Source organism: Dyadobacter sp. 676, assembly GCF_040448675.1.
Taxonomy (GTDB): domain Bacteria; phylum Bacteroidota; class Bacteroidia; order Cytophagales; family Spirosomataceae; genus Dyadobacter.
This window is the reverse complement of record NZ_CP159289.1, coordinates 5,956,518-6,014,188: the sequence shown is the minus strand read 5'-3', so window position 1 is coordinate 6,014,188 and position 57,671 is coordinate 5,956,518. Positions and strand designations below refer to the sequence as shown.

At 53.8% G+C, this 57,671-nt stretch carries 50 protein-coding genes (2 of these 50 cut by a window edge); 20 read left to right on the top strand and 30 right to left on the bottom strand.

What is annotated here, in order from left to right; genetic code table 11:
* Together ABV298_RS26460 and ABV298_RS26455 are read right to left on the bottom strand one after the other, a co-directional pair.
* Positions 1 to 546, bottom strand: the 5' portion of a protein-coding gene (locus tag ABV298_RS26460; protein WP_353719142.1) for a LytTR family DNA-binding domain-containing protein. 219 nt of this gene lie to the left of the window's left edge; only the first 546 of its 765 coding nucleotides appear in the window; the start codon lies at positions 544 to 546; its stop codon lies beyond the left edge, outside the window.
* A gap of 3 nt (positions 547 to 549) precedes the next feature.
* Entirely contained in the window at positions 550 to 4,170 is a 3,621-nt protein-coding gene (locus ABV298_RS26455; RefSeq protein WP_353719141.1) for a histidine kinase, read from the bottom strand.
* A gap of 272 nt (positions 4,171 to 4,442) precedes the next feature.
* Here ABV298_RS26455 and ABV298_RS26450 point away from each other — a divergent pair, with 272 nt between their 5' ends.
* On the top strand, positions 4,443 to 5,141 hold the full coding sequence (locus ABV298_RS26450; RefSeq protein ID WP_353719140.1) for a DKNYY domain-containing protein: 699 nt from the start codon (positions 4,443 to 4,445) through the stop codon (positions 5,139 to 5,141).
* A gap of 41 nt (positions 5,142 to 5,182) precedes the next feature.
* On the opposite strand, the gene ABV298_RS26445 is transcribed toward ABV298_RS26450, so the two are convergent.
* The 5 genes from ABV298_RS26445 to ABV298_RS26425 all read right to left on the bottom strand — a co-directional run bounded on the left by ABV298_RS26445 (position 5,183) and on the right by ABV298_RS26425 (position 8,983).
* Positions 5,183 to 5,662: a hypothetical protein gene (locus tag ABV298_RS26445; RefSeq protein WP_353719139.1), complete on the bottom strand. Its 480-nt coding sequence runs from the start codon at positions 5,660 to 5,662 to the stop codon at positions 5,183 to 5,185.
* Between the two features lie 8 nt (positions 5,663 to 5,670).
* Positions 5,671 to 6,828, bottom strand: a complete 1,158-nt coding sequence (locus ABV298_RS26440; RefSeq protein ID WP_353719138.1) for a zinc-dependent alcohol dehydrogenase — start codon at positions 6,826 to 6,828, stop codon at positions 5,671 to 5,673.
* Positions 6,829 to 6,996: 168 nt separating this feature from the next.
* Positions 6,997 to 7,377, bottom strand: a complete 381-nt coding sequence (locus ABV298_RS26435) for a hypothetical protein (protein WP_353719137.1) — start codon at positions 7,375 to 7,377, stop codon at positions 6,997 to 6,999.
* A gap of 251 nt (positions 7,378 to 7,628) precedes the next feature.
* Complete coding sequence (locus ABV298_RS26430) at positions 7,629 to 7,991, bottom strand: hypothetical protein (protein ID WP_353719136.1); 363 nt, start codon at positions 7,989 to 7,991, stop codon at positions 7,629 to 7,631.
* 59 nt (positions 7,992 to 8,050) lie between these two features.
* Positions 8,051 to 8,983, bottom strand: a complete 933-nt coding sequence (locus ABV298_RS26425; RefSeq protein WP_353719135.1) for a glycoside hydrolase family 43 protein — start codon at positions 8,981 to 8,983, stop codon at positions 8,051 to 8,053.
* A gap of 423 nt (positions 8,984 to 9,406) precedes the next feature.
* On the opposite strand from ABV298_RS26425, the gene ABV298_RS26420 reads away from it, so the two are divergent.
* From ABV298_RS26420 to ABV298_RS26400, 5 genes are all read left to right on the top strand, one after another.
* A complete protein-coding gene (locus ABV298_RS26420; protein WP_353719134.1) occupies positions 9,407 to 10,852 on the top strand; it encodes a hypothetical protein in 1,446 nt (481 codons plus the stop codon).
* A 160-nt stretch (positions 10,853 to 11,012) separates the two neighbouring features.
* Positions 11,013 to 11,894, top strand: a complete 882-nt coding sequence (locus ABV298_RS26415; protein WP_353719133.1) for an SDR family NAD(P)-dependent oxidoreductase — start codon at positions 11,013 to 11,015, stop codon at positions 11,892 to 11,894.
* A complete protein-coding gene (locus ABV298_RS26410; RefSeq protein ID WP_353719132.1) occupies positions 11,878 to 12,030 on the top strand; it encodes a hypothetical protein in 153 nt (50 codons plus the stop codon). The genes ABV298_RS26415 and ABV298_RS26410 overlap by 17 nt, the downstream gene beginning before the upstream one ends.
* 5 nt (positions 12,031 to 12,035) lie before the next feature.
* Positions 12,036 to 12,629, top strand: a complete 594-nt coding sequence (locus tag ABV298_RS26405; protein ID WP_353719131.1) for a hypothetical protein — start codon at positions 12,036 to 12,038, stop codon at positions 12,627 to 12,629.
* Complete coding sequence (locus ABV298_RS26400) at positions 12,593 to 12,832, top strand: AraC family transcriptional regulator (protein WP_353719130.1); 240 nt, start codon at positions 12,593 to 12,595, stop codon at positions 12,830 to 12,832. Before ABV298_RS26405 ends, ABV298_RS26400 begins: the two co-directional genes overlap by 37 nt.
* 412 nt (positions 12,833 to 13,244) lie before the next feature.
* On the opposite strand, the gene ABV298_RS26395 is transcribed toward ABV298_RS26400, so the two are convergent.
* Positions 13,245 to 14,903: an arylsulfatase gene (locus ABV298_RS26395; protein ID WP_353719129.1), complete on the bottom strand. Its 1,659-nt coding sequence runs from the start codon at positions 14,901 to 14,903 to the stop codon at positions 13,245 to 13,247.
* Between the two features lie 338 nt (positions 14,904 to 15,241).
* Here ABV298_RS26395 and ABV298_RS26390 point away from each other — a divergent pair, with 338 nt between their 5' ends.
* On the top strand, positions 15,242 to 15,643 hold the full coding sequence (locus ABV298_RS26390) for a response regulator (protein WP_353719128.1): 402 nt from the start codon (positions 15,242 to 15,244) through the stop codon (positions 15,641 to 15,643).
* A gap of 7 nt (positions 15,644 to 15,650) precedes the next feature.
* Here the strand turns inward: ABV298_RS26390 and ABV298_RS26385 are convergent, their stop codons facing one another.
* On the bottom strand, positions 15,651 to 16,556 hold the full coding sequence (locus tag ABV298_RS26385; RefSeq protein WP_353719127.1) for a glycoside hydrolase family 43 protein: 906 nt from the start codon (positions 16,554 to 16,556) through the stop codon (positions 15,651 to 15,653).
* Between the two features lie 184 nt (positions 16,557 to 16,740).
* On the opposite strand from ABV298_RS26385, the gene ABV298_RS26380 reads away from it, so the two are divergent.
* The 4 genes from ABV298_RS26380 to ABV298_RS26365 all read left to right on the top strand — a co-directional run bounded on the left by ABV298_RS26380 (position 16,741) and on the right by ABV298_RS26365 (position 23,829).
* Positions 16,741 to 17,151: a DoxX family protein gene (locus ABV298_RS26380; RefSeq protein ID WP_353719126.1), complete on the top strand. Its 411-nt coding sequence runs from the start codon at positions 16,741 to 16,743 to the stop codon at positions 17,149 to 17,151.
* Between the two features lie 128 nt (positions 17,152 to 17,279).
* Positions 17,280 to 17,510: a thioredoxin family protein gene (locus ABV298_RS26375; protein ID WP_353719125.1), complete on the top strand. Its 231-nt coding sequence runs from the start codon at positions 17,280 to 17,282 to the stop codon at positions 17,508 to 17,510.
* Between the two features lie 252 nt (positions 17,511 to 17,762).
* Complete coding sequence (locus ABV298_RS26370; RefSeq protein ID WP_353719124.1) at positions 17,763 to 20,327, top strand: TonB-dependent receptor; 2,565 nt, start codon at positions 17,763 to 17,765, stop codon at positions 20,325 to 20,327.
* A 199-nt stretch (positions 20,328 to 20,526) separates the two neighbouring features.
* Positions 20,527 to 23,829 (top strand): glycosyl hydrolase, encoded by a 3,303-nt coding sequence (locus ABV298_RS26365; protein WP_353719123.1) that lies wholly within the window; start codon positions 20,527 to 20,529, stop codon positions 23,827 to 23,829.
* 67 nt (positions 23,830 to 23,896) lie between these two features.
* Here the strand turns inward: ABV298_RS26365 and ABV298_RS26360 are convergent, their stop codons facing one another.
* Positions 23,897 to 24,586 carry a hypothetical protein gene (locus ABV298_RS26360; protein ID WP_353719122.1) on the bottom strand — a complete coding sequence of 230 codons (690 nt, stop codon included), beginning with the start codon at positions 24,584 to 24,586 and terminating at the stop codon, positions 23,897 to 23,899.
* 427 nt (positions 24,587 to 25,013) lie between these two features.
* Positions 25,014 to 26,078, bottom strand: a complete 1,065-nt coding sequence (locus ABV298_RS26355; RefSeq protein ID WP_353719121.1) for an endonuclease/exonuclease/phosphatase family protein — start codon at positions 26,076 to 26,078, stop codon at positions 25,014 to 25,016.
* Between the two features lie 144 nt (positions 26,079 to 26,222).
* Between ABV298_RS26355 and ABV298_RS26350 the strand changes: the two genes are divergently transcribed.
* Positions 26,223 to 27,794 (top strand): glycoside hydrolase family 43 protein, encoded by a 1,572-nt coding sequence (locus ABV298_RS26350; RefSeq protein WP_353719120.1) that lies wholly within the window; start codon positions 26,223 to 26,225, stop codon positions 27,792 to 27,794.
* On the opposite strand, the gene ABV298_RS26345 is transcribed toward ABV298_RS26350, so the two are convergent.
* The 3 genes from ABV298_RS26345 to ABV298_RS26335 all read right to left on the bottom strand — a co-directional run bounded on the left by ABV298_RS26345 (position 27,791) and on the right by ABV298_RS26335 (position 31,613).
* On the bottom strand, positions 27,791 to 28,711 hold the full coding sequence (locus ABV298_RS26345; protein ID WP_353719119.1) for a sugar phosphate isomerase/epimerase family protein: 921 nt from the start codon (positions 28,709 to 28,711) through the stop codon (positions 27,791 to 27,793). The two genes, ABV298_RS26350 and ABV298_RS26345, sit on opposite strands and share 4 nt — an antisense overlap.
* Before the next feature lie 238 nt (positions 28,712 to 28,949).
* Positions 28,950 to 29,078 carry a hypothetical protein gene (locus ABV298_RS26340; RefSeq protein ID WP_353719118.1) on the bottom strand — a complete coding sequence of 43 codons (129 nt, stop codon included), beginning with the start codon at positions 29,076 to 29,078 and terminating at the stop codon, positions 28,950 to 28,952.
* Positions 29,079 to 29,198: 120 nt separating this feature from the next.
* A complete protein-coding gene (locus ABV298_RS26335; RefSeq protein WP_353719117.1) occupies positions 29,199 to 31,613 on the bottom strand; it encodes a hypothetical protein in 2,415 nt (804 codons plus the stop codon).
* 227 nt (positions 31,614 to 31,840) lie between these two features.
* Here ABV298_RS26335 and ABV298_RS26330 point away from each other — a divergent pair, with 227 nt between their 5' ends.
* Both ABV298_RS26330 and ABV298_RS26325 read left to right on the top strand, forming a co-directional pair.
* Entirely contained in the window at positions 31,841 to 33,100 is a 1,260-nt protein-coding gene (locus ABV298_RS26330) for a hypothetical protein (protein ID WP_353719116.1), read from the top strand.
* Positions 33,101 to 33,276: 176 nt separating this feature from the next.
* On the top strand, positions 33,277 to 34,017 hold the full coding sequence (locus tag ABV298_RS26325; protein ID WP_353719115.1) for an SDR family oxidoreductase: 741 nt from the start codon (positions 33,277 to 33,279) through the stop codon (positions 34,015 to 34,017).
* An 11-nt stretch (positions 34,018 to 34,028) separates the two neighbouring features.
* Here the strand turns inward: ABV298_RS26325 and ABV298_RS26320 are convergent, their stop codons facing one another.
* Positions 34,029 to 35,243, bottom strand: a complete 1,215-nt coding sequence (locus ABV298_RS26320; RefSeq protein ID WP_353719114.1) for a hypothetical protein — start codon at positions 35,241 to 35,243, stop codon at positions 34,029 to 34,031.
* Between the two features lie 481 nt (positions 35,244 to 35,724).
* On the opposite strand from ABV298_RS26320, the gene ABV298_RS26315 reads away from it, so the two are divergent.
* Positions 35,725 to 37,041 (top strand): glycosyl hydrolase family 28 protein, encoded by a 1,317-nt coding sequence (locus tag ABV298_RS26315; protein ID WP_353719113.1) that lies wholly within the window; start codon positions 35,725 to 35,727, stop codon positions 37,039 to 37,041.
* Positions 37,042 to 37,049: 8 nt separating this feature from the next.
* Here ABV298_RS26315 and ABV298_RS26310 read toward each other — a convergent pair whose 3' ends face one another.
* From ABV298_RS26310 to ABV298_RS26295, 4 genes are all read right to left on the bottom strand, one after another.
* Entirely contained in the window at positions 37,050 to 37,448 is a 399-nt protein-coding gene (locus tag ABV298_RS26310) for a response regulator (RefSeq protein WP_353719112.1), read from the bottom strand.
* A gap of 14 nt (positions 37,449 to 37,462) precedes the next feature.
* Positions 37,463 to 39,346, bottom strand: coding sequence for a PAS domain S-box protein (locus ABV298_RS26305; RefSeq protein WP_353719111.1), 1,884 nt, complete (start codon positions 39,344 to 39,346; stop codon positions 37,463 to 37,465).
* A gap of 140 nt (positions 39,347 to 39,486) precedes the next feature.
* On the bottom strand, positions 39,487 to 40,233 hold the full coding sequence (locus ABV298_RS26300; RefSeq protein ID WP_353719110.1) for an SDR family oxidoreductase: 747 nt from the start codon (positions 40,231 to 40,233) through the stop codon (positions 39,487 to 39,489).
* Positions 40,234 to 40,249: 16 nt separating this feature from the next.
* On the bottom strand, positions 40,250 to 40,471 hold the full coding sequence (locus tag ABV298_RS26295) for a 4-oxalocrotonate tautomerase family protein (RefSeq protein ID WP_353719109.1): 222 nt from the start codon (positions 40,469 to 40,471) through the stop codon (positions 40,250 to 40,252).
* Positions 40,472 to 40,647: 176 nt separating this feature from the next.
* Here ABV298_RS26295 and ABV298_RS26290 point away from each other — a divergent pair, with 176 nt between their 5' ends.
* The 3 genes from ABV298_RS26290 (at position 40,648) to ABV298_RS26280 (ending at position 44,167) form a co-directional block, all read left to right on the top strand.
* On the top strand, positions 40,648 to 41,907 hold the full coding sequence (locus ABV298_RS26290) for an Hsp70 family protein (protein ID WP_353719108.1): 1,260 nt from the start codon (positions 40,648 to 40,650) through the stop codon (positions 41,905 to 41,907).
* A gap of 121 nt (positions 41,908 to 42,028) precedes the next feature.
* The gene (locus ABV298_RS26285; RefSeq protein WP_353719107.1) at positions 42,029 to 43,264 is read left to right on the top strand and encodes a Tm-1-like ATP-binding domain-containing protein; all 1,236 of its coding nucleotides are present in this window, start codon (positions 42,029 to 42,031) and stop codon (positions 43,262 to 43,264) included.
* A gap of 36 nt (positions 43,265 to 43,300) precedes the next feature.
* The gene (locus ABV298_RS26280; RefSeq protein WP_353719106.1) at positions 43,301 to 44,167 is read left to right on the top strand and encodes a phosphoenolpyruvate hydrolase family protein; all 867 of its coding nucleotides are present in this window, start codon (positions 43,301 to 43,303) and stop codon (positions 44,165 to 44,167) included.
* A 55-nt stretch (positions 44,168 to 44,222) separates the two neighbouring features.
* On the opposite strand, the gene ABV298_RS26275 is transcribed toward ABV298_RS26280, so the two are convergent.
* Positions 44,223 to 44,711, bottom strand: a complete 489-nt coding sequence (locus ABV298_RS26275) for a response regulator (RefSeq protein ID WP_353719105.1) — start codon at positions 44,709 to 44,711, stop codon at positions 44,223 to 44,225.
* 289 nt (positions 44,712 to 45,000) lie between these two features.
* Between ABV298_RS26275 and glgX the strand changes: the two genes are divergently transcribed.
* Positions 45,001 to 47,175: a glycogen debranching protein GlgX gene (glgX, locus tag ABV298_RS26270; RefSeq protein WP_353719104.1), complete on the top strand. Its 2,175-nt coding sequence runs from the start codon at positions 45,001 to 45,003 to the stop codon at positions 47,173 to 47,175.
* A gap of 7 nt (positions 47,176 to 47,182) precedes the next feature.
* Here glgX and ABV298_RS26265 read toward each other — a convergent pair whose 3' ends face one another.
* The 3 genes from ABV298_RS26265 to ABV298_RS26255 all read right to left on the bottom strand — a co-directional run bounded on the left by ABV298_RS26265 (position 47,183) and on the right by ABV298_RS26255 (position 50,108).
* The gene (locus ABV298_RS26265) at positions 47,183 to 47,935 is read right to left on the bottom strand and encodes an SDR family oxidoreductase (RefSeq protein WP_353719103.1); all 753 of its coding nucleotides are present in this window, start codon (positions 47,933 to 47,935) and stop codon (positions 47,183 to 47,185) included.
* Between the two features lie 124 nt (positions 47,936 to 48,059).
* On the bottom strand, positions 48,060 to 49,454 hold the full coding sequence (locus ABV298_RS26260; protein ID WP_353719102.1) for a sulfatase-like hydrolase/transferase: 1,395 nt from the start codon (positions 49,452 to 49,454) through the stop codon (positions 48,060 to 48,062).
* A 240-nt stretch (positions 49,455 to 49,694) separates the two neighbouring features.
* A complete protein-coding gene (locus tag ABV298_RS26255; RefSeq protein ID WP_353719101.1) occupies positions 49,695 to 50,108 on the bottom strand; it encodes a hypothetical protein in 414 nt (137 codons plus the stop codon).
* 183 nt (positions 50,109 to 50,291) lie between these two features.
* Between ABV298_RS26255 and ABV298_RS26250 the strand changes: the two genes are divergently transcribed.
* The gene (locus ABV298_RS26250; protein ID WP_353719100.1) at positions 50,292 to 50,597 is read left to right on the top strand and encodes a recombinase family protein; all 306 of its coding nucleotides are present in this window, start codon (positions 50,292 to 50,294) and stop codon (positions 50,595 to 50,597) included.
* 92 nt (positions 50,598 to 50,689) lie between these two features.
* On the opposite strand, the gene ABV298_RS26245 is transcribed toward ABV298_RS26250, so the two are convergent.
* From ABV298_RS26245 to ABV298_RS26215, 7 genes are all read right to left on the bottom strand, one after another.
* Positions 50,690 to 51,880 (bottom strand): tail fiber domain-containing protein, encoded by a 1,191-nt coding sequence (locus ABV298_RS26245; protein ID WP_353719099.1) that lies wholly within the window; start codon positions 51,878 to 51,880, stop codon positions 50,690 to 50,692.
* Positions 51,881 to 51,906: 26 nt separating this feature from the next.
* On the bottom strand, positions 51,907 to 52,779 hold the full coding sequence (locus ABV298_RS26240) for a T9SS type A sorting domain-containing protein (protein ID WP_353719098.1): 873 nt from the start codon (positions 52,777 to 52,779) through the stop codon (positions 51,907 to 51,909).
* Positions 52,706 to 53,341 carry a hypothetical protein gene (locus ABV298_RS26235; protein WP_353719097.1) on the bottom strand — a complete coding sequence of 212 codons (636 nt, stop codon included), beginning with the start codon at positions 53,339 to 53,341 and terminating at the stop codon, positions 52,706 to 52,708. The genes ABV298_RS26240 and ABV298_RS26235 overlap by 74 nt, the downstream gene beginning before the upstream one ends.
* Before the next feature lie 62 nt (positions 53,342 to 53,403).
* A complete protein-coding gene (locus tag ABV298_RS26230; RefSeq protein WP_353719096.1) occupies positions 53,404 to 54,555 on the bottom strand; it encodes a tail fiber domain-containing protein in 1,152 nt (383 codons plus the stop codon).
* A 203-nt stretch (positions 54,556 to 54,758) separates the two neighbouring features.
* The gene (locus tag ABV298_RS26225) at positions 54,759 to 55,739 is read right to left on the bottom strand and encodes a ThuA domain-containing protein (protein ID WP_353719095.1); all 981 of its coding nucleotides are present in this window, start codon (positions 55,737 to 55,739) and stop codon (positions 54,759 to 54,761) included.
* Between the two features lie 98 nt (positions 55,740 to 55,837).
* Complete coding sequence (locus ABV298_RS26220; protein WP_353719094.1) at positions 55,838 to 57,034, bottom strand: cytochrome c peroxidase; 1,197 nt, start codon at positions 57,032 to 57,034, stop codon at positions 55,838 to 55,840.
* 96 nt (positions 57,035 to 57,130) lie between these two features.
* Positions 57,131 to 57,671: the final stretch of an ABC transporter permease gene (locus ABV298_RS26215; RefSeq protein WP_353719093.1), read on the bottom strand. The gene runs 1,874 nt beyond the window's last position; the window shows 541 of its 2,415 coding nt (coding positions 1,875-2,415); its start codon lies beyond the right edge, outside the window; it ends in the stop codon at positions 57,131 to 57,133.

Below are 57,671 nucleotides of genomic sequence, written 5' to 3'. Positions count from 1 at the left end.
CAATACCGGCTTACGGTTTTTGATAAAAATATTGGTATAGTTTCCCTCTCCCTGCAACCGGATAATCTGGTCGAGCGTGAAGAACGAAACACCATCCTGGTACGGCACGGCAAGCCGGAACTCGCTCGCACGCTTGTGGGCGATGTTCCTGACCAGGTTGTCAAACAGCACGGGGTTCTGGTGGACATTCTGTTTTTTAAGAAACCGGTCCACTGCCGCCCGGAGCTCGTCGGGATCGACAGGTTTGAGCAGGTAATCCAGCGCGCTGAACCGGATTGCCTGTACGGCATACTGGTTATAGGCGGTAGTAAATATCACCTCGAACGTCGGTTGTTTTAACGCCCGCAAGAAATCGAAGCCGTTTTTACCGGGCATTTCCACATCTAGGAAAACAATATCCGGGCGAAATGTTTTCAGGATTTCCAGCGCAATATCCACCGATTCGGCTTGTTTCACTTCGCGTATCTCCTGCACGTAGGATTCGATATAAAACGCCAGCACATTCCTTGATTTAGGCTCGTCGTCAACAATTAGTGCTTTAATCATCGTCTAGGTTTGATATAAATAGGTGGATAACTCAATTCTGACAAGCGTTCCCGACGGGTTGCCGGCGGAGTCATAGCGGTCGATCACTTCAAGCCTGGCGTGGTTGCCCTGGCGGGCCAGCACGTCGATCCGGTCTTCACAGATACGTATTCCACGCGACTCATGTTCCCGCGTGCGTGAGGAATTTTGCTTCATTTCGGCGGATTTCTTCCGCCCGATGCCGTTGTCCTCGATTTCGCACGCAAACTGCTCCGGCCCGATCAGGAAGAAGCTGATTCTCATATGCCTTTCTCCTTCCTTGTGCATAAGCCCGTGCCATAGCCCATTCTCGACAAACGGCTGCAATAGCATCGACGGCAATCGCACATAATCGTCTTCCAGTTCGGGATCGACGTCAATCGAATACGTGAATCCCTGCCCGAACCGCATCAGTTCGAGTTCAAGGTATAACTCCAGCACATCCCGCTCTTCGGCGATGGTCACCAGATTTTTACTGGAATTATTGAGTACCAGCCTGAAAAGCTTGGCAAATTTATTCAGATACTTGCTTGCCTCCGCATATTTCCTGGTCACGATACATTCCTGGATACTGTTAAGGCAGTTGAATATAAAATGCGGGTTCATTTGTGCCCGCAAGGCCATCAGCTGACTTTCCGCCAGCATTTTATTGATCCGAAGCAGCATAATTTCCTGCCTTTCCGCCTGGGCCCGGGCCATGGCTTCGGTAATTTTGTTGGCACTGATCGCCGCGATGGTGGAGATGACACGCACGTGGTCACTGTTATAAAAATTCCGCCGCGGGTGCTCCGAATCGATCACCCCGATTACCTGTCCTTCGTGCAGGATCGGCACGGCCAGCTCGGACAGCCGGGCCTGGTCGTCGACAATGTAGCGCGGGTCCCTGGAAGTGTCGCCAACGATTTGGGCCGTGCCGGTTGCGGCGGCAGTGCCAACAATGCCCTCGCCGACCGGTATCTCGATCGGGTTGAGGATTTCATATTCTTTGGGACTTTTCGGTCCGTATGCGGCTTTCTGGATGAGCTTGCCTCTCTCCTTGTCCAGCAGATAAACGACGCAATCTTCGAAATGCAACTTTGAAATACAGTTGCGGGCAATATCCCAGCAGATTTCATTAACGGAATTATCGCCATAAACACTATTGGCAAAATATTCGATCGTCTCGTCGAGGTCACGCTTTCTCTGCCGTTTCGTATAGATGTTGTACACCCAGCAGATAATACCGGCCGCGGCCAAAACACAGGCGGCCAAGAACCACCAGGTTTGCCACCAATGGGGCAATACGCGGATTTGCAGCGCCCCCGCCGATTTCATCCAGCGCCCGTTTTCGTCGGTACTTCTCACCCTGAAAACATAATCGCCGGGAAGGAGGTTGGTATAGGAGGCTGTAATGTTACGGCCCGCCGCCACCCAGTCGTTGTCCAGTCCGACGAGCTGGTAGCTGTATTGCAGCGAGGGAATGTCACGGTGGCTGAGCGAAGCATACTGGAACGCGACGAACGATTCGTCGGGTTTCAGTTTCAGCATATTTCCTTTTAGTTCCTGTATCCTTTCCTGTCCGAAAATCTTGACGGAAGTGATCGCCGGCGGCCGCTGCACCGGGACCGAGGCAAAATGCCGGGGATTGATCACAACCACATGATCCAGCATGACGGCGTAAATCTTGCCCCCGGCCACCGTTACGTAATTCCAGTAATCCTGCAAGGTTTTACCCAGGTCCAGCTCTACCTTACTCACATTGTTGCTCACGGGGTCGTAAGTCGCCAGGCCCTCGCGCGTTGCCGCCCAGACGACCCCGCTGCCGTCGATATCCACCGACGAAACCTGATCGTACGGCAAGCCGTCTTTCGTGCTGATATTACGGAGGACCCGGCCATTTACATCGATTTCCAGAATGCCTTTTGCACCGGTTGCCGCCCAAATCCTCCCTGTTTTATCCTGCCGCATTTCATATATATGCTCCTCGGCGATCTGGGGTGCCGCCAGCAGCGTGAAATGCTCACGCACAGGGTCGTAGCGCAGGAGTCCTTTCCCATGCATGGCAAACAGAATGTCGCCGCTGGCAAGTAACACGAACGCCTGCGCGTCGGCAAAATCGAAGAGGCCGTATTTCGGGTCCGTGCCGTCGAAGCGGATGCTGGTCTTCCGGATAGGGTCATAGCGGTAAATGGCGTCGCCCATGACGTGGGACCAGATATAACCTTGTTTGTCCGGAAAAATGAACGGGGCTTCGTAAGACGACAACCCTTTTTTCATTTGATCGAAACGCTGCAAAACGGTTTGTCCCGGAGCGAGCGAATAAATGCCGTCGAACCCGGCGAACCACCAGGTATCCCCTGCTTTGGCCGTCATCGCAAACCGGTTGTTGCGCAGCCTTTTGCTCGGGGTGACGTGTTTCCGGTAAGTACGGTCGGCCGTATTGTAGAAAACCACTCCATCCTCCTTGCAAGCCATGATCATCTTGCCGTCGACGGTAATGGAATTGGCGTGGGCAAAATTCGTTTCGAGAAAGAAGGGAAAACTGGGTAGTTTGTAAATGGCTTCGATGGGGTTTTTGGGTAACGTTTTGCTCACGCCGTTGATCGTGCCCAGCCAAACGTTCCCCTGCGCATCGGCGATGGCATCGCGGAAGTGCCCATATGCAATCGTGTAAGCCTGGTCCTGGCTGTACTCGATTTTGCGGAACGGCTGACCGGGCTCTTTCAGGAATGCCGCAAAAAGCCAGGTCGAAACCCACAGCCGGTCCTGCCGGTCGATAAAAATAAAGTTGCACCCCTCGCCGATCAGTTTACCGTCCAGGGCCTGGTAAGTATCGAGTTTTCCCGTACGGAAATTCCAGTAGTTAAGCGAAGGCTTGCTGTCGCTTCCGTACCAGACATTTCCGGAACGGTCAACGGCAATGGCGCGCACTTTCTCCGATTCCAGCAGCGGGCTGCGGAGCGGGTTATTACCTTTGAAATAGACTTTGTCCGTTTTCAAATCGACGAAAAGTGGCTTGTTCCCTCCTATCCACAGGCCGCGCCTCAATGTGTCGTAAACCATGACGGACAGTTCGAAATGCCGGAAATCGAACCTGCGGGCATCGGGGAAAGCGTCTGTAATGGCGTCGAGCTTCCTTCCGTCGTACATATAGATTCCGTCCGAAGCCCCGATCCACACCCGGTGGCGGTCGTCGCTCCGGATGGTCACAATGTTTTTTTGAGAAAGGGCGTCGAACCGCGGGTCCCGCGAGAATCTGCCGGATTTCTTGTCGAACAGCAGCACTCCCCGCCGGAGGCCGATCATGAGTGTATCCGTTCCAACGAATGGACATATCGCATTCACAAAATGCTTCTGCCCGCCGTCGGGATCATGAAATCGCCGTACAACGGCGCCGTCGTAGCGGTCAAGGCCGGCAGAAGTGCCGATCCAGAGGAAGCCGGACGAGTCCTTGTACAGGCAGCGGATTTGTTTAGCACTAAGGCCATCCTGCCAGCGGATATTCTGAAATAGCGTCTGAGCGCCCAGATTTCTGCCTGAAAAACAGAGCACCAAAAGGAACATAGCCCGGACCAGCTTTGAAATGGACAACATCACGGCTTGCAGGATTTCATTGACGATTCGCACCCAATATGCGCGATCTGAAGACCAAATACGTCAATTCTATACAAGAGTACTATCCTATTTATTTATCGGTAAGATTCTCTAATGGCCTGGAAATGGCCCAAATAGCCGTTTCTCAGGCACCGTCCTATTCTGTTATTTACCGGTAAATAGTCGAAAACTGCCGTTGCATCATTAATACTGGACGTTGCACATCCCGATATGCACTTTTGCCGCGCCATTCCCGACGCCGTGAAAAATAAACCTTGTCACACTCAACCTCATCCTATACTACCATGCTGATCCTGCTACTGATAGCCAGTGTATACCTGACCCTTGTCGTCGCAAGCCTTTTCCTGCTACGTCCCGTTACCGGCTCCTCCGTACCGTCGCCTTTTTTTGAAACTTATCAGATCGACAACAAACACGTCTACTACATCGAGAATACGGGTACCCGGGCCCTGATTCCCGATGCGCACGCCCGGACGTTCCAGGTCCTTACAGCCGGACCGGTCGGGTGTCCCGGTCCGTCGCGCTATGCCCGCGACTTCCAGAATGTATACTTTGACGGCAAGCCTATCCCCGGAGCGGACCCGGTTTATTTCCGCATCCTCGGCCGCGATCTCGGTCGCGACGACCGCAACGTTTTCAAAGGCCGTTATCCCCTGTCTTCGGATGCGAAAAATTTCAAATGCCTGGACGAACGGTTGAGCAAGGATAGCCAGCGCGTTTATTTCGACGACCGGGTGATTTCAGAAGATGCGTGCAATTTCCGGTTTATCGGCAAATGGCGGAAAACCTGCTTCTACAAGGATCGCTGCAAGGTTTTCGCGCACGGCAAAGGTTACCGCGTCGCCGACATAGATACTTTTGATTATACCGGTAACGGCATTTTCACCGATCGTTACCGGGTGTACGAATTCAATGGCGACGACTTTCAAAGCCGCTCCGGACAACCCGTTTTTAACACGGCAATGCAGCCTGCCTTCGGCTGACATCGATAGCGGCGATGCGCAGGAAGATAACTTCCACACCTCTACCTGCGCCTGAGCAATGCAGCAACCAGGCCGACCACCGCAACCGTGCATATGACCTTACCGGCAAACCCGGCCGCATTGTGTTTCAGTTCCGCTTTGCCCCCATGTTCCTCGAAAAGGTTCGGAACATGGCCGCTTTTGAGGTCGTCGGCGATTCCCTCCATAATCTGGACGCGATCGGCCATAAGCAGCCCGATCCAATGCATAACGTGCGATTCGCTGAAACGGAATGCCCAGCGACGTATTTTCCCGCTCAGACCCGCCGGGGGATTCGGCGTCCCGAATACGGCAGAAAGGCCAGGGCGCTCATTGGAATGCAGGATTTCCACCAGCTCGGGTTGCTGGGGCGGTCTTTCCCAAACCATTCCCCGGTTGTCGTTTTCAGTCCGTTTTTTCATCGGATAATTGGGTACATCGAGCGGGTCAGCGTCGATTCCCCAGCCGTTGATATGGCTGTAATCGTTTTGTATCTTTTTCATATCGTATCTTATTTTCTGGCTGATGGCGGTATCAGGATTGTTTTGATGCAGTTGTCGAGTTTGCCTGAAAAGATATGGTAGGCATCCGCTACCTCTTCCAGCGGCACGCGGTGCGTCACAATGGCTTTCGGATCGATGCGGCCGGCCCGTACGTGTTCGATCAATTTAGGCAAAAGCCGCTTTACGGACGTCTGGTTAGCCCTGAGTGTCAGACCTTTGTTAACCACATTCCCGATAGGCACGATGTTGCCCGTCGGCCCGTAAACGCCCACGATCGAAACTATGCCACCTTTTTTTACCGCGTTGATCGCCCAATGCAGCGCGATCGCCGAACCCGATTGCAGCATCATCTTGCGTCCGGTAACGGTGTGAAACGCACTGCCGGCCGCCTCGCAGCCCACGGCATCGATACACACATCGGCACCGATCCAGTCGGTGGTCTTTTTGATAAACAATACGGGATCTTCGAGTGAGCGGAAGTTATAGGCCTCGCACTGCGCATAGTTCCTGACAAATTCCAGCCGGTATTCGAGGTGGTCGATCACAATCACCCGGCCCGCACCGAACAGCCAGGCACACCGGGCCGCCATGATGCCAATGGGGCCGGCCCCGAATATCACAACTGTGTCCCCGGGTTTTATCCCGCCCATTTCCGCAGCCTGGTAGCCCGTCGGAACGACGTCCGTGAGCAGGACCGCGTCGTCGTGGTCCATATCATCGGGAATCACAACCGGCCCGATGTCCGCATAAGGCACGCGAACATACTCCGCCTGGCCGCCATCGTAGCCGCCGGCAGTGTGCGAATATCCGAAAATCCCGCCCACCGCAGTGGCTTCGGGATTGGATTCGTGGCAATTGCCAAAAAGTTGTTGTTCGCAGAAAACGCATTTACCGCAGGCTACGTTAAACGGGACCAGCACGTTGTCGCCTACTTTCAGGTTGGTCACTTCGGAACCTACCTCTTCAACCACTCCGATGAATTCGTGCCCGAAGGTGGTACCCACGCGGGTGTCGGGCACCATTCCGTGGTAAAGATGCAGGTCGGACCCGCATATGCAGGAGCGGGTGACGCGCACGATCGCATCGCCCGAATGCTCGATCCGCGGCATCGGCTTGTTGCGGTCGGCCCGGACCCGGTAGGGCCCCCGATAATTCATTGCTAGCATGTAGTTTGTGTTTAAACTGTTGATGATCGGTTTCAGGTGGCGCGATTGCTTAAAAATCGTGCCCGTTTCAACAGATCGCACTACATGCTTGAAAGATCAGCCGCGACCATGATCCGGGTAGCGGGTACATGCCACCCGGATTATGGTCGCGGCCGACCGCTATCCCAGTTACTTCATCCGTTTGGCGGTGGCATCGAACATGCTCATCATGCTTCCTTTCAGGTTATCGTCATCCACCTTTGAAAGGTCGAGGGTAACGTCGTACCCCTGTGCCGAAAAACCGATGGTAATCTTGTCGGCCGCTTCGTCGACACTGGTAATGGCGATTTTCTCGGCGCTGGGATCGGTCGCGTTGGTGATCTGGCCGGTAAGCTTGCCGTCGGTACGGGTGAGATCGGCAACGAGTTTGGCATCGCCATTAGGCGTACCGAAAACGGTAATCTCCCATTTGCCCACGAAAAAATCGGCCGGTGCTGTGGTTTGGGCAATGCTACTGCAAACAACGCCCAGCAAGCACAAAATCATAAAAATAGAACTGATCCTTCTCATAGTCGTAATAGTTTTGATGAAACGAATTGACATCGCACAAACCGCACGTGTCGACCCATGCCGGTCTGTGTACGACAAATGTAAAGAAGAACTTTGTTTATTGTCTATATTTTAGACAATAATATTTTTACAATTAGATATGTATTTAGTACAAGTAGTACAAGCACGCTTCGCCACTGGCCGGATAGCTATTGCCTTCCGGAAGCCAGTTTGGTATGGAGAGATCTTGGGGTTTGGCGGCATCGCGCCGGTCAGTCATTGAGATAACCGGGCGGATCGCTTCCCGGAGAATCGGAAGTAGTGTCGGATGAGGAATCACAGCTGCCGGAATCGGCAGGGTCGCTGTTGGCCATGTCGTAAGAATCACCTCCCCCGCCACCGCCGAAATCCCCGCCACCGAATGCCGTTGTTTCGTGATCAAAAGGGATGGGACCGCTGCCTGTCGACCAGCCGTCTTGCGAACCTGCTGTCACACCGGTATAATCGCTAACGGAATAGCCGCGATTACAATCAGGAACTTTTTTTCTGTAAACCATCGTATTCCGCCTTCCGGCGCGAAAAAAGAGAATGACCGGCACGACAATGGCCGCCAACACGATAAGAGTGAGAAGCATAGGATTCGATTTGGATAAAACCCAATTTTACTTTTCGTCGTTTGCTCCCTGTAATCCGTTTACCGGGCGGCAGGAAATGACTTACCGTACGTAAGCTGCTTCCCCACCACGAGTTTATCCCCCGAGTCGTCTACTTCGAGGAGCCTGGGAACCCGCGCGGTACGCCCGTTCACGCTGCGGTGGCTGTGAATGGCCATCAGCAGTTTTCCGTCGAACGTCCGGAAAAGCATGCCATGCCCGAAGTTGGGCGGGGTAACAGGCTCTTTTTCCTGTACCCACGGGCCATCCAGTGTTCCGCTTTCGGAATAGGCTACTCCCTGAGTATAAACGTCATATATCCAGCTGGTCCATAGCATTCCCAGCTTCCCGGTCTTCGTGCGGAATACCCACGGGCCATCGGTAACCTTATTGGGGCGGTCGCTGCCATCCTTGTTTTTCTCACGGCTCCAAGGCGAGTCGCTGGCAAGGAACAGCAGCCTGGGCACACCGGTAGTACCGCTGAAATCTGGTTTCAATGCAATTTTTTCTACGGTGCCGTTGCCATTCTGCAGCCATTCGTGGCAGTAAATCATGTACGGCTTTCCGTCGGTATCTGTCCAGAGCGTCGCATCGAGGGTTAATTTGTCCGCCGGCAGATAAGTCGAATCCTTCATCGGCAGATAGGGGCCATCGGGCCGGTCGCTCACGAGCACATGGCACGCACGACGCTCCAGTCCTTCACCAACCTTTATGGCTCTGTTCGTAAATGTCGCGAAATAATAATACCTGCCATTGTAACGATGCAGTTCGGCCGCCCAGATCATCGGCGATGGCCCCATCCACGATCCTGGGTCGGTTTGCGCAACGGTGAACGGGCCTGTCCACCTTTCGAGGTCTTTGCTTTTCCACAGCTTGCCGCCCGTCCCGGTCATGTAGTAGGTCCTGGTGGGTGCGTCGGCCAGGATAAACGGGTCGCTGAGGCGGATGGAATCCAGCGGAATATCGGTTTTCACGATGGCATTTTGCGAAAACACAGTGCCGGTAAGCGGGAAAGTTAGCCAACAAACCATTGCGGCGCGCTTCAAAAAGGATTGCATTTCGGGTAAGATGTTGAGGTTCTGTTGTCGCCCGGCTGTAATCCGCCGGATTTGATCCTTTCGATTATCTCATCGCTAATACTTACAAATTTGGGTTTCATCAGGTGCCAGCAGATCATGGATATCGAGCGCCAAACTAACAAAATTACCTGCTGGCAATTCAGATCCGGTCAATAAATATGCCATCACCGGCGCGGGGAAACGGTTGTGCAATGGAATGGGGAAAAGATGCAACTGTCGTTCCGGCACAAATCCCCCGCTGCCGCCTTCGGCCCGATGGCATATATTTTTCCCGCTGGCTCGCCGATTACATACGAACATCAACAATCTGACAGCGTTATGGCAAAAGACCGATCAGGAGGATTTCATCCCTCCAAAGGAAAACCATCCGGAGGCCGGCCCGAGGGGCTCGGGGTATCCACCGCAGCGCCGGAGGAAATCGAACAGTTTCTCGACCGGACCGACGAATATTTACAGGACGACGAGACGCTCGACCCCGCCGTGCCGTTGAGGCACCCTAACCGCCCGCCCGGAGGAGGCGGAAACGGCAATGGAAAGCCCAACCTGCGCGAAACCGATACGACGATCGAAATGGCCATGGCCCCCGGTGTCGACACCGAGCCCGAACGGCTCCCCGATATACTCGACAAGGATCTGTTTGCGGAACTGGCAGCGTTTCGTTCCGAATGCTGCGTGACCATTTATCTGCCTACCCATCAGTCGGGCGTAGAGGTTAATGAAAAGCATGATGCGATTTTGCTGAAAAACACGTTGAAAGACCTGTCGGCAAAACTGGCCGACGCCGGTATCGAAACCGCACGCATCGAACAATTGCTGACGCCCGCTTACGCATTGTTACAGCAAAGCCGTTTCTGGGGCCGTATGGAAAAGGGTTTGGCGATGTTCATAGCCGACGGGTATTTCAAATACGTCAAAATGCGGGTGGCACCCCAATATGTGGCAGTGTGTAAAAAGCGGTTCTACATGACGCCGCTCGTACCGGTGCTTACCTGCAATACTTATTTCTATCTGCTGGTTATCAGCAAACAGAAATGCAAACTCTTCCGTGCCGATGCGTTCGGGATGGAACCGGTACACGTCCCCGATCTTCCGGACGACATGATGGCCGTTAAAAGGCTTTCGGACAAGGATGCCAGCACCTTTCGCGTAGGAACCGGCTCGGGCACCGGCGGGGCCAACTTTCACGGTATGGCAGGCGGCAATCCCGAGCATAAGGATAACATCGCCGTGTATTTCGAGGCTGTGGACGATGTGATTTTCAGGGAAGTGTTGCACAACGAAAATGCGCCGCTCCTGCTGGCAGGTGTCGAATACCTGATCCCGATTTACCGCGCCGCCAGCGATTATCATAACATTTGCCCCGAGGCGCTCACCGGAAGTCACGAGCACGACGAGATACACGACCTGTATGCCAGGGCAAGAGGTATTATGCAGCCATATTTCGACCAGCCGCTGGACAAGGCGCTGACGATCTACGCAAACCAGTCGGCAACGCCTTTGAGCTCCTCCATTGCGGCCGACATTATCCCTGCGGCCTATTACGGCCGGCTGTCGCATTTGTTTGTACGCAAAGGCGCGACAATCCACGGGCAGTTCGACGAAACAAACGCCAGCCTCGAACTGCATGGCAGCGAAGAGGAATCGTCCGACGATTTGCTGGACATGGCGGTGATCAAGACGCTCACCCAGGGCGGCGAGGCGTACCTGCTGCCACCGGAACGCATGCCCGCCGCATCCGACATCGCGGCAGTTTTCAGGTATTGACCGGTGGTAACGGTAGAAATACCCCATTCAGGAAGCGAAGGCGCCGGAAAACCGGCCCTTCGCTTTTTTTGGTCCCCTCAACAAATAAAATTGATCCTCAAAACAAAACCTCCCGGAAGCGGCAGGGCTAATTTTGTTCTATCAAATAATTACATTTGTCATGGAACAATTAGCAACAACATTCAATCATCAGCAACCTGTCGGTTCAGGCTTCGACGCGTTCTCCACCGCCCAGGACGTGATCCGGGGCATCGATCTGACAGGGAAAACCATCATCGTCACGGGCGGTTACGCGGGCATCGGTCTGGAAACCGTGAAAACTTTCGTGCAGGCGGGCGCTCACGTGACCGTCCCAGCGCGCGACATTGCCAAAGCCACCCGAACTCTCGCCGGTATCCCGAACGTGAGTGTGGAACCGCTTGACCTGATGGATCCCGCTTCGATCGACGACTTTGCAGAGAAATTCTTGCAAAACGGCCTGCCATTGGATATATTGGTCAACAATGCGGGCATCATGTGGGTACCGCTCCGGCGCGATGCGCGCGGTTACGAATCGCAGCTTTCGACCAACCATCTCGGCCATTTCCAGTTGACGGCCCGGCTCTGGCCGGCGTTGAAGCAAGCGGGGAATGCAAGGGTGATCAGCGTATCATCGTTCGGCCACCATATCGCACCGTTTGATTTTGAAGATCCCAATTTCGAGCATCGCGCCTATGAGACGCTGACAGGCTACGGACAATCCAAAACGGCCAATAACCTCTTTGCCGTGGAACTCGACAAACGGGGAAAAGCCTTCGGTGTGCGTGCATTCTCCCTGCACCCGGGCTCGGTGAACGGCACCGACCTGGGCCGGGTAGCGCCCCTGGAGATTTTTCAGCAGTTGGGCACGCACGACGCCGACGGGAACATTTATCCCGACGTTGCCCGCAAGCTCAACCATTCCGCAAGGCGCAGCAACGACGGTCTGGTGCGCCACCAGCCCCTCTCTCGACGGCCTGGGCGGCCTGTACTGCGAAAATGCGGACGTGGCGGAAATAGATAACGGCCATATCGGGCACCGTTACGACGAGCCGCTGACCCTGCGCGGCGTGAAGCCCTATTCCATCGATCCGGAAAACGCACGACGCCTCTGGACGCTGAGCGAACAACTGACAGGCGTAACCTTTGAAACAAATTAGGAAAAGTGGCACATCAGTCGCATTACATTCATCCCGAGCTAAAAATCGCCGGTTTTACGGAGCACTTTCACAAAAGCGATGTACTTTTTGAGGAGCATTTGCTGGTATGGTTCATTTCGGGAGAAACGAAAATCATCCAGGGCGGGCAGACCCACCGGTTTGGCGCTGGCGATACGCTGTTTTTCCCTCGGCACGAACTGGTGACGGTTATCAACTACCCAAAGGATGGCAAACCTCATCGATCGGTGGTCATGCATCTGACTTCAAAACGCCTGGAAGCATATTATGCCCAAAAGCAAGCGGTCGTCAGGCCGGTGCCGAAGCCGGGATTCAGGACATTCGGGAAACATCCGCTGCTGCAAAGCTGCCTGGCCTCGCTCGTGCCTTATTTCGACCTCCGCGAACCGCTCCCTGAAGCGCTGGCGGCCATTAAAATCGAAGAGGCGATAACCATTTTACGAACGGTAGCACCCGAAATCGACCATTTTCTGGCCGACTTCGGGAACCGGGGAAGATTAACCTCGCCGACTTCATGGAGCAGCATTATATGTATAATCTGCCCATGGCGAAATTCGGCTACCTCACCGGCCGCAGCCTGACGACCTTCAAACGTGATTTCAAAAAAACATTTCAAACGACTCCGCAAAAATGGCTCACGGGAAAGCGGCTGGAACTGGCACATTACCTGATCCGCGAAAAGAAACGCCGCCCGTCGGAGGTATACCTCGAAGTAGGATTCGAAAACCTCTCGCATTTCGGGTATGCATTCAAGAAGCAATTTGGCTACGCACCCACCGAGTAAGAAAAGCATATCAGATGCTATCGTCACGCGGAGCACCCTTCCAAGTGGAATGCGCAGAGCGCCGTAATATCAGAACGGCTATGTTAAGGCGCAGCGCACCACGAGCTTCTACAAATATTGCGGCGCTCTGCGCTTAGGTTCAAGGAGGTGCAGAGCACCGCAATACTTGTAGATTAAATCGCACCAACCCGGACGTCAAGGTGCAGCGCACCCCAAGAAGATGCATTGGCGTTGAAACCCGGGTTACATAGTCCTCACAAGCCGGTTTCTTCTGTCGCCTGCACTCGCATATAATATTATTTATGGGTGCCATGCATTCTGATGCGCCCAAATTATTCCGTATTCTGCGAACCTGCGGCGCTCCACGCCAGGCCGGCGGGGCCGACTTCTTGCCCACCGGGATTCCTCGGTTTCAGAACGTGGGCGGTACGCGGTTTGGCCGCGCTGCCGGCGCACCGATCGGGTTGGCCGGTTTGATTTTATCGTAATCCACCACACCGGTACGTTCGGCCCAACGAAAATATGCTGCGGAAAGCTGGTCGACGACGTCGGGGTTCGCCGAGGCCAGATCGGTGGTTTCGCCACGGTCCGTTTCAAGGTCGTACAACTCCCATTTGTAGGCCGGGTAGGTCGAAACAATCTTCCATTTACCTTTCCGTACGGCCCGATTGCCGGCACGTTCCCAGAAAATCGGCTCCCCGCCCCTGTCCACTTCGCCCGATTTGCCCGTCAGCACAGGAAGGAGGCTTTTACCGGGTAATGGGTTAATGGCGATGCCCTTATCGGCTGCGGGATAACTCGCTCTGGCAAGGTCGTAAAAAGTGGGCGCCAGGTCGATCAGGTGGCCGGTGCCTTTTACAATCTGGCCGCCCTTGATCCGTCCCGGAAACCACGCGATGAAAGGTGCGCTGATACCGCCTTCGTGCATATTGTTTTTGTATGCCAAATGCGGGGTGTTCGAAACGTACGCCCAGGGTTGATCCTGATACACATAGGAACCGGCCGTACCGGCCGGACCGGTATTTCGTTGCGGCTTGCGTGGGGAGGAGCCCGCATAACCACCCTGCGCACCATTGTCAGAGATAAAGACGATCAGGGTATTATCGTCCTTACCAAGGGCTTTCAGTTTTTCGCGGAGCTTGCCGATATTCTGGTCGACGCGGTCGATCATCGCCGCATAGATCTCCATTTTGCGCTCCCAGAGCAACTTTTCATCGTAGGGTACATTATCCCAGGGTATTACATCCTTATCCCGCGCAGCCACCGTCTGTTTCGGATCGGCGATACCGAGCGCTTTCTGGCGCCGGAGCCGCTCCACGCGCAGCGAATCCCAGCCGATGCTGTACCGCCCTTTGTACTTCGCGATGTCCGATTCGGGCGCTTGCAACGGCCAGTGCGGTGCGTTATAGGCGAGGTAAAGGAAGAACGGTTTGGCTGTTTTACTTTGCTCTTCGAGGAACGACAGCGCGTGATCGGTGATTTCGTCCGTCAGGTATTTATCGGGCGGAAGGCTGATGCGCCTGTTATTTTCAACCAGCTCGACTGCCGGCCCATTACCATATTTACCGATATCGTAATAATTGCTGGCGCCATTGATAAAGCCATAAAAACGATCGAAACCGCGCTGGTTAGGCCATGCGAGGCTGTCGTTGCCTACATGCCATTTACCGCTCAGCAGCGTGCTGTAACCGGCACTGCGCAAAACTTCGCCGAACGTCAGCGACTCTTTGTTGAGATATCCCTGATAGGCCGGCAGGCCCAGATTCACATTGAAATACCCCACACCTGCCTTGTGCGGGTACTGCCCCGTAATGAGCGACGCACGCGTAGGTGCGCAAATGGAATTATTATAAAATTCGCGGAAACGGATGCCTTCGGCGGCCAACTGATCGAGGTTCGGTGTTTTGATTTCCGAGCCGTACGCGCCGATATCGGAATAGCCCAGGTCGTCGACCATGATCAGGATGATATTGGGCCGTTGGTCCGGGACCCGGTTAGCAGCAGGCTTCTTCTGTGCCATAACGCCCGATGCGGCCACCAGGGCCAGGGCGAGGAATGCAGAGATCTTCATAATTTGGTAAAAAGGTAGAACACGATGTTTGGAATACAAATATATTTATTCTATATAATTAATATAGTATTTAAAAATTCTATTACTTGCATATGGGCTGTCCGGGGCGGTGTCTGTGAGCTATACAGGGTGAGGCTACAAAAAAATGGCAGTTGAGGAAGGGCAATTCACCTGGCTTTCAAATTTTTACGACAGATAAACCCAAAATATGACGTTCTATAACAAAATATGCCTAACTTGCTTATCCGATCACGCCTCCCTCCTGCGAACCGCCTTTCTATCCGGCAATCGAACCGGTCGTTTCAAAAAACACGTGTGTACCAAGCTTTTGAGAGGTGATGAAAAAAAACACTGTAATTATCGTTGACGACGACGCGGACGACCGCTATCTCATTGGCGAAGCATTGAATATAGTTGGCGAAAAGAGGAAGATCGTCGAAGTGGAAGACGGCAGAGAGCTCGTAGACCTGCTGGTTAAGGGCAATCCGCGTCCCGAGCTCATCCTGGTGGATATGAATATGCCCCGAATGAACGGTGTGGAAGTACTGGGGGCCATCCAGTCGTTTGCCGACTTTGAAAACGTCCCCAAAATCGTGCTGTCCAACGACAGCAACAATGCCGAAATAGCCTACCAGGCAGGTGCCGATGGCTTTTATACAAAGCCCTCCACCCTGGACGGTTACCTGGATGTCGCCAGAAGGATCCTGAAAAAATACCTGGGCGGCTTAAAGGAACCCTGAGCAGGCGCTAACGGCTCCCTCGTACCCCTTCGGTGGTCATGACTACCCTTCGGAGCGAGCCATCTTCCTCGTAATACAACCTGTCGACACAAACGGACCTCCGGTGGCTTCCTCCTCCGGGCAATGCACCGTTGTGGTAAAAAAAGTAGCTTTCCCCCCGGAAATCGACGACCGCCGGACGATTCGTGGCACAGTTACCGGCTATTTCATTCAATATGCCCCTGAATTCCCACGGTCCTTCGATCTTGCGGCTCGTCGCGTAAGCTACTTTCTCGGGGTAGCCGTATCCGTAGGCGAGGTAATAAATGCCGTCCCGCTTGTGTATGTGCGCCCCTTCGGAGAATCCCGGAAGGTCTACAACCGCGATTTCCCCTTCCAGGGCGGTAAGATCGCCGGTCAGCCTCGCGAAATAGCATTGCCCGTTACCCCAGAACATATAAGCCGCGCCGTCGTCGTCGACAAGCACCGTCGGATCGAGATTGGCCTTTTCGTTGTCGGTTGGGGGAAGCATATCGTGCGTGATCAGAGCTGCGCCCCTGGCATCACGAAACGGCCCCACGGGATTGTCCGAAACCGCTACGCCGATCGCCTTATGCGGTCCGCCTGCGTGCGTGACGGACACGAACCAGCAAAATCGCCCCCGATATCCGATTACTTTGGATGCATAGGCGTCGCCGCTGGCCCATGAGAAATCCGTCGCCTTCAACGGGAAAGGATGTTCATTCCAGTGAACGAGATCGGTCGACGAGAAGCAGAGCCAGTCGTGCATATGGTAGTCGTCGACGCCGGCCGGGGGATCGTCGTGGCCTGTATAAAGGTAAATGCTTCCGTTGTGTACCAGCACGGTCGGATCGGCGGTGTAGTGGTTGCGGATTATCGGGTTTCCCTCGGTGATCATGAAATTCGAAGCCATTTGTGAGCAATAATATTATAACAGGCTATTAAAAACTGTTCCAGAAACCGGCCGTCGCCGCCAATTCACCGCCCTTGCCGCCTATTCCACCGGCGAATGCGCCCATCCGGGCACGATTGGAGATGCCCGAATGCAGCTAAAAAGCCAGTTTTGTGTCATCAATTAACTCAAAACAGGCAAGACCATGACACAAAAAACCACCACCATCATCTACCGGACAGGCACCGCATTGACGTCGCTCTGGTTCGGCGCTAGCGGTTTTTTCGAACTCACCAAAAATCCCGTCGTATGGGACATTACGGTACAGCTGGGTTACCCGGCGCATTTCATTTACCTTCTCGGGGTATTCAAGCTTTCGGGCGTGGCCGTACTGCTGACGCCCAACCGGCTTCACCGGCTGAAAGAATGGGTTTTCGCGGGAATCTTCTTCGATATCATTTTCGCTTTCGTGTCCAAACTGGCGGTTATCGGCCTGGCCGCAACGCTCGACGCCATCGTGGCATTTGTGATGGTGTCGGTCACCTATGCGATGTTCCGTAGGCTTGAAGCCTATTCGGGAAGTGTGCCAAACAGCGGTGTGGTACCGGCCCATTGAGCAAAATGGATTTCTTTCTCAAACTATCCGGCCTGGCTGTTTTTGTCAAAATTGCGCCGGAGCAGCAGTCTACCGGCAACTTACCTTCGTACTGCAATTTGGCACTGAACCATTTTAAACCGAAAGCAATGAAAAAAGCCATTTTCTTCCATGCGGGCCTCCCCGTTTGCCTGAGCGCGAAACAGGAAATATTGAACCTCATTCCCGACGACCGGATCGAAGTAATACACCTTGGCGAGGAAAAAGGCAAAATTGCGGAGGCCGAGAGGGCTGGCGTGCAGTCGATCCCCGCCCTCCTGACGCCGAACGGCCACGTGCTGCACATCAATTTCGGCACACGGATAGCGGATCTGAAATAGATTCGGAAAGACGGGATGCCGCAAGACCGGGACCTTATTCCCGGTTTTTTTCATAAATTTATTACTCTACTATTTCTATATATTAAATAATATTGATAGTTTTGTCGCCGAACTTACAATCCCTGCATATGAAACCACCGATTATCCCTTACTGTTGTCGCCAGCCATTCCCCAAACAGCGATAGCTCAGGCTGTTTTGCAGTAACCACCACTCATGAACACCATCGAAAACAGTAAAGAAATCATTCATTTATGAACACATTTTTTAAGGCCCTATTCAGTTCAGCAATTCTACTCATTTCCCTCATTGCCCACGCCCAAAACCCGCCGATCGTGAATGCGACCGTTTCCGGGACCGTTCTCGACGCAGCCACCGACGCCCCGCTCGTCGGCGCCACGGTGACCATTAAGGGAACGACCAACGGGGCCGCAACGGATGCCAACGGGCAATTTCAGCTGGTAACGGGCCAGAAACTTCCATTTACGCTGGTGGTTTCGTTTTTGGGTTATATCAAAAAAGAAACGGTGATCGAAGGCAGCGGCGTCACGATCAAGCTCGACCCTTCGGCCGATAACCTCGAAGACGTGATCATTTCGTCGCGCCGCAGGCAGGAATCGGCCCAGGAGGTGCCTATCCCTATTTCAGTAATCCGCGGATCGGCGGCGGAAGATGCCGGGGCATTTAATGTGAACCGTTTGAAAGAACTCGTTCCGACGGTCCAGCTCTATGTTTCCAATGCGCGTAATACCACCCTGAATATCCGCGGCCTCGGCTCGACCTACGGCCTCACCAACGATGGTATCGACCCCGGCGTAGGGTTTTATGTAGACGGCGTTTACTACGCCCGTCCGGCAGCTACCGCACTGGATTTCATCGATATCGAGCGTATCGAAGTGTTACGCGGGCCGCAGGGGACTCTTTTTGGCAAAAACACCACGGCGGGCGCATTCAACATCACTACCCGTGCGGCAAGCTTCGATCCGGGCGGCAGCTTCGAGCTAAGCTACGGAAACTTCGGTTTCGTGCAGGCAAAAGGGTCGATTACAGGTCCCATCAGCAAAAAACTGGCGGCGCGGCTATCGTTCACGGGCACGCAGCGCAACGGGTTGTTCTATAATGTGCATACTCAGCAGCCTATCAACGACATCAACAACATCGGTGTGCGCGGGCAAATCCTGTACTCGCCGAGCAGCAAAGTGAATATCACGGTCATCGGCGACGTTTCCGACCAGAAGCCAAACGGCTACGGCTGGCCGGTAGCGGGCGTGGTGCCTACCAAACGCGCCGCTTACCGCCAGTTCGACGCCATTATCAAAGACCTCGGTTATCAGCTGCCCTACACAAGCGCATTCGAGCGTAAATTGGACCTCGACACGCCTTCAAAAGCGGATAACCGCCTTGGCGGCGTTTCGGCAAATGCCGATATCAAGATCGGAAATGGAACACTTACCGCTACATCAGCATGGCGTTTCTGGAAATGGGTCCCGCTCAACGACCGCGATTACCTCGGCCTGCCTGTGTTTACGATCTCCTCGGGTAACTCGGTCCACGACCAATGGTCGCAGGAAATCCGTTACTCGGGTAAAATTTCACCGAAGCTTAGCGGTGTGATCGGTCTCTTCGGTCTTTGGCAGGATTTAAAATCGGATCCCGTACAAACGGAAGAGGCCGGCTCGGCACAATGGCGGTTTGCCCAGAGCACTACCAGCGAGCTCTGGAAAACACCGGGCCTGTTCGACAACTTCGGTATCCGCACTACCAACCGCATCAAGAGCACCAGTCTGGCCGTTTTTGCGCAGGCCGACTGGGCAATCACCGACAAGCTGCATTTGTTGCCCGGTGCCCGCTACAACTGGGATAAAAAGGTTGTAAACTACAAAAGAGAGACATACGGCGGCCTGCAGACAACCGACCCTGCATTACTGGCGCTGAAAAGGCTCGTTTATACCGACCAGGCGTTCGACACCAATTACGACGAGGGTAACTTCTCCGGGCAGTTGTCGCTTCAATACAAGGCAAGCAACAAAATAAATGCATACGCGACCTACTCGATCGGTTACAAGCCGATTGGCGTGAATGTGGGCGGGTTGCCAACGGCCAACGGCGCCGTGCTACTGGACCTCGCAAATGTGAAGCCCGAATATGTAGACCATAAAGAACTCGGCATTAAAACCAAACCCACGGCCAATTCCGTGCTTAACGTAACACTCTACCGTTCCGATATCAAGGATTTCCAGACCCAGGTACAAACTCCCGAGCCCGGCGTAAACCGCGGTTACCTGGCGAATGCCGAGAAAGTACGCGTGCAAGGCGTGGAAGTGGATGGTAATATCCGTTTCAGCAACCTGTCGTTCAATGCGGCCGTGGCTTATACCGACGGAAAATATGTACGTTTCACCAACGCCCCCGTGCCGCTGGAAGAAGTAGGCGGCGAACAGGCATTCAAGGATATTTCCGGCGGGGAACTGCCCGGTATTTCGAAATGGTCGGGCTCGGTAGGTGGTGAAGGGACGGTAAAAGGAACCTTTCTGGGCTTAAAGGGCAATTACTTCCTCGGTCTGGATGTGTTTGCGCGCACGGGCTTCTCATCGAGCCCTTCACCCTCGAAATATCTGAACGTAGACGGCTACTCGCTTACCAACGGCCGCCTTGGGTTCCGCGCCTCCAACGGCATTTCTTTCTTCGTTTGGGCGAGAAACCTGTTCAACAAAGATTATTACGAAATGCTGCTCGCCGCTCCCGGCAGCTACGGGCAATACGCGGGCGTAGTGGGCGATCAGCGCACTTATGGCGTTACTTTGCGCTACTCATTCTGAGCAGCGCAGCAAAAGCAAGGTAATGAAAACAGGACGCTTCCGCGGGAAGCGTCCTGTTTTGCTTCCAGACAGGGACTAGCCTCGCCGCTATCGGCAGTATCTAAAAATTTCCCGTTTAAATTACACGAGTAGATATCGCAAGAATGCCGCTTCACCATCCGGAAACGCCTGTTTCCCCGCAGCAAATCAGCCATTTACTATGAAAAAACTCGTGCTCCTCGCCTGGGTGCTTCCCGCGCTCGCATTCGGGCAAAACACCACCTTGCAACAAGGGTTCCAAACCCCGCCCGACGCCGCCAAACCACGCGTATGGTGGCATTGGATGAACGGGAATATTACCAGAGAAGGCATCACCAAAGACCTCGAATGGATGAAGCGGGCCGGCATCGGCGGGTTCCAGAATTTCGATGCCAGTCTTTTTACGCCCAATGTGACCCCTAAAAAGCTGGTGTTCATGACGCCGGAATGGAAGGACGCGTTCAAACATACCACCGATCTGGCGGTGAAACTCGGGCTGGAAATGGCGATCGCCGGTTCGCCGGGATGGAGCGTGACGGGCGGGCCCTGGGTACCGGCCGCCGATGCTATGAAAAAATATGTGTGGACGGAAACCCGCGTAACGGGCGGACAGGCATTCAAGGGAAAGCTGCCTCAGCCCAGGCCTGTCGCCGGCAAATTTCAGGACGTGCCGCTCCCGGCGGAAGGTGGCATTACCGGTCCTACCGGCGAAGTGCCCGACTATTTCGCCGATGCCGCGGTGATCGCCTACAAATTACCGGCGGCCGACAAGCTGATGACTTCGCTGAACCCAAAAGTGACGTCGAGCGGCGGTACCTTTTCGGTAGCCGAGCTTACCGATGGCGATTTGGGTAAATCGAGCCTGCTTCCGCCTATGGAAGTAGGCCAGGATATGTGGATACAATATGAATTTGACAGCCCGCAGACCTTCAAAGCCCTGACCATCGTGGGCGCGAGTTCCGGCGGTGCATTGGCCGAGTTCAATGGCGCCCCGAACAACCGGACGCTGAAAGTGAGCGACGACGGCGTTAATTTCCGGGACGTGGCGCCTATCAAAGGTAGTACCGTACCGCAAAACACTCTTGCATTCGCCCCGGTTACCGCCAGGTTCTACCGCATCGCATTCAAGACGCTGCCGCCGCCTTTCAACCCTTTTGCGGCGATGTTTGGCGGTAATGCGCAACCCGCCAAACCCGAGGGAGTCCAGGTCGCCGAAATCGTCCTCCATAACACCGACCGCATGGACCAGTTCGAGGAAAAGGCCGGTTTTAGTCCGTGGAGGGAAAACGCCGCCTCTTTTGTACCAAACCATGCGGACGCGATCCCGCTTACCGACGTGGTGGACCTCACCGCCAGAATGCATACCGACGGCAGCCTCGACTGGACACCGCCCGCCGGTAACTGGGTGATCGTGCGCCTGGGCTATTCGCTGACAGGCCGCAAGAACCACCCGGCATCACCCGAAGCGACCGGCCTTGAAGTGGACAAGCTGGATAAGGAGGCTGTTAACAGGTATATCAACACCTATCTGGATATGTACAAAGACGCAACCGGCGGTCAGATGGGTACGAAAGGCCTGCAATACATGGTGCTCGACAGCTACGAGGCAGGTCACATGACCTGGACCAAAGCGATGCCTGACGAGTTCAAAAAGCGCCGCGGCTACGACATTACGCCCTGGATACCGGTGCTGACCGGCAGGGTCGTGAAAAGCGCCGACGAAAGCGACCGGTTCCTCTGGGATTTCCGCAAAACGATCGGCGAGCTGATTGTCGAAAACCACTATGAGGTGATTGGCGATGCGTTGAAAGCGCGGGGTATGAAGCGCTACACCGAGTCGCACGAGGGCGGGCGCATTTACCTGGCCGATGGCATGGATGTAAAACGCAAGGCCGACATTCCGATGGCGGCCATGTGGACACCCGGCAGCTTGGCGGGAGGCACGGACGAGGAAGTCCGCAGCGAAGCAGACATCCGGGAATCGGCCTCGGTAGCGCACATTTACGGGCAGAATATCGTGGCCGCCGAATCGATGACCTCCGTAGGCAATGCTTTCATGTGGTATCCCGAAAAACTGAAACGCACCGCCGACCTTGAAATGGCGTCGGGCTTGAACCGATTCGTAGTGCACACCTCGGTACACCAGCCGCTGGACGATAAGAAACCGGGCTTTTCGCTGGGGCCATTCGGCCAGTATTTCACCCGCCAGGAAACCTGGGCCGAGCAGGCAAAGGCATGGACGGGTTATCTGAGCAGAAGCTGTTTTATGTTGCAACAGGGCAAGCCTGTGGTGGATGTGCTCTATTATTATGGTGAAAACTCCAATATCACGCAGATTTCGACCCAGAAATTACCGGCGATTCCTGCTGGCTATGCATTCGATTTTGCCAATGCGAGTGTCGTTAAAAATATGCTGAAAGTAGAAAAAGGGCTGATCGTGACGCCGGCCGGCCAGCAATACCGGTTGCTGGTACTCGATTCCACGGCCCGGACGATGACTATACCGGTCCTTCAAAAGATCGGGGAACTGGTGGCGGCCGGCATGAAAGTGGCCGGTGTAAAGCCCGAGCGCTCCCCAAGCCTGAGCGACGATGCTGCCGCATTTGATGTGTTGGTAAATAAAATATGGAGAAGTCCCAATGTATCTACACAACCTCTGGAAACCGTTCTGGCCGGCATTGTTCCCAAAGACGTGGCGATCACCGGTGAAAAGGCCAGGATACTCTATGTGCACCGCCGCACCGCCGATGCCGACATTTACTGGCTCGACAGCCGCAGCAACGACTCCAATGAGGCGGAGATCAGTTTCAGGGTAACCGGCAAAGTCCCGACGCTCTGGAACCCTGAAACAGGTAAAACCAGCAAAGTTTCCTACCGCATCGCCGACGGGCGCACCACCATTCCGCTCAAATTCGACTCCTGGCAGGCCTATTTCATTGTATTCAGCGGAAAAGCGGCCACCAATACCCACCAGGAGCCGGCCTTGAAAGAATCGGAAGTTGCCGGCGTCACCGGTGCGTGGACGGTGCGCTTTCCGCCGGGGCTCGGCGCTCCTGCGCAAACGCAGCTGAATGCATTGGCTCCGCTTTCCGAAAACGCCGATCCGGGCGTCAAGTACTTTTCAGGCACCGCTACCTATGAAAACACATTGACCGTCCCTTCGATTGACAAAAATGCCCGGTACTGGCTCGACCTGGGAGATGTAAAAAATCTGGCCGAGGTAATAGTTAATGGTAAAAATTCGGGTATTGTCTGGAAAAAGCCCTTCCGGATCGATGTCACGGATGCATTGAAGCAAGGGACCAACACCATACAGTTGAAGGTGACCAATACCTGGGTAAACCGCCTTATCGGCGACGCCCAGCCCGGCGTGACGAACAAAATTACGTACACCACGATGCCGTTCTATAAAGCGGATTCACCCTTGCAGCCGAGCGGCTTGCTCGGACCGGTGAAACTGGCTGCGGTAGTGACTGCCCGATAATCAAATGCGTCAACCGGAAGCTACGATTTACTTCCGTTTGACGCATTTGATTTGAACACCTTCCGACCTAGCAGGTGCGGGGGCAGGGAGCACTCAAATCGTAATACCCGCTGTCGGCATCGGTACCCAGCACACCGCTTTTATCGCCTTCCTGCGCGGGGATCGCCTGAAACAGCAAGCCGAATGTATACGACGCCCCCAAATCCCTGGCCGAACCGTCGCCCACGACCGGAAAGTACCGGTGCAGAACAAAACTTATGTATATCCTCGGCATTATTTTGTATTTGAAAAGCGCGCTCAGCAACTCTTTCACCGGATAATTGTAGCCGTTCAGAAACCCGTACTGGCTGCGGAACAACGGACTCGTGATATCGTTCGCGTGGCCTTTTTCAACCCAATACCTTTTCCATTGCCGGGCCAGCACATCGGGCACATTGCCACCCGGGCCGTCGTCGCCCTGCTCCCGGAAATCGGCCGGAGTGTGTGCATAGTAAGGAGTGATGATCTGTCCGGCATTATCGACGCCGAATAGCACAAGCTTGAATTGTTGCTGCTCCGTATCGAACCCGAAACGTACTTTTATGACGTTGATGCCCGGCGTGGAAACGAGGGTTTCGAAGTCGTCGCCATCGAAGAAATCGCCTAGCAGGAGCTTGCTCCCGGATTTAAAAAAGCCGAAAGGTTCACGGCTGTGCTCCAATGCCTGCCATTGGGCCACCCATTTGGCATATAGTTCATCACTGATAAATTTTGACATGCTCGCTGAGATTAAAGAGTTTAAACAACAGGTAATTGCCTTTCCGTCACGTCGGAAAATCCCGGCATAACAGAAAAGCAATATACCTAGCGAAGGGTAGAGTTGTAACTAATTACCATAAAAAGTAGTATAACTTCGATTTAGCGGCCAGGTTTTGGTTTTTAGCTTGCCGATGAAGTGCGGTAGTGCCCAAAATCCCGAAAAGCTTTTGACACGTTGACACCAGCAACCGTTGTTCATGATAGACACGACAAAATTGCGCAAACGCGGAGGCGCGCGTAAGCGTGTAAACACGTGAATATAAAACCAGGTGTTTTCCGGGGGGGCGGGGCGCTTTCACCACCCGGCCGGCAAGCGGCAGCTTCAATGCCCTGATGCCGGCTGGTACCAGCTGCGCCGGCAAGTCCGCTTTTAACTGAGGACTTGATTACTCCGGTACTTCTTTAGAGATTTTTTCATTGGCCACTTCGATATCCTCCGGTTCCGCTTCGGGCTCTTGCTGCCTGGAAGCCGCAGTGGGTTCATACTGCAATGAAAGAAGGATCGGAAAATGGTCCGAGGAGAAATTTTCAAGTCGGGCCAGTCCAACGAGCTTGAAATCCGTAGAACAAAACACATGGTCGAGCGGAAAGCGAAGCACCGGAATTCCCGCATGAAAGGTGTTATAAAATCCCCGGCCGATGCGCGGGTCGAGCAGGCCGCTGATTTTGGTAAAAAGATCCGTGGTATATGACCACGCGACGTCGTTCAGATCGCCCACCACAATGCAAGGCCACCGATTTGCCTTCACCTCCTTTGCAATGAGCAGCAATTCCTTGTCGCGCTCCGTGGAATACAGGTTTTCTCCCGGCACGGGCGGCGTCGGGTGCACGCAAAACAACTGCACTTTCTGGCCGGAAGGCAAGGTTACCAGGGTCTTGATCGACGGGATTTCCTCATCTACAAGGTAACGGACCTCCGTTTCCGAAAGCACCAGCCTCGAATAAAGCAGCATGCCGTAGGTATTCTCCAGCGGAACGGTCATTTGATAAGGATAACTGTCACGCAAAACCAATGTGCTTTCATACCAGAAACCGTCGGTTTCGAGCAACAGCACAATGTCCGGATCGTATTTTCGGATCAGGTTCAGGCAGCCGGCGGTATTCTTGTTATCCTGCAAAACATTGGAAGACAATATCGATATCCGGTTTTCGGGCAAATGCATCTCTGCGGGTAGGATCACCTTCCGCGCGACAGGCGTGAAAGGATAAATCAGGTAGCAGAGGTAGATGCTGTTCAAGACAAATGCTCCCGAAAACAGTAGCGTCCTTACCTCTGTTGAAAAAAACAGGCTTAGATACATCCCGGCAACCGCCACGCTGAGCACAAGTTTCTGTAACCTGGGATACTCGAAAACCCGGAATGTCCAGTAATCGTTACGAATCAGCGGAATGAGCGACATCAGCACCACGAGGCAGCCGGTAATTTCGAGGAAGGTCTTCAAATAGTCCATCGGTTGGTAAAATTGCAATATTCTAATTATTCCGCATCATTTCAACCATCGGCGCGTTGGAATGGCAGCATTTTCCATTACACCGGTGGGTTTCTTATCCCGAATTAAATCCCTTTATTCGCAGTTCCATCAATCCGTATTACGATGAAATTTCCCGGCATATCCCTGCTGATCTTCCTTTTTACCACCAGCATAATGGCGCAGCGGCCTGCCCCGGCCCCGGTTGTCACTTACCGCAATCCGGTCATAGCGGGCGATTTCGCCGATCCGTCGGTGATCCGTGTCGGGGATACCTACTTTGCAGCCGGTACCTCGTCGGAATGGGGACCAGCCTACCCTATTTATAGCTCTAAAGACCTGGTTAACTGGAAGTACGTCGGCCCGGTGTTTACCGAACTACCCAAATGGACCATGGGCAGCTACTGGGCGCCGGAGCTGTTTTTCCGGAACGGGACTTTCTATGTATATTATACGGCACGGAGGAAGTCGGACAGGCAGTCGATGATCGGCGTGGCCACCACCAAAGACATCACCAAAGGGTTCAAGGATCACGGCGTGATCGTCGAGTGGACGAAGGAAGCTATCGACGCATTTGTAGTAGAAGACAAAGGCAAGCTATTCATTACCTGGAAAGCATACGGGCTTGATAAAAACAGGGGCATCGAGCTGCTGGGTGCCGAGCTCTCGCCGGACGGCCTCAAAGTGACGGGGAAAGAATTCAGCCTGCTCAAAGCCGACCCGACAGGCTGGGAAGCGGGCGGGGCCGAGGGCCAGGCTATTTTCAAAAGAGGCGATTTCTGGTATATGCTCTATTCCGGTAATGCTTGCTGCGGCGACCGCTGCGACTACCAGGTCGGGCTTGCGCGGGCTGAAAAACTGCAAGGTCCGTGGGTCAGGTATTTGGGAAACCCGGTGCTTTTCGGGGACGAGACCTGGAAATGTCCCGGACACGGCACCGTAGTGGTAACGCCCGACCGCCGCTATTTTTACCTGCATCATGCCTACAACGGTACCGACTTCACGTTCGCCGGCCGGCAAGGCGTGCTGAGCGAACTGGTATGGGACGAAACTACCAAATGGCCTGCATTTCGATACGGCAAAACACCGCCCGCGCAAGCTGAGTCCCCCGCGGGCGCAGGCACATCCGGGCGGGATATGCTTAGCTTCTCCGTCAATTACGACCGGGATACCCTCAGCCTTCCGTGGGTCTTCGACGCCGGGTTGCCCAAGCCGAAATTTTCCCTGAAACACACTTCCCTGGAAATAGAATGTGAAAATGCGGCCAGAACGGGCAACTTTTTGGGGCATACGGTTAAAAAAGGCAACTACACCTTCGCTACCGAGTTGGTGGCCAAGGACGATGTTTTTCAGAATATCGTCCTCTATGGCGATGCGCAGAATGCGGTCGGATATGGTGTGGGCCAAAACCGTGTCGAACTGTGGCAAGTGAAAGATGGCGTTTACGAAACTCTCAAAACCCAGGAAATTCCCGACAAATACAAGCATATCAGGCTCGAATTGCAGAGCCGCTTCGGCCGGTTCTACACATTCAGCTGGGCCGTAAAAGGCCAGAAAATCGATTCGCTCACCAGCTCCGTGCAAATGGAGGCGCCGTGGCTTCCGCGCTGGGACCGTGCCCCGAGAGTAGGGATTAACGTAACCGGCCCGCCGTCGGGGACTAGCGAAATCAAAGCGATCGAGATGAAATATGATTAAAAATATTGCCGCATGAGGCGTGGATAAGCCGGGATGACGATTTCAGGATCTTCGATTTCGGGATGCCACCTTTTCTCCCATTCGAAACTGTAATAGCCCTTGTAATTGTCCTTTACAAGGGCATCGATCGCCTCCCGCAACGGTCCCTCGCCCTTGCCCACCTGCACGTACGCGATCTTGCCGTCTTTCAGCAGGCCGTCTTTGATGTGGGTGTGACGGATATATTTCTTTAATCTGGCATAAACTTCTTTCGGCGGCTCCTTCGTCACGGACCACATATTGAAAATATCCCAGATAAGCCCTACATGTCTGTGCTCCGCCTTGCCCATTATCGCCGCGAGAATATCTTTGCCAGTCACATCGCCATGCGATTCGAGCAGTACGGTAACGGACGTATTTTTGGCATAATCGCCCAGTTCCAGCAATCCGGTGCTGATCAGCTCCACGGTTTTATCCACCTCCTGGTCTTTGGGTAAATCGTTGGGAAAAACGCGGACGTAGGGGCAATTCAGCTGTTGTGCCAGATCGATGAACCGCCTGGCTTCGTCGAGATTTTTTGCCCGCACCGCCGGATCAGCCATGTGCAATGCCGCCGACGAGCCCAGGTCGACGATCCTTAACCCCTTGTCCTCGGCCATTTTACGTGACCGGCCAATGCTTTGCGGGCTATCGAAATCGCTGCATTTGGGCAAATCCATGCAATCGAGCACTCCGCGGATCTCGATCCCATGGTAGCCGTTACCGGCCGCGTGTCTGACGATCGTCGCCCAATCCCACTTGGGGCAAGCCAGTGTGGAGAATGAAAATAGCGGCTCGGCTTTTGCCAGCGCATTCAAAGGCTGGATTAACGGTAACGCGATGCCTGCCGAAGCAGCGGCCAGAAAATCCCTGCGGCTGAGAGAAGATGATCGGTTCATATGGTTTAGGAAAATATAGGGCAAAGCACGGCTATTTCGGCAACCGGTCCGGCATAAATCATTTGTAGGAACAGCCCCCCCGACCTCAATAAGTAATATACCTCCGGCATTTACTCACCCCGGTGCCGGCCTGCAAATGCAAAAAAAGAAGGGCCCGCAATTCGCATTACGGACCTTCTTACGTATTGAGCTCCTTAACAAAGCTTCCCAAATTTCAATTGCTCTTTTCGTACCCCCTTTATTCAGCGGGTTGCTCGGTTAATTCCGTTTTCCGCAGTTCTAGCAAGACCCGGATACCCATTGCCGCAATCGCCACCGCAATTCCGACCTGCACCAGTCCAGCCCACATGCTAATCGTCCATTCCATTTTTGTATCGATTTGATTTTCAGCACAAAATAAAATCGCCGCCGGGCGGAATTAAAACACTATCAATTAACCGGTTACCGAAATTAGTAAACGGTTTGCAAACGACTTAACCAACTGACTCTACCTTACCAACAATTTCGTACCAGCTGATTTACCGTCCTTCCGGACCCTCACCAGCAAAAGTCCGGCTTTGGGATAAATAACCTGGAAGCCCGTACCCAAACGGATAAACGGCACACTACGGCCGGAGCCGTCGAACACCTCAACCACCCCGCCTTGCAGGCGACGGGGCAATTCCAGCTCGAATGCCCCGTCGCCCGGATTCGGCCAGGCGGTTACGGTCAGGCGTCCTCCCTCATTTCCTTCCTCTCCCGGCCCTTGCGGAGGGTCGCCCAGTATCAGCCGTTCCAGACGCCCCTTGTAAATAACCAGCATTGCTTCCGCCGACAATGGATGGACACTCGTGATAAGTTCAGGATTAATATGCTTCGACATTCTGAAAGCGGCATCAGGCGTCCCGTCTGCCTGGAAGCGCATCATTTTCGCATCGGGCAGGTAACCAGCCACTTGGTTGAAACGGCCCCAGACAAGGATTTTCTGGTCGGGCTGGATAAATGCGCTGAACGAGTCTTCCGCTTTAAATGGAATGGGCTCGAACGAATCATCCGGCCGGCCATTGGATTTGAACCGTTTTAAAACCCGGTCCTGAAAAACCAGTAATCTGCCGTCCTCGTAGACCGCCTTTAAATCTAAGACAGCATCCGACGCCATTTCAATGGGATTAAAACCGGGATCGGGCAGTCCGTTCGCGGTAAATCGGCTAATAACCAGCCGACGGCTTGGCATATGCCGTGTTACGGTGAGTACGCTTCCATCTTTCAGCTCGTGGCAGGCCATGAAATTTTCACCTAATGCTGCGGCCTGAAACGCGTTCATTGGATCGACCTTTTGCCCCTCGCCATTGATAATAAACCTCACCGGATGTGGAATAAGGCCGGGCGACCACGCTTTTACAAGAAAGAAATCGCCCGGTAACGGAGACGTCGATGCGCTGTCACGGAGAAAGCGTTCATCCACCGAGCCATCCGACTTTATTTTATAAGTGTTCGAGAAAAAAAGCCCGCCACTGTTTGCATTCGTTTGGCGGTTGACCAGGTAACTGCCGTCGCGCAATGCGTACAACTGCTTGTACTTACTATATCGGAAAGCCCTGTTGGAATCATACACTGAGGTAGTGTCAAAATATGTCTCCGTGTACAGAGAAGGCAGCTTGATCACCCTTCTCTGATAAACTGTGGAGCTGTCGATGCCGCCGCCCCTTTCTATACGGTGTAACTCGGACTGATATCCTTCCTGTACGTCAACAAGCACCTGATCTGTGGAAACCTGTACCGCATTCAGCTTGGAACGTTCGATACGGACATTCGACCGCTGCCTGACATTCCCTGCGGCGTCGATCCAGAGCGGCTGTCTGTCGACTCCGGTAATAAGCAACTCCCCTTTGCCCAGCAGTGAAGCATCATAGGCGAAATACCGCTCTTCGCCGTCGGCTTCCAAAGCCAGCAATCTGCCCTCCCGCATTAACGGGATAGCTTCGTTGGTCGCCACGACTACTTTATAAGGCATTCGCAGATTCAATTCGAGAAAATTCCCGTCGGCCAGCAGGACATTGGCGCTGTATTCGCTGGCGGTGCCGGTAGGAAAAGGGCGAGTAACTTCGAGGGTACCGTCCGCTTTGAAAATGGAATACGTATTAGCATGACGGTCCTTCACGAAAACCCTGCCGTCTTCGAAAAAAGATACCTGGCTAATCTGCCCGTAGGTAAATCCGCCAATGCCGCCGAGCTCGAATCTGTTTTCCAATTGCCCGTTCCTGTTATAACCGCGGACGTGGATTTTCCCCTCCCGTATCACTGCGACCCTGATCCTGTCGTCTGCTGCCACCGAGCCAAACCAGTTACCGGCATCGCCTTCGTAATTATCCCAGTATTCCTTCGAGAACCTGAAAGTTGGATCAAGCTCTCCATTGGAAAGCAAACGGATGATGCCCGTGGCCCAGTTGAAAATAACGGCCCTGCCGTCCGACTGGATACCGGAAGCATCTACATACGGGAGGAAAGGAGTTCTGTAAACGGTATCCACGCCGTTGTTACCGAACCGGGCGATGCCCATCAGATTGGCTCCCCAACCGTAGCTCATCAGGGCGACGGCCTTCTGATTCCCCATGGCCCTGGCGACAATGACCTCCCCTTTAACGAAAGGAACGATGAATGTTTCGTCGAAACTCCCGTCTTCATTGAGCCTGACATAGTTTCCGGCCACCCGCTTGCCGTTGACATAATCGAATCCCGCGGTACGAATCAGCACTTTCCCGTTGCGAAGGACTATCGGCTTGCCAACCGGCGTAAGCGGTGCGTCCTTTTCCGTAAAATCGGGCGTTTTGAATTCAGGATCGATAAAAAACTGCTTTTCCGCCTGCCCGAATGCAAACAGGTTCCATGCGGCTATACAAAGCGTTAATAGTGTTTTCTTCATGGATGAAATAGAAAGTTGCGTTAATGGCCGAAGCTACTCCTGTGGGGTTCGCGCATTAAGACCTCGATTCGAACAAAAAGAGTTGCATGCAGCCTTCCGAAAAATTTTCGCCGCAATGCATTGCAGGATTCCAAATCGTTTTTAACTTTGAAATACAAAGTACTTTTTAATCTATCATCAACACCGTATCACACCGGAACACTATTCACAAATTTTCAATCATCGTTATGCGTGACGAAATCCTGTTGAACCAAGACAATCCCCTGCAACTGGAAAAGTTGTACCGGGGCAACAAGCCTACTTTCAAGGCGGCATTCAATGCGGTTTACCCCCAATTGCGGAGTAACCCGCTGGCGGAAGGATGGTACCAGCGGCTCAATTTCAGCCCGGAAGAGCTCTCTCCCGGCACAATGGCCTGGGGCTCCCCCGCCGAGCGCACTTTTGTGGTGGCGGCCTCGCTGTTTTCGGCGTTCATCGCCAAATTACCGGAATTGCTTTCGCTCGATAACGAGTTTTTTTACCCGCGCAACGCCGGCCTGATTGTCCTTCCAATGCTGATGGCCTATTTCGCCTGGAAATACAACGCCTCCCGGAAAACATGCGGACTGGTAGCAGGACTGGTGCTGGCGTCGGCAACGTTCATCAACCTGCTTCCTCAAAACACTTCCAGCGACACGCTGGTCCTGGCGTGTATGCACCTGCCACTTTGGCTCTGGTCGTTGCTGGGATTTGTGTTCAGCGGCGGAACATGGCGGAACGGCGCCAACTGGCTGGGTTTTCTCCGGTACAATGGCGAGCTCGCGGCGATAACGGCCCTGCTCCTGCTGTCGGGCGGGCTCACCACAGCCATTACCATCGGATTGTTCAATCTGATCGGATGGAAAATCGAGAAGTTTTACTTCCAGTACATCGTAATTTGCGGTCTTGCGGCCGTCCCGATCGTCGGCACATTTATAACCCGCGTGCAACCGACGCTGGTAAACAAGGTCTCACCTGTGATCGCCAGATTGTTCAGCCCGGTGGCATTGGTAATGCTGGTGGTGTACCTGGTGGCTACGCTCATCGCCGGCAAGAATCCCTATCACGACCGCGAATTCCTGCTTCTTTTTAACGGATTGCTGGTGGGCGTAATGGCGCTGATTTTCTTTTCGGTTGCCGAAACCGACCACTCCGGCAGCCACCGGGGGCAGATCTTATTGCTGTTCCTGCTTTCGGCCGTGACCCTGATCGTCAATTGCATTGCGCTGTCCGCGGTCCTGTTCCGCATTTCCGAATGGGGCCTTACCCCCAACCGTGCCGCCGTGCTGGGCGCGAATATCCTGATGCTCATTCATCTGTTTTATGTTGCTACCAAACTCTTCGGAACGCTGCGCGGGAAAAACGAGCTCACGGCGGTTGGTTCTTCACTTGCGGTGTTCCTGCCGTTGTACAGCGTCTGGAGCGCGATAGTAACCTTCGCGTTTCCATTACTTTTCGGTTTCAGATAGCATTGCCGTTTCGATTCGACAAAACCAAAATAGGGCTGCCCGTTGTCTGGCAGCCTTTTTTATGGGTACACAAAACCGATCTGAGAATTTTGCAACTCTTGCTGTAATCCTTGTACGCTCCGGAGGCCGCCGGTCTGCCATCTTTGTGATGTCAATTAACCAAAACAGAAACGACCATGACCTCACTCGAAAACAAAGTAGCCCTGGTGACCGGCGCGTCAAGGGGAATCGGCGCGGCGGTTGCCCGCCATCTGGCCGAAGCCGGCGCAAAAGTGATTGTGAATTATACCGGCGGATTCGAAGCCGCACAGCAAACCGTCGCAACGATTGAATCGCTCGGGGGACAGGCCATTGCACTGCAGGCGGACGTGAGCGACCCTCAGCAGGTTAAAGACCTGTTCGACAGGGCCATTACCCATTTCGGCAAGATTGACGTACTGGTCAACAATGCGGGTATTATGATCACCAAATTGCTGAAAGACACCACGAACGAAGACTTCACCCGCCAGTTCGAAGTGAATGTACGGGGAACGTTCAATACGCTTCGCGAGGCGGCCACGCGTCTGAACGAGGGTGGAAGCATTATCAACTTCTCGTCCACGACTACGCGCGTCATGATGCCCACTTACGCGACGTACGTGGCTACCAAAGGCGCAGTTGAGCAGCTCACGCGTGTTTTCGCGAAGGAAATCGGCAGCCGGGGCATCAACGTCAACGCTGTGTTGCCCGGCCCGACCAATACCGAGCTTTTCACAAAAGGTAAACCGCAGGAGGTGATCGACCGCCTGGCCTCTCTGAATGCCTTCAACAGGCTGGGCGAACCCGACGATATCGCCCGGGTGGTCGTATTCCTCGCCGGTGACGATGCGAAATGGATCAGCGGGCAAACTATCGGCCTAAACGGCGCAATGGCCTGATCCACAGCTACCTACCTGGCAATAACCAGCGCAGTTTCACATGCAAGGGGAATAACCTCGAAAGCCGGCGACCGGGTTATCGAGTCGGGTACCGTCTTGCAGTCGTCGAAATAGGCGTAGCGTGTGGCGCCGGGATCGAAAGCGACGGACAGGCGGGCATAGCGCTGAAAGGGAGTCTGTATTTCCGGCGACCGGGCGATTTCGGGCGTGGCATAGATTTTCGAACCGGGTGGAATGTGCCTTGCGAGGTCGGTCGAGATCTCATACATTCTGTCCGGTGCGGATCGATATACTTGAAAAGCCATAAATATCAGGCAAATAACCGACGCAAAACTTAAAATAAATGTTGGGTAAAAACTGAATTGACGGCATAACGAAACGATCCATTCGACACACAAACAGGCAAAGAACAAGGCGACAAACGGAGTCAACGGAAGCAAATAGGGATCGCTTTGTTTGATACTTGCAAGCATCGGTACCAGAATCGAAAATATGACCAGCAAATTCAATAGCACTGCCCGTTTTGCGGTTTCGGATATTTTAAATCCGGCCTTCGAAAAATGAATTACAAACCAGATTCCGCCCGTAAAAACAATGTGCGGTAAAATATTTACAATCAATATTTTAACCAGATAAAAATGCGCTACCCAATTCTTTTCGCCACCTTCTCTTTTTTTCAATAGCGCCATCATCACCTGGCCGTCAAAATAACTTTTTAACAGCGAACGTGCAGGCGGATATTGCAGAACCGCAAACGTCAGAATTGCAACGGTGGCAAGCAGGGTCAGCGCACCTCCGAAGATCCGCCTCCGGCTGTTTTTAAATATTAAATCGTATAAAACGGGAAAAGCGAGTGGAAAAAGTCCGACCGGCCCTTTCGTCAGGCAAGCCAGGAGCACGAGTATTCCCGATAAAATCCAGTATCCATTCGCATATCGTTTCTTTGATAACACCAGGAGCTGGGTATAGCAGGAAGCGAGGCAAAACATGGCCAGGCTTGTATCGAGCATGTTGTTCGGCACGCTCCACCACACGATCCGAAGGCCGTACCACATTAAAACCGGCAGCCAGGCATGTCGCCTCACCTGTTCATCATTGCGGAAAAGGACACGCCAGACGGACACGATCAAAGTCACGATGCACGCGAGTATTATACCGTTATAAATGTTTTCAACGGCCGTCGAATCACCAATTAATCTAAAAATCAGCGACTGCATTCCGAACATCAAAGGAGGATGTTCACAAAAAAATGAACAAAGATTGTTATAATCCAACCAGAACGAATCGGCAAAATAAGGTGCCCAAAAAACTCCCCGTACCTACCGACATGTTTCTGGAAATCGCCGCGTAAGCCAGCCCGTCGATGAACATCGTATGATCCAGCGAACGCGGGATGAATGTCATTCCAATGAACGAAATTGTAAAAATCCAACCAAAAATTGAAAGGTTTTCAGGGGACTGCGGAGTGATGTCTGTTTGCACGATGCCATTTCACAAAAAAGGTTCTCAATTACCTTTCTGGACATCAATACATATGCCCGCGCTGCGCAGGTAACAAAATTAACCTGGCGTTTTAGCACCGGGATTTGAATTAAATTGCAGGAATTTGAAGAAATCCATGCGGCGACATAATAGGGCCCGCAGGTTGACCATCAAACCAAAAAAAATTGCAAATTGTAACGGTCTTCTATCACTAATCGGTTAACTATGCCCAAGCGTTATCTGCTGTTTTGCCTCATGTTTTGCCTGCTTGCCGGAGCAGGCAGATCCCAGACTTTCCCCGACGGCACACTGATCCCCCGATGGTTTTCCGACACGGCCAAAATCGGGCCCGCCAGCCTGGGCACACAATTCGTATTGACCGACAACGGCATTACGCGGGACAGCAACACTGTTCAAACCGCCGCGATCCAGCGGGTGATCGACCATGCTGCCGCACAGGGAGGCGGTGTGATAGTGGTCCCGAAAGGTACGTTTCTGAGCGGCGCATTGTTTTTCAAACCCAAAACCCACTTATATATCGCCGATGGCGCCGTGCTGAAAGGCTCCGACAATATTGCCGATTACCCGATGACGGCGTCGCGGATGGAAGGCCAGAACCTGGACTATTTCCCGGCGCTGGTAAATGCCTACGGAGTCGACGGTTTTACGATTTCCGGGAAAGGCACCATCGACGGCAACGGACTGAATTACTGGAAGGCATTCTGGAAAAGGCGAAAAGAGAACCCGAATTGCACCAATCTGGAAGTGTCGCGCCCGCGGCTGGTTTTTATCTGGAAGTGCAACAATGTGCGGGTACAGGACGTGAGGCTGCAAAATTCGGGGTTCTGGACAAGCCATTATTACCAATGCAATAACATTAAGATACTGAACGTCACGATTACCGCACCGCACGAGCCGGTAAAGGCCCCCAGCACCGACGCCATCGATCTCGACGTGTGCAACAATGTGCTGATCAAGGGTTGCTACCTGGCTGTAAATGACGACGCCATCGCATTGAAGGGCGGAAAAGGCCCTTATGCCGACAAGGACCCGGGCAATGGCGCCAATACGAATATCATCGTCGAAGACACCGACTTCGGGTTCTGCCACGCGGCGCTGACCTGCGGAAGCGAGGCAATCCACAACCGGAACGTGGTTATGCGCAACTGCCACATCGAAAACGCAATGCGGGTACTTTGGCTCAAAATGCGCCCCGACACCCCGCAAAAGTACGAGTTTATCAGCGTGGAAAATGTGAATGGCAAAGCTTACAGCCTCATTTACGTCAAGCCCTGGAAACAGTTTTTCGACCTGAAGGGAAGAAAGGATGTGCCCCTCTCCTACTCCGATCATATCAGTTTGAAGAATATCCGGCTGAAATGCGAAGTCTTCTTCGACGTAAGTCCCGGCGAATACGACCGGTTATCGAAATTCCATTTTGAGAACCTCGATATTACTGCGAAAAACGCCAGTTATGACAAATCCGTTGTAAAGGGCCTCACGCTGGCTAATGTGAAAGTGAATGGAAGGACAATTCAATAGCGGTTTCATCAACTCAGATAGCGGCATGCGAGGTTATAAAGCTCGCTTACAAACGCGTCGTAGGCGATAAAAATGTCCGGTTTGGCGATAAAATCCTTCGCACCCGCATTGACGCACTTTTCACGCGTCGACACCACGGAAGAGGTCGAGGTTGCGAAAACCGCAATCCCGGGATAATTTGTTTTAAGTTCGTCGATAATGTCGTAGCCGTTTTTTCCCGGCATATTCAAATCGGACAGAACCAGTTCCGGAAGCTGTTGCGGAGCGCTTTCAAGCCATTCGGTCAGCTGATCGCCATTCCCGAACTCGCCCACAACTTCGAATTTACCGAAAGCTTTCAGCGCCTCGGACATAAAGTAACGTTCGTCTTCGTCATTCTCAACAACGGCAAGTCTGAATATTCTCATTTCTGGCGTCAGTCTTAATTCCTGGGTAACATAATGTGAAAGCGGGCTCCTTTTCCCTGTTCGGATTCGGCCCATATCCTGCCTTTATGCCGTTCAACGACCTTCTTGCAGACAGCCAGCCCCACTCCGTTTCCCGGATATTGGCTGGCAAAATGCAATCTCCTGAAAATTTCGAATATTTTTTCCAGGTTTTGGGGAGAAATTCCGATTCCGTTGTCCTCGACGACAAACCGGACGCTTCCGTTCTCGATCCAGGACCTTACATTTACCTGCGGCGCCACGCCGTTCGTAAATTTCAAAGCATTGCCCAGCAGGTTCTGGAAAAGCTGCACAAGCTGCACGCGGTCGCCATAGACAAACGGCACCTCGCCGTCGACCCGGATTTGCGCTCCCGACTGCTCCACGGCCTCTCCCAGGTTCTGAATGGCCTCGCCAATGATTTCCTCTACGTCGAGCATTTGCCGTTCCAGCCCGATTTTTCCGAGCTGAGAATAATGCAGGAGATTGTCTATAAGGTCCTGCATACGCTCGGCAGCGAGGATCCCCTTAGCAATACTCGGTTTGATTATTTCAACTTTTTGCTGATCAATGGCCTGGTCCATCAGGTGCAGAAAGCTCCGGACCGTCCGCAGGGGCTCCTTAAGATCATGGGATACAATGGCGGTGAACTGTTCCAGCTCCCGGTTAACGGCCGACAGCTCATTGTTGGTAACGGAAAGCTCTTCGGCCAACTGTTTGTAGCGATCAGAGCTGTCCTGCAATGCCTGCTCGTTCAATTTACGTTCGGTGAGGTCGCGGGTTACTTTTGAAAAACCGGTCAGCCGGCCTTCCGTGTCATACACGGCTGTAATGACGATATTGGCCCAGAAGCGGGTTCTGTCCTTTCGTAAACGCCATCCTTCTTCTTCATATTTGCCCGTTGCCTTCGCGACTTTCAGTTCCCAGGCCGGCTTTCCGCTCAAAATATCTTCCTCCGGATAGAATATGGAGAAGTACTTTCCGATCACATCGTCGGCATTGTAGCCCTTGATACGCCTGGCCCCCTCGTTCCAGCTTACGATCCGGCCCTTAGTGTCGAGCATGAATATCCCGTAATCACCGACCTGCTCCACCAGCGACCGGTAACGGGCCTCGCTCTGGCGTAATACCTCCTCGCTTTTCAACCGGTCGGTCAGGTCGCTGGTTACTTTCGAAAAACCGATAAGCTTGTTCTGCTCGTTGAACAAGGCAGTGAGCACCACGCTCGCCCAGAACAGCGAACCGCCCTTTTTGACCCGCCAGCCTTCCTCCCGGTACGAACCCTGCTCGCGTGCCAACTGGAGCTTTTTGCTGGGTTTCTCGTCGAGCAGGTCGCCTTCGGTATAGAACACCGAAAAATGTTTGCCCAGAATTTCGCTTTCCGCATAGCCGTGGATCAGCGACCCGCCGTCGTTCCAGGTAACGACGTAACCGTCCGGGTCGAGCATGAATATCGAATAATCGCGGATCGCTTCAACCATTAGCCGATAGCGCTCCTCGCTTTCGAGAATATCGAACTGCTGCTGCTTTTTTTCGGTAATGTCCCTGAGCAGCACACAGAATCCCTTGTGCTGTCCGGACTCATCGAAAACGGGCGAATAGGACGTCTCTGCCCAATACCGGCTGCGGTCCTTCCGGACCTTCCAGCCCTCGGCGACAAATTTTTTCCTTTTGAGTGCCTGATCGAGCTCATAACGGTATTTGATGGGATCGTCGTGCCCATCGCCGATACTGTGGAATGGCTGGTTCTCGATTTCGGCATTTTCATACCCAGTGATGATGCTCGCCGCGTCGTTACAGGCTACTATTTTCCCGGTTTCATCCAATACAAAAATCCCTTCGGAGAGGTTACGGAAAATCAAATCGTTATTTAGCTGCATGTGGCGGGTTGCTGAAATAATATATCGGGCTAAACGTCCCAGCAAATTCCGTACCAGCGCCGATGACTTCCGCTCCCATACGCGGAACTGCCGCCCGGAAATGCCCGCGGGACGGCGGTTCCGCAAATCGATGCCTCGGGCTATCCGATATGGTGTCCGGCCACATGGCCGCCGTCGAGATTGACCACTTCGCCGGTGATAAAGTTACTTTCCGCCAGGTACAGTGCGAGCTGCGCCACATCGCCGGTTTCGCCGACGCGGCCGACAAGGTGCAGACCGGCCAGGCTGTCGGCATCGCTTATGCCGTTTTTTGCCTGCAACGGGCTCCGGATAATGCCGGGAGCGATGCAGTTCACGCGGATATTGTTTTTACCAAATTCAGCCGCGAGCTGTTTGGTCAGTGCATGGATACCGCCCTTGCTCGCAACAGGCGCGCTTGCGGGAAACCCGCCGATTGCGTGGTCCACCAGCACGGTTCCGATGTTGATGATAGCCCCTCCGCCCTGCCGGAGCATCTGCCGGATCGTCGCCTGGCTTGTAAAATAGGTGCCTTTGAGATTGACGCCCAGGAAACGGTCGAGGTGAGCCTCGTCGACGTCCAGGAAATTCTTCGGTTCAAACACGCCCGCATTATTGACGAGCACATCCACACCGCCAAACCGCTCCACCGCGGTGTCTACCAATAGCTGTCCGGTAGCTTTCAGGCCGATGTCGCCGGGCACCATCGCCAGGCGGTCGTGATGACCCAATTCGTTATACGTTGCCGTGAGGTTCTCTTCATTCACGGAATTGACGACCACATAATACCCCTGTTGGAGGAAAAGGCCGGCCACGGCTTTCCCGATACCGGTCGAGGCGCCGGTTACTATCACTGTTTGCGTTTTCATTGGTGCTTTTTGTTTTTTACTGATTCTTTTTCGCTGTTATTCCTTTTTCGCGGAGCACGGATACCTGTTCGCCGGCATAGCCCCAGTCATCGGGTTCAATTTCCCGGATCACCACGTGGGTCAGATGCGGGTCTTTGTCGAGCACGTCGGTGATCAGCTTTGTCACCCCGGCGATAAGCTCCTGTTTTTGTGAACGGGTAACGCCTTCCCGGGTTACCTCAATTTTTACGTAAGGCATGGTTTCTGCATTAAAGGATGATCGATACATTCGCTGTCAATACATTATCGATTTGACATTACAAAGGAAACCACTCCTGCACAGACCATTACGTGACATACATCACAAGTTCTCCGCAAGCCGATTTGCATTGCCGGCCAATTAATCGGAAATTGCGCGCCCAATTTTTCAAAACCATGACTACTCCTGTTTTCTGCGGCATCGATTTCGGCACCTCCAATTCCAGTCTGGCTGTCGCAACTCACGACAAAACTTCCCTGGTACCTGTTGAAAATGAACATTATACCATTCCGAGCGCGATGTTTTTTGCCCGCAAAGACAATGAGGCGTTCTTCGGCCGGGCCGCCATGGAACGCTTCCTGAACCGCCAGCCGGGCAGATTGATGCGAAGCCTGAAACGCGTGCTCGGCACGCCGGCCATGCGGCAGGGAACAATGGTTAATGGTGAATTGATGAAGTTCGATCAGATCATCGCTGCATTCCTGAACCAGATGAAGCGGAAAGCCGAGGACGATTACGGTACGGAGCTGAAACATGTGGTGATGGGCCGTCCCGTGCATTTCGTCGACAACGATCCTGTCGCCGACCAGCGTGCAGAGAATGAGCTGGAAGCCGTGGCCAAAAGCCTGGGTTTCGGGGAAGTCGGCTTCCAGTTCGAGCCTATTGCCGCCGCATTTGCCCATGAGGCCCGGCTTACCGGCGAAAAGCTGGCCATGGTCGTCGACCTGGGGGGAGGCACGTCGGATTTTACGGTGATCCGGCTATCCCGGGACCGGGCACGGAAACACGACCGCGGCGACGATATCCTCGCCAACACAGGGGTACGCCTGGGCGGCAACGACTTCGACAAAGACCTGAGCCTGGCCCGCATGATGCCCGAGCTGGGTTTCCGGACAACCTACGGGGCCAAGAATCTCGAAGTGCCCTCATTCCATTATTTTGACCTTTCCGAATGGAGTAAGGTCAATTTCCTGTATACCAACCGCATTATCTTTCAGGCGAAACAACTGCTTCGCGAAACCCACGCACCCGAAAAATATGGCAGGCTTATCAACGTCCTGGAACAGGAAAGCGGCCACGCGGTGCTGGCAGAAACCGAAAATATCAAGATCGCCCTCACCAGACACGACGTCTATGTGACATCCCTGCCTTTTGTAGACGAAGGTTTGCGGATCAATGTCGAAAGGGAGGCGTTCAACCAGGCGATCGGCTCCAAGGCACAACGTATTACCGACGCCGCGGAACAATGCCTGCAAAGCGCGGGAATCGCGCCGGGGGCGATCGGGCTGGTGATCATGACCGGCGGCTCAACCGAAATCCCGCTGATCCGGGAAAGGTTCCGGAAGCTGTTCCCCACGGCGGAATGGTCCGAGGAAAACAAACTTTCCAGTGTCGGATTAGGTCTCGCCTATGATGCACGGAACCGGTTTTTGTAAACCCGACATCGCCGTTCGACTTCGCTTTCCAATTGTCTTACACCCTTGAAAATCCACTGGACAACCCAATCTCCGTGAATCCGGGTTGCGTTGGATACGGATATGTGGTTATACTTGCACTATGTCAAGTTCAGATAAAAGCATTCTCATCGTCGGCTGTTTCGATACCAAGGGCGAAGTGTTCTCCTACCTGCGCGAACGTATCGTGGCCGGCGGCGAAACGGTAATTACAGTGAACACGGGCGTTTTCGGCACCACCCACGCATTCCCCGTCGACTTCGAAGCGGACCAGGTGGCCATAGCTGCCGGCCACAGCCTCGCCGACCTCCGCCATGACCGGGACCGGGGCAAGGCGATCGACATCATGGGCCGGGGCGCTGCCAGCCTGGTATCGCGGCTATATTCCGACGGCAGGATCAAAGCGGTGATCGGCATGGGCGGAGGGGGCGGCACGTACATCGCGCTTTCGGCTATGCAGGGAGTCCCGTTCGGAACGCCGAAGGTTTGCCTCACAACCCTGGCTACCAAAGACCTGTCGCGACAAATCGGTGATAAGGACATCATGCTAATCCCGTCCGTAGTGGACGTGGCCGGGAAGAACCACATTCTCGGGCAACTGGTAGCGCAGGCCGCCGCGGCAATATGTGCAATGGCGAATGTACAAACGGCGGATATTGAATCGAAAGCTCCCTGCATTGCCATCAGCATGTTCGGAAACACTACTGCCTGCGTCGACAAATGCACCGAGCTCCTGAGCAATGCCGGGTACGAGGTGCTGGCATTCCACGCTACCGGCGTAGGTGGCAAAACGATGGAATCGCTTATCAGGGAAGGTTGCTTCGACGCTGTCCTCGACATCACCACCACGGAACTCGCCGACGACCTTTGTGGCGGCATTTGCAGTGCGGGATCAGAAAGGCTCACCGCCGCGGCCGACATGGGCATCCCGCAGGTGGTCGTACCGGGTTGCCTGGATATGGTCAATTTTGCCCATCCCGACACAGTCCCTCCCGCTTTCGCGGGCAGGCGCTTGTACAGCTGGGCACCCGATGTAACGCTTATGCGCACGGACGAGCGTGAGAACGTGATCCTCGGCGAACGGCTCGCACGGAACGTCAGCCGGTCACAGGCAGGCGCCGCTATTGTCCTGCCGTTGAAAGGGATTTCCCAGATAGCCACGGAAGGCGGGATTTTTCATAACCCCGCAGCCGATACGGCATTATTCGACGCTATCCGGGACAATACCGCCAGCCATGTAGCGATAGTGGAGGCCGATATGCACATCAACGACCCGGCATTTGCCGGTTTGCTGGTAAAAACGTTGCTGGGTATTTTGCAAAAATCGAATCACCTGTAAATCAATCCTATCATTTTATAACCCATTCGAAACCATATGCCTAACCCATGGACCGGTAAGGGAAATCCTTATACGAAGCAGGAAGTCAGAGACCGTTTAAAAAATACGATCGGGCAGGGAAAAGCCATTATTGCAGCCGGTGCCGGCACGGGTATCAGCGCTAAATTCATTGAAAAAGGCGGTGCCGATCTTATCATTATCTACAATTCCGGGCGCTTCCGGATGGCCGGCCACGGCTCCACCGCCGGCCTGATGGCTTATGGCGATGCCAATGCCGTGGCGATGGAAATCGGGGAATTCGAAGTGCTGCCGGTGGTGGAAGAAATCCCGGTCATTTGCGGCGTACACGGTTCCGATCCCCGGCGCAGGATGTGGCACCATTTATTGAAAGTCAAGGAAATGGGCTTTTCGGGCGTCAACAATTTTCCAACCCACAGCATTGTGGACGGCCATTTCAGGCAGGTTCTCGAAGAAACGGGCATGGGCTTTGCCAAAGAAGTGGAAATGATCAGGCTGGCGACCATGATGGACCTTTTCTCGATCGTGTACGTGGCTACCCCGGAAGAAGCCCGGCAGATGGCCGAAGCAGGTGCCGACGCTATCATCGCGCACGTCGGTACCACCGTAGGCGGTTCGATCGGGGTAGTGGATGCGACGTGCAGCATGGATGAGGCCATTGAGCGTACGCAGCAAATCGGGGACGCGGCCCGGAACGTCAATCCGGAGGTTTTCGTCCTTGCGCATGGCGGCCCGGTAAATACGCCGGCGGACGTCCGCGAGGTCCTCTCCCGCACCGACATTCACGGCTTTGTAGGCGCCTCGTCCCTCGAACGCATGGGCGTTGAACAATCCCTCACCGAACTTACCCGCGATTTCAAGCGGCTGACATTGGGGAAATCCTGAAAAAAATACCCGCCGGCCCGAAACAACCGGCGGGCGACTGTAAACCCGGGCAATATCATGTGCTGGCAAGTTGCAGATGCACATAAAAATCGTTGACCGAACGTGAGCGCCAGTCGATTGCCAGAACGCTCGTAAGCAGCGCTCCCAGCTCTTCCGTCGAAGTCGGTTTCGACAAATATCCCGTTGCGCCCAGCTTGCGGGCCTGCTCAACGGTAAGGCGGTCCTGAGCGGTGGAAAAGAGGAACACCGGCAGTACTTTGGAATGATGCCGGCGAATATTCAGCAGACATTCCAGACCTGTCTGGACCGGCATATTGATGTCCAGAAAAACGATGTCGGGCACTTTGGCGCCCGGCTTTTGCAAAGCATCGAACAACTGCTGGCCATTCTCGAAGGTATTCAGGCTATGCCCCGATTTCAGGGCTTTCAATGCACGCTCAAACAGAAAAATATCGTCGTGGTCGTCTTCCGCCAGGTAAATGAGCTGGCCGGAGCCCTGCTCGCCGGGTGCACTGGTGTCGTCATTAGAAAAAGCTGTGTTCATGGAAGGTAAAGGTCTGGTTCAATTTCATGTGTCGGTAAAATGTTAAATACTGTGCCATTAAACCACCCGCGCGCAACAGGCACCGCTTCCCGGCCATTGCTGTTCGCCCCCCCTCGCATTGTACTACACGAAATCGCGCCACACGCCGCCGTTTCGTGGCTTTTGTTCTACAATGCTGGGGAAAGCACCTGAAAGTAACATAGATCGGACCCGAAACTTCGCTGGCATGGATATTATCAATATGGCGCGGTTTTAATTCATGTTTGAGATAACACACCTTTATCTTTCTATGGACACACATCTTGAAAATGAGGTCGAAGGCGGCGAAACCGGCACTGATCTCCGCGCGTTGCCGGGACGTCCCTATCCGCTTGGCGCTCAGTGGGACGGCCACGGCGTGAATTTCGCCGTATTCTCAGAAAACGCCGAAAGCGTGGAGCTTTGCCTGTTCGACCAGGAGGGAAGGGAATATGCGAAGATCAGGATCGAAGAGGTAACCCATCACGTATGGCATGTATATGTGCCGGACCTCGCTCCGGGACAACTTTACGGATACCGCGTTTACGGCCCTTACGAACCTGAAAACGGCCATCGTTTCAACCCTGCGAAACTATTGGTGGACCCGTATGCGAAGGCATTGAGCGGTACCCTGCAATGGGACGACGCATTGTTCGGTTACCAGGTCGGCAACCCGCAGGAAGATCTCAGTTTCAATACCACCGACAGCGCGCCGTTTATGCCCAAATCGGTCGTAGTGGACGAAACTTTCGATTGGGAAGACGACCGCCGTATTAACCGCCCCTATCATAAAACGATCATTTACGAAGCCCACGTTAAAGGGTTTACCCAACTTAACAACGATGTCCCCGAAGAGCTTCGGGGCACCTATGCCGGCCTGGCGCATCCCGCCTCGATCGATTACCTGAAAAAACTGGGTATCACGGCCATCGAGCTGTTGCCCGTCCATCATTTCGTTGCCGACAGGCACCTGGTTGAAAAGGGCCTGACCAACTACTGGGGCTACAACACGCTGGGTTTCTTCGCGCCCGATCTGCGTTATTGCAGTTGCAATGACCCCAGGGAGCAGGTCAATGAATTCAAATACATGGTTAAAGAGCTGCATAAGGCAGGCATCGAGGTGATCCTCGACGTGGTGTATAACCACACCGCCGAAGGCAACCACATGGGTCCTACTCTTTCATTCAAGGGCCTGGACAATGCGTCGTATTACCGGCTTGTGGAGGACGACCGGCGGCATTACATGGACTATACCGGCACAGGCAATACCCTGAACGTGCAACTGCCCAATGTACTCGCGCTCATTATGGACAGCCTCCGGTACTGGATCACCGAGATGCATGTCGACGGTTTCCGCTTCGACCTCGCGGCAGCATTGGCCCGGACACTCCACGAAACCGATAACCTGAGCTCGTTTTTCAATATTATCCACCAGGACCCGGTTATTTCGCAGGTAAAACTCATTGCCGAGCCCTGGGACATCAACGAAGACGGCTACATGGTCGGGAAATTCCCCGTCGGCTGGGGTGAATGGAACGGCCTTTACCGCGACCAGATGCGCGAGTTCTGGCGCGGGGGCGAAACTAAAATGACGCATTTCGCGCAGCGCTTTACCGGCAGCCCCGACCTTTACCACAACAGCTACCGCCGCCCCACCGCCAGCATCAATTTTATCACCGCACACGACGGCTTCACCCTGCGCGACCTTGTGAGCTATAACGACAAGCACAATGAAGCCAACGGGGAAGATAACAAGGATGGCGACGATGCGAACCATTCGTGGAACTGCGGTGCCGAGGGGCCGACGGACAATCCCGATATCAACACGCTGCGCGCAAAGCAGCAGCGGAACTTCCTCGTAACCCTGCTGCTGTCGCAGGGCGTTGCCATGCTGGTGGCGGGCGACGAATGGGGACGTTCCCAACAAGGGAACAATAACGCCTATTGCCAGGACAACGAGATTTCATGGCTAAACTGGGAACAGGCCGACCATGAATTGCTCGGATTTACCCGTGAACTGATCCATTTCTGCCAGAACCATCCGTCGTTCCAACGGCGCCGGTGGTTCCAGGACATGCCGGTAACCGGCACCGATGTGAAAGATATCATGTGGTTTCTCCCCGACGGCAATACGATTCCCGAGGAAAACTGGGGCGAGGCCAAAGCCGGCGCATTCGCCGTGTTCCTTAACGGGCTGGGGATACGCTGCGTCAATATGGACGGCAAAAGGCTGGTTGACGAACATTTTTACATCATTTTCAACCCGTCGGCGGAACAGGTCACCTTCAGGCTGCCGTCGCAGGAATGCGGCAGCGGCTGGCGGACGGTCATCAGTACCAGTGAAGGTTTTATTGGTGAAAAAGACGAGGATATACCGGCCGGTGGCGAGCTGGTTGTCGCCGACCGGTCGGTGGTGGTGCTGAAATGTCCTACGAACAACAGGTGAGCGGCGCTTACTGATTAGCTCCTCCATTCACGAGCAAATGCTGGCCATTGACGAAAGACGACAGGTCGCTTGCAAAAAACTCGGCCACATTGGCAACGTCCTCCACTTCGGCAAGGCGTCCCATCGGGCAGCTATCGAGCAACGATTTTCTCAGCTCCGGATAGCTGCCCGCCTCGGCAAAAATACCGGAATGATCGACGGCGAACGGGATGATCGAGTTCACTGTGACGCCCCGGTGGCCTATTTCTTTGGACAAAACGTCCACCAGGTAACGGGGTGTCGTTTTGCTGCCGCCGTAAACGGCCATTCCGGCAACCGGAAATGCGGTGGTACTCGAAGCGATGTAGATAATGCGTCCGTTATCCTCCACATTCAATGCGGCTTGCTGCATGGTAAAATAGGCCCCTTTGGTATTGATCGAAAACAGGCGGTCGAATTGCTCTTCGGTAAACTCGGTCACCGGTGTTTCCACCATTTCGATACCGGCATTCGCTACCACGATGTCGATTTTGCCAAATGCGTTTTTCGCCTCCGCGAATAACCGGTGAATGTCCGCCACCTTGCTGACATCGGCCTGTACGGCAATAACGCGCGCTCCCATAGCGGCGATATTGCTTGCGACTTCGTCGGCCGACACCTTGTCGCGCGAGTAATTGATCACCACGTCGGCGCCGAGTGCGGCATAACGCTCCGCGATGGCCTTTCCGAGGCCTCTTGCCGATCCTGTAATAACGGCTACTTTGTTTTTGAGTGAGTTCATGGTCGTTTTTGTTGAATGTTAAAGAACAATACAAAGGTGACACATGAGCCCTCCGGCCGGCGTACAAGGATTATAGCAAGAGTTGCAAATTTCTCAGAACCGCATTCCCCGCCGTTATTTTTGGTCAATTCCCATTCAGTTTTGGAAGCGACTCCCACCAATCGAGCAGTTTCGTCCTCAACTCCCCTGCGATCTTCGGCTCGGCCGCTTGCAGGGTCGTCGTTTCGGCGGGGTCCTTTATGATGTTGTAAAGCTCGATCCGGCTGCCGTCCGCGTCCATCAAAAGTTTCCATTCACCGGACCGCACGGCCAGGCGCGGGCTGCGATCGTTACCTTTGGGGTAATTATAGGCGATGTCGTTCCGGCCGTATTCCCAGAACATTTCCTTCCTGCGGGGCGAAGGCCTACCCAGAAGAATGCCCGAGCGGTCGGCCCCGTCGCCCTTGTAACCGGCCGGAACTTCCACTCCCGCCAATCGTGACAGGGTCGGCAGCAGGTCGGTAGCGTGCAGTTCGGAACGATCGTCGGTTTTGTCGGCGGGAATACGGCCCGGCCAACTTATGATAAAAGGCATACGGATTCCTCCTTCATACAATGACAGCTTCGATCCCCTCAACCCTCCGCTTCTTCGGCCGCCGAAAGTCGGCAGTGCGCCGTTATCGCTCGTGAATATTACAATGGTATTCTCCGCAAGTCCGAGTTCTTTCAGGCCGTCGAGCAGGCGGCCTATTTGCCGGTCGTACTCTTTCAACACGCCCTTGAACGTCTCTTCTGCCTGCGGATTCGCCGGAGATTGGCCCGTGCGTCCGACCTCCGCCTGCGGCACCCAGGGCGTATGCACATCGTCCGGCCAAAGGTTGACGAAACATGGCCGACCTTTATGCCGGCGCATGAAATCCAGCGTTTTATCCACGAAATACCGCGTCCGGTCCCATCTTTTTAGGCTGTCTTTTTCCGACCATATCCAGTTTGTAGCCGTAATCGCCGGGTCGGGATCGGGACTTTCATAGGTACTATTGTGCTCATCGAAGCCATATTCGGAAAATCCGGGCGCATCGGTCACATCCCTGCCGCCGCCCATATGCCATTTACCGAAATGCCCCGTCGCATAACCCGATTCCTTGAAAAACCGCGCGATAGAGGGTGCTTCGGGATCGAGAAAATCGATCTGCCCCGCTTCCCGGTTGTGTTTTCGCGTATCGAGAAAAGTAGTGAAATGCCATTTTCCCGGCTGCATGCCGGTCAGAATGCTCGCACGGGACGGGGAGCAAATCGGCGCGCCGCTGTAATATTGCGTGAGTTTAAGACCGCTGGCGGCGAGCCTGTCGATATTGGGTGTCGGAACGAACTGCCCGCCGTAAGCGCCGATATCGCCATAGCCCATATCGTCCGTGAGAATGAGAATGATATTGGGTCGCGTTTTCGGATCTTTCATGGCACGGCGCTGGCTTGTCGCTTTCAACGGAGCGGATGCCAAAGCAATGCAAATCAATAAACGTAGTAATCTGGTCGCTTTCATGGGATTGCTTACAATGATACGATTTTCCCCAAGCCCGGGGCAAGCCGGAAATGGCACGGTTTCAGGTTGCCAATATAGTAATTCGATAGAATAAGAACCCTGTAACCGACTACAAACGCGAACTACGCCATGTAAATATAAAATGCCTGAAAGGCTCCGGGCAGCGGCACCGCACAGGGAGTTGCCGGATCTGGTAAATCCTTTCTGGTTCCCTTCAATCAACCTGCCGCGATGCGTAGCTCAGCAATGTGCCAGGGGTTTATGCCAAAAGCTTTTGAGCCAGTTGCACAACGAATGAAAAGGCCACGGCCTGAACGACCGCGAACGTGTCCTGCCCTCGTTCTTAACGGACCTGCCGGAATTGTTTCCGCGCCGCGAAGCCGATACCAGAATATCGAGTGCACCGTTGGTAAGCGCATAAATGTCGTCGTGCAGGTCATTCAGCAGTGAACCCGCCCCGCCACGAAGGTGGCAGCGGTCGGCGATCTGAATGGTGGTTTTTACGGCAAAATCATAGATTTCCTGCGAAAGCTGGTCGCAAAGCTCGCACATATCGGCCCGCCGCTCGGGCAAAACAATGCTCCTGGCCTTCATTTCCTGGATTTTCCGTTCGGTTTTGGCGACCATTTCGGTCCTTATTTCATTCAAAGTCATAATGGGTGCTATTAGAGGAGCATTATCGACAAACGCATGAACGTTCCCAGAAATATTATCAATATTTTGGTTTAATCAAATCTTTTGACGCGGCGAGGGAGGTTTTAATTTTTTTCTAATCGTCAATGCTCGTCGTTCGCGGCTGTGTAACCTACTTTTAACACCTCATCAGTACTTAGTAGGATGATAACAGGTTACTTGCCCTTTGGGGCGGACGATACTTTTGCGCAAAAACTCGAACAGGCAGGCTGCCACAGGATCGTGGCGGAACAGAAAATGAATGGAAGGCCCCGGCTGGAAAAGCTTCTGTCGGAATTACAAGACGGCGATATATTGATCGTCTGCCGGGCCGCCCACATCGGTTCACAGGCCGATTTTGTAAAAACGCTGATCAGGATAGGTTTGAAACACGCGCACCTCGTCTCGGTCATCGAGGATATCGACACCCTCCGCGACACCCTGCATTTCGGCATTCAGATGTCCCGTTGAGCAGCCCGAAAACTCAAACAGGTATGATTTGTCCGGCGACGGTGCTATCGGGCAAATCACACCTGTTTGAAGAACAATCAAAGCGCGCCGGGTCAGCGTGAAGCCGTTACGGCCTCTTTCCGCGGTTCGGCCCTAATCATATTTTCAATCGCTGCCATTTTCCTGTCCATCGCTTCGAGCTTCGCCCTTAATTGATCGTTTTCTTTCTGTAACTGTCTTGTGCGCTTTTCCAAGGCCTGTATCGCAACCATATTTACGCCGTCGATATCGGAAGAATTGATGGTGGTATCGTTACCGATGCCATTCAGTCCGAATGCGGCATAAAAATCCTGCGCCATCGGCCCGATATGGCGGGTCGTCGCCTCCTGGCTCTTGTAATTCCAGCCCGTAACAGGCAGTTGCGATACCTTTTGTAAAACTTGCTCTGCGTTCAATGCCTCGAAATTCTCTTTTTTCCGCCTGTCGCTCACATTGTTCCAGGCACCTCCCCCGGGAGACAGCTCTACGCCGGTAGTAAGGCCCTGATTAGTAAACAGGCGCATTCCGCCCGCAAAACGCATGGTCAGCTGGTTTATGGCGGTACTATAAGCACTATCAACGGAGAAACCTGCACTGGCGTCGCTAATCACCATGGCCCCATGGTGTATTGCGCGCGCATTCTTGCCGAGCGCGAACGAAAAAATCCCTCTGGCGCTGTTTTGCAAACCAATCGCAACGGCGTATGGGCCATGGGCAATGGATGGCCCTATTACCACGGATCCAAGCCCTCCGGATATCGATGAGGGGCCTAACGCAATCGCGTCGTCATTGGTCGCCTGGGCACCGCTGCCTATCGCTACCGCGCCCACTCCGCTGGCGGTACCATTGAACGCAAAGGCCCTTTCGGCCGTAGCGCTACCGTTGTTGCCGAGCGCCACCGATTGGTTGCCCGACGCAGTGGTCGCCAGACCGACCGCAAAGGAAGCCTCGCCGCTGGCGCGGGTATGCGCACCGGCAGCGAATGAGTAATTTCCGATATTGTTGGAATTCCAGTAAGTACTCGAAAAAGACCCGAGGTATCCGACGCGGAACGCAGCCTTATCGGCGTACCACATCATCCGCCGCCCTTCGCCGATGGCCGGTATGCCCGATGGACTGGGTGCGACGTCACCCGGCGCCGAGAAAAGGACGCTGCTGTCCGCGACATGCAACCCGGCCTGGGGCGTGAGCGTACCAATACCGACCTGGGCATTGGCATACAAGGATACAGTAACAAATAGAGAAGTAAAGACTGACTTTTTCATAACGTGAAGTGGATGAGAGGGAAAATTTATTCGATAATCAGTTTACGGCTTTCAGTTCCATGTCCGGTTGCTACTTTCAGGACATAAGCACCGGGTACCACGCCGGTCAACCCGACCTGGACCGAGCCATCCGGCATTTGCGATGTACGCACCGGAATTTGTCTTCCAAGCAGGTCCCATAAACTTACTTTGTCGGCCGGAACCCGGGACGTAACGGTTACCGACGTCGATTTCCCTGCCGGGTTGGGATATACGCCAGCCATGCCGGCATTGCTTTCCGGTTTCAGGGATATCGCCCTTGTCAGGCTGAACGTACCGTCGAAGTCAACTGAACGCAGCCGATAGTAAACAGTTTGTCGCTGGCTGCCGAACGATTTATCGACGAAACTATATCGTTGCGGGCCGCTGCTGTAACCTGTGGCTACCACCGAGCCGATCTTCTGAAAAGTTCGGGCATCGGTACTGCGTTCTACTTCAAAATGTGATGCATTGGCTTCGCTCGTGGTTTGCCATTCGAGCAATGCGCCGTTCTCTACGATCCGACCGTCGAAACCGACCATCGTAACCGGCATTCCCGCTCCCGGAATAGCGCCAAGCGTAAACGGGCTCCATGACGAGATCGCCTCGCTGGTTACGCTGCCGGCAGCCAATATGCCCGAGGCATTTGAGCCCTCATTGAGCCAATTACCTCCCGTGAGGTGCGCCACACTGAACACATTCACATTTTCCGAAGCAGTAATCGAAGGGTTCCGGAAATCGTCCCAGGAGATGGTCACTTTACCTGTGGCAGAGCCGATCGGCGAAATGTCCCAGTACTCTTCGTTGTTATAGGCCTCCAATGCGACAGCAGAGGCCCCCCGTTGTGCCGAATGTGCCGGTACCCGCGTCCGCAGCGACATAACGGGCGAGCATTCCGTTGCTATTTTCCGTCAGATCTACGGTAACCGGCTGGTATTTGGCAGCATTCCCAACCGGATAGGTAAAACTGCCGAGCCCCTCGCGAACCACGTAACCATCTACATGGCTTGTGTCCGAAACACCGGTTACCGAGCCGTTTCCGGTGATTGCCAGCGGTGCAGCACTGTTGGCTGCGGTAACGATGCCATTGGTAAAATTCACGGTCCCTCCGGCCCGGAGCGTATTGTTCAAAACGATGCCGGCGGGATTGTCGATTGTCAAATCATGTGCGAAATAAGCACTGCCGCCGTCCACGGTCTGCGGCACTATCCCTTTAAGAGTAATCGATCCGGCACCGTCCGCGGTCATGACCTGGTCGTTGTGCAGGTTGCCCGTAAGGAAAAGGTTGCCGTCGTTTGCGAATGTCCCGCCGGTAATCCGCAGGTCGCCGTTTACCTGCAAAATACCACTTTTGAGAATAAAGGTCCCGCCGGTAGCGGATAGCCCCTGCGCGGCGGCACTCCCGCCTAACGCAAGGATTGCCAGGATATAAAGAGTTTTCATCTGGAAGATTGTCTACGCTGAAACTTGAATTGAATGGTAAGCCCGGTATTTAGCGGGCATGATTACGCACCCTGGGCTACCTGCCGCCGGGACGCGATCCGGAGCAAACCGGCACCGATGGCAAACGCCAGCATTCCGATACCTGCGACGTTCATCCAGGAACCGGGGCCGTTGTCGCGCAATTGCTGGTGAAGGGCCGCATTATCGGCTTTCAGATTTGCGAGTTCGGCGGCCATATTTCGGGTACGCTCTTCCAATGCTTTGATGCCCGCCAGCGCCACGCCGTCGGCATCCACCGTTCCGATGCTCCGGTCGTCGTGTCCGAGGCCGAATGCGGCGTAAAAGTCCTGTGCCGTGGGTCCGATATGACGAATCTTGTTCCCGTCCACCTTGTAGCTCCATCGCGTCACGGGCAATCGGCGCAGTTTGTCCAGCACCTCATCATTGGAGATAGGTTCGAAGAGGTGCTTCTTATTGACATCCGACACATTTTGCCATACCCCGGAAGTTGTGAGCAAAGCGCCGGTAGAAGTAGAAATAACTGCATTTGATTGCCCCCAGTTGCTGATAGAGGCACCGCTCTGTATGGTAATTCCCGTACTGAGGTTAGAAGAAGTAAATATCCGGAATCCGCCCCTGACACGCCAGCTGGCCGAATGGTCAACCCCCGATCTCAGCGTGTCCTGGATAGATTTGTCCGCAAACACAAAACTACCCTGGCGCGCGTTGGTATGTGCATGAAAACCCATTGCAACAGAAGCCGGTCCGCTGGCATAACTGTCTTCACCGACGGCAAATGAAGAAGGTGCCACAGCGCCGGTCCGCAGACCGAATGCCGTCGCGGCGCTGGCGGTTGCACGCACGTCGTTACCCATGGCTACCGAATAGTCCCCGATGGCAGGGTTATCCCAATAATTTCCCGACACAGTTCCCGCGCGGAAAGCGGATTTCCCGGGATGCCACATTACACGGGTTCCCGCACCGGTTGCCGGCAAATCGGCAACGCTACCGGTAAAAGTGCCGCCCAACAAGAACCCGCCATTTTGAAAAACAACCATTCGCGTGTTTTGGGAAGCATCCCGCGCGGCTACAAGCGTATCCGTCTGCTGCGCGTAAAGGCCCGCGGGCAGCAATATCGCGCTTAACAGTCCGCCAAACCGGGGCCATATCGATGCACGGGATCGAAAAGATTTCGGGGTAAATTTTCCCTTCATAATCGAAATAGTGTTTAAAGTGAACAGATAAAGTAATTTCCACAAAAGTAGGCGCTGATAGAGAAATACTTCTACTAATTTTCTCCAATCGTACAATCGAAAATAAAAAGCCGCGGAAAGGATTCCACGGCTTCATTGCAATATCCAGGTGCTACTGTTCTTCCACGATCTCGATTCTTATCTGTTTCGGGCCTTCATGCGCTTTATTGGTCAAATTTCCGCTGACTGGTCTTTTCGGCGGTCGGAAAATCGGCCGGAACGGGAATATCGACCTTACCGGTTGCCGCCCACTGGCTTCCGCGTTGCAGGCAGGTAATGAAGCCTACACATTCCACCGAATAGTCGGCATGCCCCAGCGCCATATGGAATATACGGCCCTTACCATAGCGGAGCGCGATCAGCATTGGTTCGTTACGATCGGTACCATTGTTGCTTTTAGGCGAAAATGCGGTGGCGAGGATCTGCATGTTTTCGGCCGGCCCGCGCAAGCGGTCATACAACTCGTCGCGGCTGTGCAGCCACCTGGCAGGCATTCCTTTTGTGATGGGATGGTCAGGCTCGCGAACCGTTATCTTAAACTCCATTTGCGCCCCGTGCGAACCGGCTTTACCAGGCCGGGTATCACGGATCTCCTTGCCGTCCTGATCGATGTAGACATACGGGCCGTCTTTTTCTGTCCGGTCTCCCCAGCCTCCCAGGCCGATCATCCGGTTGTAGGCCGGCCATTGCGGAAATGAGTTATTAGCCGCGTGAACCACCACGAGCCCGCCGCCGTCTGCCATAAATTTTTCAAAATCCTTCTGTGCTTCGTCCGACCACGGCGCCGCGTTCCAGCCGAAGTTGCAGATTACCACGTCGTAGTCCGAAAATTTGGGATGGAATGCCGAATCCATCTTCGGCTCCTTCAATGGCTGGGTCCGGGGCCCTCCCTGAACCGGATACAGCCGCACCCATTTGTCGCCCTGCCACGTGTAACGCGTGCGTTGGATGTCCACCGCGAACTTTTTAGTGTCTTCCAGGTAATATTTCATCATGGCCGTGATTTTGGGCCATTGTTCGTGGTTGTTCTGTCCGTCGACAATCAATACACGAAGGGGCGGGCGCTGCGCTACGGACCGCTCGGAAAGGGTGCACATTCCCGCCAGCATAACCAGGGAAAAGAGGATTTTGTAAGTTTTTAGCATAAAATCGAAGTTTTCCACCGCTTCATGACGGCGTGTAGTAAGGACTGCCAAGGTAAAGTAATGTCCGTTTTAAATCAAATGCGCCGGGCACCTTATGGTTAGCGGCCCATGACCGGCAGGCCGCTCGGCACGCTTTCGGGAATGGTTTTGTCGAAAGAATCGTCGTTGAGTGTGTTCAGGAACTCCACGATCCGGGAAATGTCCTTGAAATTGACATCCATATGCGTAGCCAGCGGGTCCATCTGCTTTGCGCTTACCTTCGGATTCAGCAATTTGCCACCGGCGATATCCTCATAGAACATCAGGACCTGATCGAGGGTGGCGAACTTGCCGCTGTGCATGTATGGCCCGGTAAAACGCAGGTTACGGAGCGACGGTGTTCTGAATGCATAGGTGTTGTTCGCTCCCGAATCGCTCTCCTTCCGGTTTTCGGTGTCGGGCACGCCAAGGGTATGCAGCTTGAAATCCGAGAACATCGGACCGGAATGGCATTTTGCGCAGCCGGTCACGAGAAACGCGTTCATTCCTTCCTTTTCGCCAGTCGACAGCGCATTGCTATCCCCGCGCATATATTGGTCGAATCGCGTGTTAGGGGCGATCAGCGAGCGCTCGTAGGCAGCAATAGCACGGCCGAGATTCGTTTCGCTGACAGGCGCCACGTCGCCGGGAAATGCCTTTTGAAACAAATCCCGGTATGCCGGTATCCTGCCAAGCCTCCCCACGACTTCATCCAGGATCTGGTTTTCATGAAAACCTCTCCCTCTCATTTCCTCCAACGTTTTGATGGGTTCCAAAGCTTGTTGTTCCAGGCTTTTCGCACGCATATCCCAGAACATCGGGGCCGCGGCGGGATCGAATTCCTCGTGATTCCGCAGGCCGTTGAACGCGGTATTCAATACACTCTGGGAATTGCGCTTCACGAACGGGATGTCGTTCGGGTCCACGAACCGGCGGCTCTGCCCACGCCCGACGCCGTTCACGCCGATCGATGTTTCGAGGAATTCGGCATAGTTGAATTCAGGCTGGTGGCAGGTAGCGCAGGCCACATCCTTGTTCCCCGAAAGCACCGGATCGAAAAACAGCAACCGGCCAAGCGCTACTTTTTCGGGCGTCGAAGGATTATCCGCCGGATCCGTCGCCGTCAGCGGCAATGCGCCCAGATCGGCGATCGTCTCGACCCGTTCCTCCTCCTTTTCCGATATTTCGTTCCGCTCACTGCCACAGGAAAACACAATAATAGCGACTCCCGCAATCAAAACACATTTCCTGAACACTTCAATCGATACTTCTGACATTACAATCCCGATATTCTGACACAAAATCTTAATATATAAGACGAGCGTCCGTCGAAATTACCATTCCGAGTGTCCAGGTAATGTTGCGCAGCGCGGCTAATCGGCCCGCAAATTCCTTACCGGATTGAGCAAAGCCGTCCTGACAGCCTGGAAACTGATCGTTACGACGGCCAGCAACAATGCCGACAACGCCGCGGTCACAGGCACTTCCCAACCTATCCCAACGCGATAGGCGAACGACCCGAGCCAACGCTCCATTGCCCACCAGGCAACCGGCAGCGATATCGCGATAGCCACGAGTACCAGCATGATAAAATCGCGCGACAACAAAAACGCCACGCTGCCCACCGACGCGCCCAGAACTTTCCGGACGCCTACCTCTTTCACACGGAGTTTTGCGGAATACGCCGAAAGGCCGAACAGCCCGAGGCAGGAAATGAAGATCGACAACATCGCGAAACCGTTGAATACCTGGCTCATACGGTTTTCGGTGGCGTATAATTTGTCAAGGTTTTCGTCCAGGAAAGCATATGTAAATTTGCTGGACGGTGCCACTTTGAGAATCTGGTTTTCGAGGAACCGGATCGTGGGGGATAATGCTCCTGCCTTTACTTTTACCAAAAGATAATTAGTACGA

Excerpts from the sequence above, each read along its gene's own strand:
- ABV298_RS26225 (WP_353719095.1), bottom strand. The coding sequence starts at position 55,739 with ATGCTAAAAACTTACAAAATCCTCTTTTCCCTGGTTATGCTGGCGGGA.
- ABV298_RS26220 (WP_353719094.1), bottom strand. The coding sequence starts at position 57,034 with ATGTCAGAAGTATCGATTGAAGTGTTCAGGAAATGTGTTTTGATTGCG.
- ABV298_RS26265 (WP_353719103.1), bottom strand. The coding sequence starts at position 47,935 with ATGAACTCACTCAAAAACAAAGTAGCCGTTATTACAGGATCGGCAAGA.
- ABV298_RS26350 (WP_353719120.1), top strand. The coding sequence starts at position 26,223 with ATGAAATTTCCCGGCATATCCCTGCTGATCTTCCTTTTTACCACCAGC.
- ABV298_RS26450 (WP_353719140.1), top strand. The coding sequence starts at position 4,443 with ATGCTGATCCTGCTACTGATAGCCAGTGTATACCTGACCCTTGTCGTC.
- ABV298_RS26420 (WP_353719134.1), top strand. The coding sequence starts at position 9,407 with ATGGCAAAAGACCGATCAGGAGGATTTCATCCCTCCAAAGGAAAACCA.
- ABV298_RS26380 (WP_353719126.1), top strand. The coding sequence starts at position 16,741 with ATGACACAAAAAACCACCACCATCATCTACCGGACAGGCACCGCATTG.
- ABV298_RS26400 (WP_353719130.1), top strand. The coding sequence starts at position 12,593 with ATGGCGAAATTCGGCTACCTCACCGGCCGCAGCCTGACGACCTTCAAA.
- ABV298_RS26230 (WP_353719096.1), bottom strand. The coding sequence starts at position 54,555 with ATGAAGGGAAAATTTACCCCGAAATCTTTTCGATCCCGTGCATCGATA.
- ABV298_RS26445 (WP_353719139.1), bottom strand. The coding sequence starts at position 5,662 with ATGAAAAAGATACAAAACGATTACAGCCATATCAACGGCTGGGGAATC.
- ABV298_RS26305 (WP_353719111.1), bottom strand. The coding sequence starts at position 39,346 with ATGCAGCTAAATAACGATTTGATTTTCCGTAACCTCTCCGAAGGGATT.
- ABV298_RS26395 (WP_353719129.1), bottom strand. The coding sequence starts at position 14,903 with ATGAAGATCTCTGCATTCCTCGCCCTGGCCCTGGTGGCCGCATCGGGC.
- ABV298_RS26275 (WP_353719105.1), bottom strand. The coding sequence starts at position 44,711 with ATGAACACAGCTTTTTCTAATGACGACACCAGTGCACCCGGCGAGCAG.
- ABV298_RS26315 (WP_353719113.1), top strand. The coding sequence starts at position 35,725 with ATGCCCAAGCGTTATCTGCTGTTTTGCCTCATGTTTTGCCTGCTTGCC.
- ABV298_RS26235 (WP_353719097.1), bottom strand. The coding sequence starts at position 53,341 with ATGAAAACTCTTTATATCCTGGCAATCCTTGCGTTAGGCGGGAGTGCC.
- ABV298_RS26365 (WP_353719123.1), top strand. The coding sequence starts at position 20,527 with ATGAAAAAACTCGTGCTCCTCGCCTGGGTGCTTCCCGCGCTCGCATTC.
- ABV298_RS26260 (WP_353719102.1), bottom strand. The coding sequence starts at position 49,454 with ATGAAAGCGACCAGATTACTACGTTTATTGATTTGCATTGCTTTGGCA.
- ABV298_RS26345 (WP_353719119.1), bottom strand. The coding sequence starts at position 28,711 with ATGAACCGATCATCTTCTCTCAGCCGCAGGGATTTTCTGGCCGCTGCT.
- ABV298_RS26330 (WP_353719116.1), top strand. The coding sequence starts at position 31,841 with ATGCGTGACGAAATCCTGTTGAACCAAGACAATCCCCTGCAACTGGAA.
- ABV298_RS26340 (WP_353719118.1), bottom strand. The coding sequence starts at position 29,078 with ATGGAATGGACGATTAGCATGTGGGCTGGACTGGTGCAGGTCGGAATT.
- ABV298_RS26370 (WP_353719124.1), top strand. The coding sequence starts at position 17,763 with ATGAACACATTTTTTAAGGCCCTATTCAGTTCAGCAATTCTACTCATT.
- ABV298_RS26325 (WP_353719115.1), top strand. The coding sequence starts at position 33,277 with ATGACCTCACTCGAAAACAAAGTAGCCCTGGTGACCGGCGCGTCAAGG.
- ABV298_RS26440 (WP_353719138.1), bottom strand. The coding sequence starts at position 6,828 with ATGCTAGCAATGAATTATCGGGGGCCCTACCGGGTCCGGGCCGACCGC.
- ABV298_RS26390 (WP_353719128.1), top strand. The coding sequence starts at position 15,242 with ATGAAAAAAAACACTGTAATTATCGTTGACGACGACGCGGACGACCGC.
- ABV298_RS26300 (WP_353719110.1), bottom strand. The coding sequence starts at position 40,233 with ATGAAAACGCAAACAGTGATAGTAACCGGCGCCTCGACCGGTATCGGG.
- ABV298_RS26240 (WP_353719098.1), bottom strand. The coding sequence starts at position 52,779 with ATGTCGCTGCGGACGCGGGTACCGGCACATTCGGCACAACGGGGGGCC.
- ABV298_RS26290 (WP_353719108.1), top strand. The coding sequence starts at position 40,648 with ATGACTACTCCTGTTTTCTGCGGCATCGATTTCGGCACCTCCAATTCC.
- ABV298_RS26375 (WP_353719125.1), top strand. The coding sequence starts at position 17,280 with ATGAAAAAAGCCATTTTCTTCCATGCGGGCCTCCCCGTTTGCCTGAGC.
- ABV298_RS26250 (WP_353719100.1), top strand. The coding sequence starts at position 50,292 with ATGATAACAGGTTACTTGCCCTTTGGGGCGGACGATACTTTTGCGCAA.
- glgX (WP_353719104.1), top strand. The coding sequence starts at position 45,001 with ATGGACACACATCTTGAAAATGAGGTCGAAGGCGGCGAAACCGGCACT.
- ABV298_RS26320 (WP_353719114.1), bottom strand. The coding sequence starts at position 35,243 with ATGTTCGGAATGCAGTCGCTGATTTTTAGATTAATTGGTGATTCGACG.
- ABV298_RS26385 (WP_353719127.1), bottom strand. The coding sequence starts at position 16,556 with ATGGCTTCGAATTTCATGATCACCGAGGGAAACCCGATAATCCGCAAC.
- ABV298_RS26415 (WP_353719133.1), top strand. The coding sequence starts at position 11,013 with ATGGAACAATTAGCAACAACATTCAATCATCAGCAACCTGTCGGTTCA.
- ABV298_RS26435 (WP_353719137.1), bottom strand. The coding sequence starts at position 7,377 with ATGAGAAGGATCAGTTCTATTTTTATGATTTTGTGCTTGCTGGGCGTT.
- ABV298_RS26310 (WP_353719112.1), bottom strand. The coding sequence starts at position 37,448 with ATGAGAATATTCAGACTTGCCGTTGTTGAGAATGACGAAGACGAACGT.
- ABV298_RS26360 (WP_353719122.1), bottom strand. The coding sequence starts at position 24,586 with ATGTCAAAATTTATCAGTGATGAACTATATGCCAAATGGGTGGCCCAA.
- ABV298_RS26285 (WP_353719107.1), top strand. The coding sequence starts at position 42,029 with ATGTCAAGTTCAGATAAAAGCATTCTCATCGTCGGCTGTTTCGATACC.
- ABV298_RS26245 (WP_353719099.1), bottom strand. The coding sequence starts at position 51,880 with ATGAAAAAGTCAGTCTTTACTTCTCTATTTGTTACTGTATCCTTGTAT.
- ABV298_RS26255 (WP_353719101.1), bottom strand. The coding sequence starts at position 50,108 with ATGACTTTGAATGAAATAAGGACCGAAATGGTCGCCAAAACCGAACGG.
- ABV298_RS26280 (WP_353719106.1), top strand. The coding sequence starts at position 43,301 with ATGCCTAACCCATGGACCGGTAAGGGAAATCCTTATACGAAGCAGGAA.
- ABV298_RS26295 (WP_353719109.1), bottom strand. The coding sequence starts at position 40,471 with ATGCCTTACGTAAAAATTGAGGTAACCCGGGAAGGCGTTACCCGTTCA.
- ABV298_RS26335 (WP_353719117.1), bottom strand. The coding sequence starts at position 31,613 with ATGAAGAAAACACTATTAACGCTTTGTATAGCCGCATGGAACCTGTTT.
- ABV298_RS26355 (WP_353719121.1), bottom strand. The coding sequence starts at position 26,078 with ATGGACTATTTGAAGACCTTCCTCGAAATTACCGGCTGCCTCGTGGTG.
- ABV298_RS26430 (WP_353719136.1), bottom strand. The coding sequence starts at position 7,991 with ATGCTTCTCACTCTTATCGTGTTGGCGGCCATTGTCGTGCCGGTCATT.